The organism is Magnetospirillum sp. (assembly GCA_027532905.1).
In the GTDB taxonomy this organism is placed as follows: Bacteria; Pseudomonadota; Alphaproteobacteria; order CACIAM-22H2; family CACIAM-22H2; genus Tagaea.
Window position 1 is genome coordinate 399652 of the sequence record JAPZUA010000001.1, and the last position, 55986, is coordinate 455637.

Annotated in this window: 56 protein-coding genes, 1 tRNA gene and 1 pseudogene (2 of these 58 cut by a window edge); 22 read left to right on the top strand and 36 right to left on the bottom strand. The window is 65.0% G+C overall.

Features of this window, described 5'->3' with window-relative positions:
• The 5 genes from O9320_01910 to O9320_01930 all read right to left on the bottom strand — a co-directional run.
• Positions 1-1169, bottom strand: partial view of an ABC transporter substrate-binding protein gene (locus O9320_01910; GenBank protein MCZ8309579.1) — the 5' portion only. Its footprint begins 403 nt before the window's first position; 1169 of the gene's 1572 nt are visible here — the first part of the coding sequence; it begins with the start codon at positions 1167-1169; the stop codon falls past the left edge of the window.
• A 586-nt stretch (positions 1170-1755) separates the two neighbouring features.
• On the bottom strand, positions 1756-2529 hold the full coding sequence (locus tag O9320_01915; GenBank protein ID MCZ8309580.1) for a DUF5677 domain-containing protein: 774 nt from the start codon (positions 2527-2529) through the stop codon (positions 1756-1758).
• 215 nt (positions 2530-2744) lie between these two features.
• Positions 2745-3092 carry a hypothetical protein gene (locus tag O9320_01920; GenBank protein MCZ8309581.1) on the bottom strand — a complete coding sequence of 116 codons (348 nt, stop codon included), beginning with the start codon at positions 3090-3092 and terminating at the stop codon, positions 2745-2747.
• 120 nt (positions 3093-3212) lie between these two features.
• The gene (locus O9320_01925) at positions 3213-3821 is read right to left on the bottom strand and encodes a HupE/UreJ family protein (protein MCZ8309582.1); all 609 of its coding nucleotides are present in this window, start codon (positions 3819-3821) and stop codon (positions 3213-3215) included.
• Positions 3822-3920: 99 nt separating this feature from the next.
• Complete coding sequence (locus O9320_01930) at positions 3921-4784, bottom strand: FkbM family methyltransferase (GenBank protein ID MCZ8309583.1); 864 nt, start codon at positions 4782-4784, stop codon at positions 3921-3923.
• 198 nt (positions 4785-4982) lie between these two features.
• Between O9320_01930 and O9320_01935 the strand changes: the two genes are divergently transcribed.
• From O9320_01935 to O9320_01980, 10 genes are read left to right on the top strand one after another with little or no spacing between them, the layout of a single operon-like run.
• Positions 4983-6188 (top strand): efflux RND transporter periplasmic adaptor subunit, encoded by a 1206-nt coding sequence (locus O9320_01935; protein ID MCZ8309584.1) that lies wholly within the window; start codon positions 4983-4985, stop codon positions 6186-6188.
• A gap of 30 nt (positions 6189-6218) precedes the next feature.
• Positions 6219-9314: an efflux RND transporter permease subunit gene (locus tag O9320_01940; GenBank protein MCZ8309585.1), complete on the top strand. Its 3096-nt coding sequence runs from the start codon at positions 6219-6221 to the stop codon at positions 9312-9314.
• Positions 9314-12403 carry an efflux RND transporter permease subunit gene (locus O9320_01945; GenBank protein ID MCZ8309586.1) on the top strand — a complete coding sequence of 1030 codons (3090 nt, stop codon included), beginning with the start codon at positions 9314-9316 and terminating at the stop codon, positions 12401-12403. Before O9320_01940 ends, O9320_01945 begins: the two co-directional genes overlap by 1 nt.
• A complete protein-coding gene (locus O9320_01950) occupies positions 12400-13848 on the top strand; it encodes an efflux transporter outer membrane subunit (protein ID MCZ8309587.1) in 1449 nt (482 codons plus the stop codon). Before O9320_01945 ends, O9320_01950 begins: the two co-directional genes overlap by 4 nt.
• A gap of 32 nt (positions 13849-13880) precedes the next feature.
• On the top strand, positions 13881-14234 hold the full coding sequence (locus O9320_01955; GenBank protein ID MCZ8309588.1) for a winged helix-turn-helix domain-containing protein: 354 nt from the start codon (positions 13881-13883) through the stop codon (positions 14232-14234).
• Positions 14231-14695 carry an ArsI/CadI family heavy metal resistance metalloenzyme gene (locus tag O9320_01960; protein ID MCZ8309589.1) on the top strand — a complete coding sequence of 155 codons (465 nt, stop codon included), beginning with the start codon at positions 14231-14233 and terminating at the stop codon, positions 14693-14695. Before O9320_01955 ends, O9320_01960 begins: the two co-directional genes overlap by 4 nt.
• Positions 14696-14707: 12 nt before the next feature.
• Positions 14708-15214, top strand: coding sequence for an arsenate reductase ArsC (locus O9320_01965; protein MCZ8309590.1), 507 nt, complete (start codon positions 14708-14710; stop codon positions 15212-15214).
• A gap of 4 nt (positions 15215-15218) precedes the next feature.
• Positions 15219-15890 (top strand): aquaporin family protein, encoded by a 672-nt coding sequence (locus O9320_01970; GenBank protein ID MCZ8309591.1) that lies wholly within the window; start codon positions 15219-15221, stop codon positions 15888-15890.
• 1 nt (position 15891) lies between these two features.
• Complete coding sequence (gene arsC, locus O9320_01975; protein ID MCZ8309592.1) at positions 15892-16326, top strand: arsenate reductase (glutaredoxin); 435 nt, start codon at positions 15892-15894, stop codon at positions 16324-16326.
• Entirely contained in the window at positions 16323-17522 is a 1200-nt protein-coding gene (locus O9320_01980) for an MFS transporter (GenBank protein MCZ8309593.1), read from the top strand. The genes arsC and O9320_01980 overlap by 4 nt, the downstream gene beginning before the upstream one ends.
• 133 nt (positions 17523-17655) lie before the next feature.
• On the opposite strand, the gene O9320_01985 is transcribed toward O9320_01980, so the two are convergent.
• Positions 17656-17961 carry a hypothetical protein gene (locus O9320_01985; protein MCZ8309594.1) on the bottom strand — a complete coding sequence of 102 codons (306 nt, stop codon included), beginning with the start codon at positions 17959-17961 and terminating at the stop codon, positions 17656-17658.
• A gap of 274 nt (positions 17962-18235) precedes the next feature.
• Between O9320_01985 and O9320_01990 the strand changes: the two genes are divergently transcribed.
• Positions 18236-18832, top strand: a complete 597-nt coding sequence (locus tag O9320_01990; protein MCZ8309595.1) for a cysteine hydrolase — start codon at positions 18236-18238, stop codon at positions 18830-18832.
• Positions 18829-20802, top strand: coding sequence for an ATP-binding protein (locus tag O9320_01995; protein ID MCZ8309596.1), 1974 nt, complete (start codon positions 18829-18831; stop codon positions 20800-20802). Before O9320_01990 ends, O9320_01995 begins: the two co-directional genes overlap by 4 nt.
• A gap of 2 nt (positions 20803-20804) precedes the next feature.
• On the opposite strand, the gene O9320_02000 is transcribed toward O9320_01995, so the two are convergent.
• Positions 20805-21347 (bottom strand): hypothetical protein, encoded by a 543-nt coding sequence (locus tag O9320_02000; GenBank protein ID MCZ8309597.1) that lies wholly within the window; start codon positions 21345-21347, stop codon positions 20805-20807.
• A 71-nt stretch (positions 21348-21418) separates the two neighbouring features.
• Here O9320_02000 and O9320_02005 point away from each other — a divergent pair, with 71 nt between their 5' ends.
• Entirely contained in the window at positions 21419-22222 is an 804-nt protein-coding gene (locus tag O9320_02005; GenBank protein ID MCZ8309598.1) for a transglutaminase family protein, read from the top strand.
• A 125-nt stretch (positions 22223-22347) separates the two neighbouring features.
• Here O9320_02005 and bluB read toward each other — a convergent pair whose 3' ends face one another.
• Positions 22348-22995: a 5,6-dimethylbenzimidazole synthase gene (gene bluB, locus O9320_02010; GenBank protein ID MCZ8309599.1), complete on the bottom strand. Its 648-nt coding sequence runs from the start codon at positions 22993-22995 to the stop codon at positions 22348-22350.
• Positions 22996-23266: 271 nt separating this feature from the next.
• Between bluB and O9320_02015 the strand changes: the two genes are divergently transcribed.
• Positions 23267-24157: a DMT family transporter gene (locus O9320_02015; protein MCZ8309600.1), complete on the top strand. Its 891-nt coding sequence runs from the start codon at positions 23267-23269 to the stop codon at positions 24155-24157.
• A gap of 32 nt (positions 24158-24189) precedes the next feature.
• Here O9320_02015 and O9320_02020 read toward each other — a convergent pair whose 3' ends face one another.
• Genes O9320_02020 through dgoD form a run of 4 tightly spaced genes read right to left on the bottom strand, consistent with a single transcriptional unit; the run spans position 24190 to position 28361 of the window.
• Positions 24190-25023: a carbohydrate ABC transporter permease gene (locus O9320_02020; protein ID MCZ8309601.1), complete on the bottom strand. Its 834-nt coding sequence runs from the start codon at positions 25021-25023 to the stop codon at positions 24190-24192.
• Complete coding sequence (locus O9320_02025; protein MCZ8309602.1) at positions 25020-25943, bottom strand: sugar ABC transporter permease; 924 nt, start codon at positions 25941-25943, stop codon at positions 25020-25022. Before O9320_02025 ends, O9320_02020 begins: the two co-directional genes overlap by 4 nt.
• The gene (locus O9320_02030) at positions 25940-27205 is read right to left on the bottom strand and encodes a sugar ABC transporter substrate-binding protein (protein MCZ8309603.1); all 1266 of its coding nucleotides are present in this window, start codon (positions 27203-27205) and stop codon (positions 25940-25942) included. The genes O9320_02025 and O9320_02030 overlap by 4 nt, the downstream gene beginning before the upstream one ends.
• 22 nt (positions 27206-27227) lie before the next feature.
• The gene (gene dgoD, locus O9320_02035) at positions 27228-28361 is read right to left on the bottom strand and encodes a galactonate dehydratase (GenBank protein ID MCZ8309604.1); all 1134 of its coding nucleotides are present in this window, start codon (positions 28359-28361) and stop codon (positions 27228-27230) included.
• Between the two features lie 96 nt (positions 28362-28457).
• Here dgoD and O9320_02040 point away from each other — a divergent pair, with 96 nt between their 5' ends.
• Positions 28458-29453 carry a LacI family DNA-binding transcriptional regulator gene (locus tag O9320_02040; GenBank protein MCZ8309605.1) on the top strand — a complete coding sequence of 332 codons (996 nt, stop codon included), beginning with the start codon at positions 28458-28460 and terminating at the stop codon, positions 29451-29453.
• Between the two features lie 57 nt (positions 29454-29510).
• Here the strand turns inward: O9320_02040 and O9320_02045 are convergent.
• From O9320_02045 to O9320_02055, 3 genes are all read right to left on the bottom strand, one after another.
• Positions 29511-29586, bottom strand: a tRNA-Glu gene (locus O9320_02045).
• Positions 29587-29605: 19 nt separating this feature from the next.
• The gene (locus O9320_02050) at positions 29606-30649 is read right to left on the bottom strand and encodes a low specificity L-threonine aldolase (protein MCZ8309606.1); all 1044 of its coding nucleotides are present in this window, start codon (positions 30647-30649) and stop codon (positions 29606-29608) included.
• Positions 30646-30975: a hypothetical protein gene (locus tag O9320_02055; protein ID MCZ8309607.1), complete on the bottom strand. Its 330-nt coding sequence runs from the start codon at positions 30973-30975 to the stop codon at positions 30646-30648. Before O9320_02055 ends, O9320_02050 begins: the two co-directional genes overlap by 4 nt.
• A gap of 39 nt (positions 30976-31014) precedes the next feature.
• On the opposite strand from O9320_02055, the gene O9320_02060 reads away from it, so the two are divergent.
• Together O9320_02060 and rpoH are read left to right on the top strand one after the other, a co-directional pair.
• Positions 31015-32013: an RluA family pseudouridine synthase gene (locus O9320_02060; protein ID MCZ8309608.1), complete on the top strand. Its 999-nt coding sequence runs from the start codon at positions 31015-31017 to the stop codon at positions 32011-32013.
• Between the two features lie 56 nt (positions 32014-32069).
• Complete coding sequence (gene rpoH / locus O9320_02065; GenBank protein ID MCZ8309609.1) at positions 32070-32939, top strand: RNA polymerase sigma factor RpoH; 870 nt, start codon at positions 32070-32072, stop codon at positions 32937-32939.
• 15 nt (positions 32940-32954) lie between these two features.
• On the opposite strand, the gene O9320_02070 is transcribed toward rpoH, so the two are convergent.
• The 4 genes from O9320_02070 to O9320_02085 form a co-directional block, all read right to left on the bottom strand.
• Positions 32955-33449, bottom strand: a complete 495-nt coding sequence (locus tag O9320_02070) for a hypothetical protein (GenBank protein MCZ8309610.1) — start codon at positions 33447-33449, stop codon at positions 32955-32957.
• Positions 33449-35500, bottom strand: a complete 2052-nt coding sequence (locus O9320_02075) for a hypothetical protein (GenBank protein MCZ8309611.1) — start codon at positions 35498-35500, stop codon at positions 33449-33451. Before O9320_02075 ends, O9320_02070 begins: the two co-directional genes overlap by 1 nt.
• Positions 35501-35592: 92 nt before the next feature.
• Positions 35593-36888 carry an adenylosuccinate synthase gene (locus O9320_02080; protein ID MCZ8309612.1) on the bottom strand — a complete coding sequence of 432 codons (1296 nt, stop codon included), beginning with the start codon at positions 36886-36888 and terminating at the stop codon, positions 35593-35595.
• Entirely contained in the window at positions 36885-38054 is a 1170-nt protein-coding gene (locus O9320_02085) for an ATP phosphoribosyltransferase regulatory subunit (GenBank protein MCZ8309613.1), read from the bottom strand. Before O9320_02085 ends, O9320_02080 begins: the two co-directional genes overlap by 4 nt.
• Positions 38055-38410: 356 nt before the next feature.
• On the opposite strand from O9320_02085, the gene O9320_02090 reads away from it, so the two are divergent.
• A complete protein-coding gene (locus O9320_02090; protein MCZ8309614.1) occupies positions 38411-38674 on the top strand; it encodes a hypothetical protein in 264 nt (87 codons plus the stop codon).
• Here O9320_02090 and serA read toward each other — a convergent pair.
• Together serA and O9320_02100 are read right to left on the bottom strand one after the other, a co-directional pair.
• A complete protein-coding gene (gene serA / locus O9320_02095; GenBank protein ID MCZ8309615.1) occupies positions 38671-40248 on the bottom strand; it encodes a phosphoglycerate dehydrogenase in 1578 nt (525 codons plus the stop codon). The genes O9320_02090 and serA overlap by 4 nt on opposite strands.
• A 55-nt stretch (positions 40249-40303) precedes the next feature.
• Positions 40304-41461 (bottom strand): phosphoserine transaminase, encoded by a 1158-nt coding sequence (locus tag O9320_02100; GenBank protein ID MCZ8309616.1) that lies wholly within the window; start codon positions 41459-41461, stop codon positions 40304-40306.
• Between the two features lie 139 nt (positions 41462-41600).
• Between O9320_02100 and fabI the strand changes: the two genes are divergently transcribed.
• On the top strand, positions 41601-42374 hold the full coding sequence (gene fabI, locus O9320_02105) for an enoyl-ACP reductase FabI (GenBank protein MCZ8309617.1): 774 nt from the start codon (positions 41601-41603) through the stop codon (positions 42372-42374).
• Between the two features lie 10 nt (positions 42375-42384).
• Positions 42385-42900: a L,D-transpeptidase family protein gene (locus O9320_02110; GenBank protein MCZ8309618.1), complete on the top strand. Its 516-nt coding sequence runs from the start codon at positions 42385-42387 to the stop codon at positions 42898-42900.
• Here the strand turns inward: O9320_02110 and O9320_02115 are convergent.
• Genes O9320_02115 through O9320_02160 form a run of 10 tightly spaced genes read right to left on the bottom strand, consistent with a single transcriptional unit; the run spans position 42897 to position 49383 of the window.
• Positions 42897-43394: a GNAT family N-acetyltransferase gene (locus tag O9320_02115; GenBank protein ID MCZ8309619.1), complete on the bottom strand. Its 498-nt coding sequence runs from the start codon at positions 43392-43394 to the stop codon at positions 42897-42899. The two genes, O9320_02110 and O9320_02115, sit on opposite strands and share 4 nt — an antisense overlap.
• On the bottom strand, positions 43391-43846 hold the full coding sequence (locus O9320_02120) for a MaoC family dehydratase (protein MCZ8309620.1): 456 nt from the start codon (positions 43844-43846) through the stop codon (positions 43391-43393). The genes O9320_02115 and O9320_02120 overlap by 4 nt, the downstream gene beginning before the upstream one ends.
• Positions 43847-43856: 10 nt before the next feature.
• Positions 43857-44708 carry a methylated-DNA--[protein]-cysteine S-methyltransferase gene (locus O9320_02125; protein MCZ8309621.1) on the bottom strand — a complete coding sequence of 284 codons (852 nt, stop codon included), beginning with the start codon at positions 44706-44708 and terminating at the stop codon, positions 43857-43859.
• A gap of 55 nt (positions 44709-44763) precedes the next feature.
• Positions 44764-45363, bottom strand: coding sequence for a LysE family translocator (locus tag O9320_02130; protein ID MCZ8309622.1), 600 nt, complete (start codon positions 45361-45363; stop codon positions 44764-44766).
• Positions 45364-45366: 3 nt separating this feature from the next.
• A complete protein-coding gene (locus O9320_02135; protein MCZ8309623.1) occupies positions 45367-45819 on the bottom strand; it encodes a GNAT family N-acetyltransferase in 453 nt (150 codons plus the stop codon).
• Entirely contained in the window at positions 45816-46289 is a 474-nt protein-coding gene (locus tag O9320_02140) for a GNAT family N-acetyltransferase (GenBank protein MCZ8309624.1), read from the bottom strand. The genes O9320_02135 and O9320_02140 overlap by 4 nt, the downstream gene beginning before the upstream one ends.
• On the bottom strand, positions 46282-47067 hold the full coding sequence (locus O9320_02145; protein ID MCZ8309625.1) for a PhzF family phenazine biosynthesis protein: 786 nt from the start codon (positions 47065-47067) through the stop codon (positions 46282-46284). Before O9320_02145 ends, O9320_02140 begins: the two co-directional genes overlap by 8 nt.
• Before the next feature lie 2 nt (positions 47068-47069).
• Positions 47070-47699 (bottom strand): FMN-binding negative transcriptional regulator, encoded by a 630-nt coding sequence (locus tag O9320_02150; GenBank protein MCZ8309626.1) that lies wholly within the window; start codon positions 47697-47699, stop codon positions 47070-47072.
• 6 nt (positions 47700-47705) lie between these two features.
• On the bottom strand, positions 47706-49115 hold the full coding sequence (locus O9320_02155) for a hypothetical protein (GenBank protein MCZ8309627.1): 1410 nt from the start codon (positions 49113-49115) through the stop codon (positions 47706-47708).
• Between the two features lie 7 nt (positions 49116-49122).
• The gene (locus O9320_02160) at positions 49123-49383 is read right to left on the bottom strand and encodes a hypothetical protein (GenBank protein ID MCZ8309628.1); all 261 of its coding nucleotides are present in this window, start codon (positions 49381-49383) and stop codon (positions 49123-49125) included.
• A gap of 123 nt (positions 49384-49506) precedes the next feature.
• Between O9320_02160 and O9320_02165 the strand changes: the two genes are divergently transcribed.
• Positions 49507-50895: a PLP-dependent aminotransferase family protein gene (locus O9320_02165; protein ID MCZ8309629.1), complete on the top strand. Its 1389-nt coding sequence runs from the start codon at positions 49507-49509 to the stop codon at positions 50893-50895.
• Here O9320_02165 and thiD read toward each other — a convergent pair.
• From thiD to folP, 3 genes and pseudogenes are all read right to left on the bottom strand, one after another.
• Positions 50892-51695, bottom strand: coding sequence for a bifunctional hydroxymethylpyrimidine kinase/phosphomethylpyrimidine kinase (gene thiD / locus O9320_02170; protein MCZ8309630.1), 804 nt, complete (start codon positions 51693-51695; stop codon positions 50892-50894). The two genes, O9320_02165 and thiD, sit on opposite strands and share 4 nt — an antisense overlap.
• Positions 51696-51838: 143 nt before the next feature.
• A pseudogene (gene glmM, locus O9320_02175) lies at positions 51839-53158 on the bottom strand (phosphoglucosamine mutase).
• A 36-nt stretch (positions 53159-53194) separates the two neighbouring features.
• Entirely contained in the window at positions 53195-54028 is an 834-nt protein-coding gene (gene folP / locus O9320_02180; protein ID MCZ8309631.1) for a dihydropteroate synthase, read from the bottom strand.
• Positions 54029-54100: 72 nt separating this feature from the next.
• Here folP and O9320_02185 point away from each other — a divergent pair, with 72 nt between their 5' ends.
• Positions 54101-54370: a hypothetical protein gene (locus tag O9320_02185; protein ID MCZ8309632.1), complete on the top strand. Its 270-nt coding sequence runs from the start codon at positions 54101-54103 to the stop codon at positions 54368-54370.
• A gap of 4 nt (positions 54371-54374) precedes the next feature.
• On the opposite strand, the gene O9320_02190 is transcribed toward O9320_02185, so the two are convergent.
• Both O9320_02190 and O9320_02195 read right to left on the bottom strand, forming a co-directional pair.
• Entirely contained in the window at positions 54375-55484 is a 1110-nt protein-coding gene (locus tag O9320_02190; protein ID MCZ8309633.1) for a DNA alkylation repair protein, read from the bottom strand.
• A 33-nt stretch (positions 55485-55517) separates the two neighbouring features.
• A protein-coding gene (locus O9320_02195) for an amidohydrolase family protein (GenBank protein MCZ8309634.1) crosses the window boundary here: on the bottom strand, positions 55518-55986 show its 3' portion. The gene runs 776 nt beyond the window's last position; only the last 469 of its 1245 coding nucleotides appear in the window; its start codon lies off the right edge, out of view; the stop codon is at positions 55518-55520.

Genomic DNA, 55986 nt, shown 5'->3' on the forward strand with positions numbered 1-55986 from the left:
ATGCGCGTCCACATGGCCGCGATCGCCACGCATGTCTGCTCGTCGGCAATGTAGCGGTCGTTGGGGCAAGCCAAGCCCACTTTGAAGCCGTTCGGATAGCCTGCCGCCGTCAGCAACGCTTTGGCGCGGTCGGGATCGAAGGCGAGCGGCTTGTCGACATCCGCCGAGTAGCCGGGCACGGGCGGCGCCACGAGGGCGCCCACAGTGCGCGACTTGCCGCGCATGATGCGGCGCTGGATCGTGTCGAGATCGACCGCGTGCCACAAAGCCTGGCGCACGCGCAGATCGAGCAGCGGGTTCTTCTTGCCGGGTTCGGCGAAGAGTTCGGGGCGCCAGTTCATGCCGAGGAAGATGAGGCGCAAGGACGGTTCTTCGACCACCTTGAAGCCCGCCGCCTGGCCGATGCGCGCAAGATCCTGCAAGGGAGCCGGTGCGATCATGTCGAGTTCGCCCGACAGGAGGGCCGCCACGCGCGTGGCGTCCGAGCGGATCGGGCGGAACTCGATGCGCTTCAGATTATGCTGCGGCTTGTCCCACCAGGCGTCGTTGACGACCATGACCGTGCGCGAATCGGGCTGGTAGCTTTCGAGCTTGAAAGGGCCGGTGCCGTTGGCGTTGGTCGAGGCGTAGGTGGTGGTGCCCGTGGTGATGTTGCCGGGCTTAAGCGCGTCGTTGCGCGCCATCCAGCTGCGGCTCATGATGAAGATGCCGGAGAGGTCGTTCAGCAGCAGCGGATAGGGCCCGCGCAGCACGAAGTCGACCGTGAAATCGTCGACCTTCTCGGCCGCCGTCACATTGGCGAGGTTGCCGCGCGCGCGCGCCGTGGGATCGAGCAGGCGCGTGACTGAGGCGACGACGTCGTCGGCCGTAAACGGCGAGCCGTCGTGGAATTTGACGTCGCGGCGCAGGCTGAAGCGCCAGCGATTGGGCGCCACCACCTGCCACGACGTCGCGAGTGCGGGCTCGATCTGCATGTTGCGGTCGCGCCGCACAAGCGGATCGTAGATGTGATGGTGCATGTTGGAGGTGAAGCTCTCCGTATGCGCATAGGGGTCCATCGTGGCGATGTCGCCCTGCGAGGACCAGCGCAGCGTTTGCGCTTGCGCGGACGAAGCCGCCGACACGCCTGCCGCAACGCCGATCGCGAGCAGCGTCTTGAAGATCGTCATTTCCCGAACCCCCCTGGTTTTTACGTTTGCCCAGCTTTTACGTTTGTATGCCGACAGGGTTCGCTTGGAAGCGGCCCGCTGTCAAGAACCCCATCCCATTTACGTGCAAACGATGCACCATGCCCCGAAGGCGCGCGCCCGAAATAGGTTACCTTGCGCGACAACCTGCGACCGTCGCCGATTTATCCCCTTGATGTTGCAGGGACGTAACCACGGCGACGATTTCGGTTACATGTTTCCGAACCCGCCAAAAGGCGCGTTTGGCCATTCTCTTTATTCACTTTTCAAACAGCACACGGCGCCGGGGGAGGGTCCGGCGCAAGATGCGCAATTCAAGCACAGGAGAAGGTTCATTTCAAGAACAGAGAAATTTAGCTTAGAAAAGAAATGTTACTTGAAATTGAAATGACGCTCCAGCGCCAACGCTCAAACAGGGGGATTTGCAAAGCTACCTGTACAAGGACGCCAAAGTCGGGCGACGCGACGGAAAGACAAGTATTGAGTCCCATAATCCGCCAATTCGAATCAGGCGCTCAAGCGAGTGAGCAGAATGAGATCCGCCGCGAACCGACCGAATTTGGGAGGCTTATTTGTTGGTATGCCCTCCCGTCGATTCCGGTGTGCCGTCGAGTTTCTTGTACTGCGCCAGCAGCGACCTCATCTTCTCGTCTCCGCCGGGCCGTGGGAAGGCCTCGCACATACCCTCGAGGGCGAACATCATCGCAGTACATGAGGCACGCAGCGCGTCGTCTATTCCTTCGTCATCTGGGCCGTACCGCAGTTCTTTCACTCGGCCATGCTCATCTTTGACAACGTGCCGCTGAAGGCTGTCCAATGTGCAATGTACGCCATCGTTGCTTAATGGCCTGTAGACCATCTGATAAAGGTGATCGAGTTGGTTTTCCCGAGCGATCGCTTCCCATTTCAGGCCGTCGGCTGTCTCGTTAGCGAGAGACTGCAAAAACTCAACCACCTTTTTGGTGTTCTCCGCGTTCAGCCAGTCGGCCCGCTCGCCCTCCCGGAGCGTCGCCGCCATGTTCTTCCGCTTTGAGCGGAAGTCAGAAGCCATTTTTTCGAGGAACTGCCCATCCTTGTTGATCGCGCGGATGGCGATTGCTCGCTCCGCAGCGGTCCTAGCGAGGGAGCGGACGTCGTTTACCTTTCCGCGCTCAGCGAGCCACAAGGTAGACTCGAACGTCTCGCGACATTGGGCGAATGCGCACCACGATAGCAGCTTTGAATCGTCGGACAGCTTGACCGTAGATGTCAACATCACTTCGGTGGAGAACTTAAGCAACTCGTCCGCCAATGCGAACCAGCCTGAAAATCTAGGGTCTGCTCTGAAATCAATCGTCGCCATCCTTGTCCTCGACAGCTTCGGTTCGCCATTTCGGCGAAGTTATACTTAATCGAGAATCTTCGCGACACTATACCCCATCGAGAAACCGCTCCGACGGCACGCCGCTTAGCAAGGCCGACTGATAAAACTGCATCGCCGACCAGCTGCCGGGGCGGTGGGGAGTCTCGGACACCAACTGCGCGCTCGGGGCAGCGCTCACGTCGAACCGGCGTCGCTCAGAAAATCAACTGACAGCGGGTGCCGCGACCGGCGCCAAGGCGTTGAATGAGGCCGGCCTTGAGAAGGGCAACCAGCACGTTCTGGACGGTGCGCCGCACTAAGCCGGTTTCTGCCATGAGACCCGCCGGCGTCAGGCGTTGTTCCGATGCTGAACGGAAGCAGGCGAGCACCCGAACCGCACTCTCGGATAGCTTTTGCAGGGAAGCATAGCGCTCCCGCAGTGCTTCGATGCCGCACAGCGCTTTGTCCAAAATTTTGGGGAAAACCACGCCAGTGCCGCGAAGCCAATGGGCCTGCGGATCGACCCATAATGCACCTGACGACGACGGTGCAATATGGTGCATTTCAGCGGCAAGCTAGAACCCAGCGAAACCGCGTCCGAAGCCTGAAAGATTTCTTATGACTGGTTTCGGCGGCACGCGCCCCGATCAATGGGCCATGCCGCCGCTCAACGTCGCTTGCGTTTACACGCCGATCAGCAGGGCCACGCCGGCAACCGCCATCGCGGCCCCACCGAAACGCACCGCCGTCGGACGAACCGAGGCGGCGAAAGCCGCAAGCGCGATACCGGCCACATGCAGCATGGCACTCGCCGCGAGGAAGCCTGCGGCATAACCGGCCGCACCGGCAGCGGCCGGCAATTCGGCGCCGTGCGCGAACCCGTGGAACATTGCGAAGAAGCCGACCAAAGCGGCGGCGGCGGCCGTCGGCAGCTTTTGGCGCAGGGCGATTGCCGCGCCGAAGGCCACCAGCGACAAGGCAATACCTGTCTCAAAGAACGGCAGTTCGAACCCGGCGAAGCCTGCGAGGCCGCCCACGGCCATCAGCGCCACGAACGCCGTCGGCACGGCCCAGATCGCGCGGCCGCCGAGGCGCCAGGCGAGCAAGCCCACGCCCAGCATCGCCAGCAGATGGTCGAGCCCGCCCAGCGGATGCGCAAAACCGTCGGCCATATCGACATGGAAATGCGCCCCCGGATGCGCCCCAACGTGCGCCAGGGCGAGGCTCGGGATCAGGGCGATTGCGATGGCGATGGGGGCGGCGACGGTTGCGGCAACTCGGGCAAAACGCATGGGCTACTCCTGACAAAATTCGGTCGCACACGCGACTCACATGCGGTGATCCTAGCGCATCCGCACGCAATTGCGAGATGGGTCTTGCGACGCGGTATCCTAAGGTGCTGCCATCTTGCCGTTCTGGGCGGCGATGGCGGCGAGGAATTGCGGGCCGTATGCAGTGCCTTCGCGTTTGTCGTGCGCCAGCAGCATGTGAAGGGCCAGATCGTAGCTGCGATAGCAATCGTGCACGATCGCGGCCAAGCGCAGCAATTGGCCCGGCGTCAGGCGGTCGGGATAGGCGAAATCCTTCACGAAGATCGCGTCGCTCCACATGGTTTGGCTGAGGCCCGCATAGGCGTCGTTGTTGGCGACCATCGGCTTGATCGTGCGGCTCATCAACGGCGTGAAGCGGTGCAGCACGAAACCTTGCGCGCGCAGAAACTGGTCGATGTCGGAAAACAGCGGCTGGCCGCGATACATTTGCACGAACTCGACTTCCGTCTGCACCACCACGGCATCGCGCAGCCGCTCCACCGCATTGCGCATCGCCATAAGCTCGCCGCCTTGGATGTCGATCTTGAGCAGATCGAACCCGGCGGTTTCGGGAATGTCGTCGAGGCGTTTCGTCTGCACGGGTTCCGTGCGCACGATGCGCCGCCATTGCTCGAACCCGTGGAACAGGTCGAGCACGTCGGGATTGGGTTCCAGCAGCGAGGTCATGCCCTGGGCAAAGCAGATATGGAGCGTATGCGCCACACCGTCGCCGATCACGAAGGGCAGATACGTCTCGCCCGCGCCCTTGCGCTGCTCGAGCACGGCGAGTGCTTCGAGATTGGGCTCGAAGCCCACGACATGCGTGTTCCCACCCTGCATCAACGGGGCATAAGGCGGTTTGCCGTCGATCGGATTGGCGCCCACATCGACGATTTTGATCGGGCAGTCGATCTTGAGCAGGGCGCGCAACGATTGAGGATACATCAGGACAGCTTTCAAGGCGGGCGGGATTAGCGCTAGGGCTCTGAAAACTATATGATTTGAGTGCGTCTGTCAGCCCGACAGAGCAGCTGCACGCCGTAACCGACTGTGACAATCGGAAACGCAATGCCCGCTTTTAACGCAGGGCGTTTGCGCTACTCTCTGTGCCATGCAGCAGCAAGCGACGAAAGAACGGAACGCATGAAAACGCGGTGGTGGATCGCATCTGTCGGTCTGGCGGCGTCTGTCGGCCTTGGCTGGTGGGCTTCGACGACGGATATGCCGATTCCGTTCGTGCGCGCGCCCGCAGCCGAAGCGGCACCCGGCCCTGCGGCCGCCGCCCGCCGCGGCCCGCAGGCACCGGTCGTGCGCGTGGCAACCGCGCGCGTCGGCGATCTGGCGATTTCGCTCGACGGGCTGGGCACCGTTCAGGCTTACAACTCGGTCGTAGTGGCAAGCCGCGTCGACGGCCAGCTCATGCGCCTCAATTTCCGCGAGGGGCAGGATGTGAAAGAGGGCGATCTGTTGGCGCAGATCGATCCGCGCAGCTACCAGGCCCAACTCGACCAGGCCATCGCCAAGCGCGCGCAAGACCAAGCCCAGCTCGACAACGCCAAGCGCGATCTCGAGCGTTTCAGCTCGCTCGTGCAGCAGAATTTCGCGAGCCGCCAGCAATACGACACGGCGCGCGCCCAAGTGGCGCAGTTCGAAGCGCTGCTCAAATCCGACGATGCCGCGATCGCGTCGGCACGCGTGCTGCTGTCTTACACGAACATCGTCGCCCCCATCTCCGGGCGCCTCGGCTTGCGCGTGGTCGACGCGGGCAACATCGTGCGCGCCAACGATGCGGCCGGTATCGTCGTCATCACGCAGCTGCAGCCGATCAGCGTCGTCTTCACGCTGCCGCAGCAGCGCCTGCCCGAGATCAACACGAAGCTGCGCGCAGGCGAGCGGCTCGAAGTGCGCGCCCTTCGCGCCGACGGCACGGCACTCGATACCGGCCGCGTGGAATTCGTCGACAACCAAATCGATCCCGCGACCGGCACCATCAAGCTCAAAGCCGTGTTCCCGAACGAAGCGCAGGAGCTGTGGCCCGGCGGCTTCGTGAATGTGCGGCTGCGCCTGGGTACGGTCAGCAATGCCGTGCTGGTGCCTTCATCGGCCGTGCAGTACGGGCCCGACGGACCGTTTGCGTTTGTCGTTGGTCCCGCCATGACGGCCGAGATGCGGCCGATCCGCCCGTTGCAGAGCGAGGGCGACACGACCGCGATCGCTGCCGGGCTTGCGGCGGGCGAGCGCGTGGTGCTGGGCGGCCAGGACCGCTTGCGCAATGGCGGACCGGTCGCGATCGCTGGCGAAAGCGAGCCGGGCGCGCGGCGTCCCGGCGGCGCCCGCCCGCCTTCATGAACCCGCCCTCGTGACGCGCAAACCCGCCCAATGAAAATCAGCGCGCCCTTCATCGCAAGGCCGATCGCGACCACGCTGCTGACCTTGGCCGTGGTACTGGCGGGCATACTCGGCTATCGCGCTCTGCCGGTCTCGGCCCTGCCCGAGGTCGATTTCCCGACGATCCAAGTGACCACGCGGCTGCCGGGGGCGGATCCCGAAACGGTTGCGGCCCTCGTGACGGCCCCGCTCGAACGCCAGCTCGGCCAGATCGCGGGCCTCACGACGATGACGTCGAGTTCGAGCTACGGCACGAGCGCGATCACGCTGCAGTTTCTGCTCGGCCGCAAGATCGACGATGCCGCACAAGACGTGCAGGCCGCGATCAACGTCGCCAACGGCTTCCTGCCGCGCAGCCTGCCCTACCCGCCCGTCTACGCGAAAGTGAATCCGGCCGATCCGCCGATTTTGAGCCTCGCTCTCACCTCCGACACGCTGCCCATCGTGCGCATCAGCGATGCGGCCGACAGCGTGCTCGCGCAGAAACTGAGCCAAATCTCCGGCGTGGGCCGCGTGAGCGTGCAAGGCGACCAGAAACCCGCCGTGCGCATCCAGATCGACCCGCGCCGCTTGAACGCCTACGGCCTCGGCCTTGAAGATGTGCGCGCCGTGTTGGGTCGCGCCAACACCAAACAATCCAAAGGCAGTTTCGACGGGCCCGCTCAGGCCTTCACGATTACCGCCAACGACCAGATCACGGAGCCAAGCCAATATCGCGACGTGATCGTCGCCTACCGCAATGGTGCTCCCTTGCGTTTGCGCGACGTGGCCGACGTGGTCGAGGGCCTCGAGAATTCGAAAGTACTGGCGACGGTCGACGGCAAACCGGCCGTGTTGATCGAAGTGCAGCGCCAGCCGGGGGCCAACGTCGTCGACACGGCCGAGCGCATCAAGCGCGCGATCCCCGAGCTCGAGCGCGCGATCCCGCCCGGCATTCGCATCCTCGTCGTCGCCGACCGCACCGTGACGATCCGTGCCAGCGTCGCCGATGTGCAGTTCACGCTCGCACTCGCCACAGGCCTCGTGGTGCTGGTCATGTTCGTGTTCTTGCGCAACTGGCGTGCGACCGCCATCCCGGCGGTGGCGTTGCCGGTTTCGCTCGTCGCGACGTTCGGTGCGATGTCGCTGTGCGGCTTCAGTCTCGACAATCTGTCGCTGATGGCGCTCACGCTCGCAACCGGCTTCGTCGTCGACGACGCGATCGTGATGATCGAAAACGTCGTGCGCCACATCGAAGAGGGCGAAACGCCGCTTGCCGCCGCCTACAAGGGTGCCGAGCAGATCGGCTTCACGATCGTGGGCCTCACCGTGTCGCTTGTCGCCGTGTTCATCCCAATGCTGTTCATGACCGGCATCGTGGGACGCCTGTTCCGCGAATTTGCGGTGACGCTTTCGATCGCGGTAATCGTGTCGGCGTTCGTGTCGCTGACCTTGACGCCAATGATGTGCGCGCGCCTGCTCAAAGCCAAACGCGAAACCAAAGACGGCCCCGTGGCGCGCTTCCTCGAAGCAGGCTTCGAAGCCACGCGCAGCGCCTATATGTCGTCGCTCGATTGGGTCTTGGCGCGCCAAGGGCTCACGCTTGCCGTGGCGCTGGGCACGCTGGTCGCGACAGTGGCGCTCTATGTTTGGATCCCGAAAGGCTTTCTGCCGCAGCAGGACACCGGCGTGATCGTGGCAACACTCGATGCCGAGCAGGATGCGAGCTTCGGGCGTACGGCCGAGCTGCAGATGGCGGCCGTCGCGATCGCCAGGACCGACCCGGACGTCGAGACCGTGACGGGCTTTTCAGGGGCGGGCACGCTCGCGGGCAGCAGCAACAGCGTGCGCCTCACGATCGTGCTGAAGCCGCGCGCAAGCCGCAAAGCATCGGCCGCCCAAATCGCCGAGCGCCTGCGCGACAGCCTCGGCGTTCTGCCGGCCGAAGCGCATCTGCAGGCCGTGCAGGACATCCAGATCGGCGCGCGCTCGAGCCGCACGCTCTACCAATACACGCTCTCGGGCCCCGACGGCGCCGAGCTTGCCCTGTGGGCGCCCGAGCTTGTGCGTGCCTTGCGCGCCGAGCCCGTGTTGCGCGACATCGCGTCGGACCAACAAACGAACGCGCGCCAGCTGCGCGTGACGATCGACCGCGACGCCGCCTCGCGCCTGGGCGTGAGCCTGCAAGCGATCGACGACACGCTCTACAACGCGTTCGGCCAGCGCCAAGTCTCCACGATCTACGCGCAGACCAACCAGTATCGCGTGGTGATGGAACTCACGCCCGCTTTGCAGAGCGATCCCGCCACGGTCGGCACGCTGCGAGTCTCAGGCGCCAATGGTGCCCAAGTGCCGATCGCCGCCTTGGCGCGCATCGAACAGGCGCCGACCGCGCTCACGATCAACCGCCAGGCGCAGTTCCCCGCTGTGACGGTGAGTTTCGATCTTGCGCAGGGTGCGAGCCTCGATCAGGCCTTGGCCGCGATCGTCGGGGCCGAGCGCAGCCTCGGCATGCCGCCTTCGATCACCGGCGCTTTTTTCGGCGACGCGGCCGAGTTCGAGAATGCTCTGGGCTCGCAGCCCTGGCTCATTCTGGCGGCCATCCTCGTGATCTACATAAGCCTCGGCGTGCTCTACGAGAGCCTGATCCATCCGGTGACGATCCTATCGACTCTGCCGTCCGCCGGCATCGGCGCATTGCTGGCTTTGTGGGCGGCCAGCATGGATCTGTCGATCGTGGGCCTCATCGGCATCGTGCTGCTGATGGGCATCGTCAAAAAGAACGCGATCATGATGATCGATTTCGCCCTCGATGCCGAACGCAACGAAGGCAAATCGCCGGACGTGGCGATCCGCGAAGCCTGCCACATGCGCTACCGCCCGATCATGATGACGACGATGGCGGCCTTGCTCGGCGCCTTGCCGCTGGCGATCGAAAGCGGGACCGGCTCTGAGCTGCGCAATCCGCTCGGCGTGTCGATCGTCGGCGGCTTGATCTTGTCGCAGTTGCTGACCCTCTACACCACGCCGGTCGTGTATCTGGCGTTCGAACGCCTGAAACAGCGCCTTCGAAAGTCCGCAGCACCAGCGCCGGAAGCGGCCGAGTGATGGCGTTCTCGGCCCCCTTCATCCGCCGCCCGATCGGCACGTGCCTGCTCTCGCTCGGGCTGTTCTTGGCAGGCCTCGTCGCCTATTTCGATCTGCCGGTGTCGCCCTTGCCGAACACCGACCTGCCGGTCGTGTTCGTGCGCGCGAACCAGCCCGGCACCGATCCCGAGACGATGGCCGCAACCATCACGGCGACACTCGAGCGCCATCTTGGTGCTATTTCGGGCGTCAACGAGATGACGAGTACGAGTGCGCTCGGCAGTTCGACCGTGGTGCTGCAGTTCGATCCCTCGCGCAAGCCCGCCGATGCCGCCAAAGACGTGCAAGCCGCGATAAATGCCGCGATCCCGGATCTGCCCGCAGGCTTGCCGCAGCCGCCAACCTACCGCAAAGCCAATCCCAACCAGCGCCCGGTGCTGATCCTGGCGCTGACGTCCGAAACCATGACGACGCAAGCCGTGTTCGACGCGGCCGACACGATCCTCGCCCAGCGCCTGGCACAAGTCGAAGGGGTGGCGCAGGCCAACGTGATGGGAGCCGAGAAGCCGGCCGTGCGCGTGCAGGCCGATCTGCGACGCCTCGCCGCAATGGGCCTGTCGCTCGAGGATCTGCGCAGCGCCATCGTGGCCGCCAATGTCGATCAGCCCACGGGCCGCATCGACACGGATGAGACCAACATGACGCTCGCCGTCAGCGACACGTTGCAGAATGCCGACGCCTACCGTGCCATCCTGCTGCGCGCGGACAATGGGCGCACGGTGCGCTTGGGCGACGTCGCCAACGTGTTCGCCGGCGTCGAAAACGAACGCCAAGCCGCGTGGTTCGGCGACCGGCGCGCCGTACTCGTCCAGATTCTGCGCCAACCTGGGGCCAACGTGATCGAGACGGTCGATCGCGTCAAAGCGATCCTGCCCGAACTTGCGCGCTGGATGCCGGCCGGCATCGACACGGTGCCGATCTTCGACCAGACCGCGACGATCCGCGCCTCGGTGCGCGACGTGCAATTCACGCTCGTGGTGTCGATCGCGCTGGTGATCGCGGTCGTGGGCCTCTTCCTGCGGCGCTTGGCGCTCACGCTTGCCGCGTGCGTCGCCGTCCCGCTCGCACTCGCCGCGACGTTTGCCGGCATGTGGTGGCTCGGCTTCAGCCTCAACAATCTGTCGCTGATGGCGCTCACGATTTCGGTCGGGTTCGTCGTCGACGACGCGATTGTGGTGATCGAGAATATCGCACGCCATCGCGAGCGCGGACTGAGTGCGCTCGACGCCGCATTCGAAGGCTCGCGCGAGATCGGCTTTACCGTCGTGTCGATGACGCTCGCCCTCGTGGCCGTTTTCATCCCGCTTTATTTCATGGGCGGCTTGCAGGGACGTTTCATCCGCGAGTTTGCCCTCGCCCTCACGCTTGCGATCGTCGTGTCGGGCATCGTGTCGCTGACCTTGACGCCGTCGATCTGCGCGCGGCTGTCGGCGCAAACAAAACCCGCCTCGCGCTTCGACCGCGGCTTCGAGCGCGCGTTCGGCGCATTGACCGCTTTTTATATGCGCCTGCTGCGCGTCGTCGTCGCCTGGCGGCGCACGGCGGTGCTGGCGACGTTGCTCGCCATCGCCGCGACCGTGCAGCTCTACATCGCTGCCCCCAAGGGCGGCTTCGTGCCGCAGCAGGATACGGGCCTCATGCGCGCTTTTGCGCGCGCCACTCCCGATACCTCGTTCCGCGCCATGACCGAGCGCATGGATGCAGCCGTGCGCATCGTGCGCGCAGACCCTGCCGTGGCAAGCGTGGGCGGCGTCACGGGCGGCGGTTTTTTCAGTGCTGCCAATTCAGGGCAGATGTTCATCGCCCTCAAACCGCGCGCCGAGCGCGGCGTGTCGGTCGATCAGGTGATTGCGCGCCTGCGCCCGCAACTGGCGCGGCTCGAAAACGTGCAGGTGTTCCTTTCGGCCGAACAGGATCTGCAATTCGGCGGGCGCGGCGGGCGCGCACAGTTCCAAGTCGCCTTGCTGGCACCGCGCGCGGCCGATCTTGCCGAATGGGCGCCGCAGCTCGTGCGCCGCCTGCAGCAGGAACCGGACATCCAGGACGTGTCGAACGATCTCGAGCGCGGCGGCCTCGATGCGCGCATCGCGATCGACCGGGATGCGGCCGCGCGCATGGGCATCCAGCCCGCCGAGATCGCGACAGCCCTCAACAACGCCTATTCCCAGCGACTCGTCTCCACCATCTACCGCGAGCGCAACCAATATCGCGTGGTGCTCGAAGCGTTGCCCGAACAGCAGCGAGGGCCCCGCGATTTGACGAGCCTGTTCGTCAAAGGCCCAGGCGGCACGCAGATTCCGCTTTCTGCCGTCGCGAGCGTGCAGATCGGCCAGACGCCGATCAGCATCGCGCATGACGGCCAGTTTCCGTCCTCGACGATAAGCTTCAATCTGCCCGAAGGGGCGGCCCTCAACGAAACCCTGGCGCGCGTGCGCGACATTGCGGCATCGATGGGCATGCCCGGCGGCATGCGGCTCGAGCCCGCCGGCTTTGCACGCATCAGCCGCCAGCAGGATTCGGGCGTGCCATTGCTGATCGTCGCAGCGCTGATCGCGATCTATCTCGTACTCGGCATCCTCTACGAAAGCTGGACGCAGGCGGTGACGATCCTGTCGACGATTCCGTCGGCCGGCATGGGGGCACTCCTCGCCAACATGGCGACGGGCACCAATTTGAGCCTCGTCAGCGTGATCGGCATCATCCTGCTGATGGGCATCGTGATGAAAAACGCCATCATGATGGTGGATTTCGCCCTCGTGGCCGAACGGCGCGACGGTCTGCCCCCCGACCAAGCGATCCTTGCGGCCTGCCAAGCGCGGCTGCGGCCCATTCTGATGACGACGCTGACCGCCATGCTGGGTGCGGTCCCACTGGCCATCGGCGGCGGTGTGGGCGCTGAACTGCGCGAGCCGCTCGGTATCGCCATCATCGGCGGCCTTGCCGCGAGCCAGATCCTGACCCTCTTCACCACGCCCGCCATCTATCTCGCATTGCGCGGACGTGCGAAGTCCACGGCCCAACCGCTTGCCGAACCGAGTGCCGCCGAATGACGCGTTTCCGCCTTCTTGTTGCTGCCGTTTGCGCCTTGTCTTTGTCCGGCTGCGATCTTGCCAGTTCCGAATATCTGCGCCCCATCGTCGAGCTGCCGGCGTTTTTCCGCGGCAGCGCGCCTTCGGCACCTGCCGCGGCGACGGTGACCGAAGAAGCCGCACCCGAGCCGCGCAACGATGCCGCCTGGTGGTCGCAATTCGGCTCGGCCGATCTCGACCGGCTGATCGCCCAAGCGCAAGACAGCAATTTCGATCTGGCGGCAGCCGAAGCCCGCATCCGTCAGGCGATGGCCCAGCAGCAGGTCTCGGCGGCCCCCTTGTTCCCGAGCCTCGACTTCACGAGTAATGCCACGCGCCAGCAATCGGCTCCCACGGCTTCGACCTCGCGTACCGGATCCGTGGCTAGGCCCGTCTGGTCGAACCGCTTCAACATGCAGCTCGAAGCAAGCTACGAGATCGATTTCTGGGGCAAGAACCGTGCGGCAGCGGATGCGGCCAACGCTACTTTGGCGGCCCGCCGCTTCGATCTTGCGACCGTGGCGCTGACGACCGAGGCCAACGTCGCCAACGCCTTTTTCCAATTGCTCGGCTTCGGCGAGCGGCTCGATTATGCGCGCCAGTCGCTGGCCGACGCCGAAGACATCTTGGCCGCCATCCGCGCGCGTGAGGCCGCCGGTACGGCAAGCCTCATCGACATCGCCCCGCAAGTCGGCATCGTCGAGGGCCAGCGCGCCACGATCGCAAGCCTCGAGCGCCAGTTCGCCCAGCAATACGATGCGCTCGCCGTGTTGCTGGGCACGCCGCAGCGCCCGAGCTACACGACTATGCCGCTCACCGATTTGCGCGTTCCCGTGGTCGCGGCGGGTGTGCCGTCCGAGTTGCTGCGCCGTCGCCCGGACATCGCGTCTGCCGAAGCGCAGCTGATCGCCGCCAATGCCGATCTCAGAAACGCGATAGCACAGCGCTTCCCGAGCCTCAGCCTCACGGGGGCGGCGGGCTATCAATCCTCGGAACTCGGGCGACTGCTCGATCCGACCTCGCAGATCTTCTCGATCGCCGCCGGTCTCACGGCACCGATCTTTGCGGGCGGCAGGCTGCAGGGGCAAGAACGCCTGCAGCGCGCACGCCTCGAAGAGCTCGCCGCGACCTACCAGAAGACGGTCGTGCAAGCGTTCGCCGACGTCGAGACGGCTTTGTCTGGCTTGCGCCGCACGCGCGAACAGCTCGACGCACAAATCGCCGCAACCGCTGCCTCGCGGCTTGGCTTCGATGCCGCACAAGCGCAATACCGCGCAGGCTCGATCGACTCGGTCGCGCTGCGCGATACGCAGCGCAGCTATTTCACCGCCCTCGACGCGCTCGCCCAAGCGCGGCTCGGCTACTACCAAGCGCTCGTGTCGATGTTCCAGGCTTTGGGCGGCGGCTGGCAGCTTGCTGCGCCTTGACAGGGCGAAATCAATTCGATATTTCTAGAAATATGAAACTAAGTGCAGCCGTCGTGGCGCTGGGAGCGCTGGCGCAGGAAACGCGCCTTGGCATCTTCCGCGCCCTTGTCCAAGCGGGGCCTGCCGGCCTTTCGGCAGGCGAGCTTGCGCGCTTGCTCGACGTGCCGCCGCCCACGCTCTCGTTCCATCTGCGCGATCTGGTGGCGGCCGGCCTTGCCTCGGCCACGCGCAACGGCCGCTCGATCGGCTACCGCGCCGACTTCGCTTCCATGGACGCGCTGATGGCGTTCCTCTCCGACAATTGCTGCGGCGGCAATCCCGCTTTGTGCGTGCCCGCCGCCCCCAAACCCGCGAAATCGAAACCCGCCAAAGGAGCCCGCGCATGAAACGCCTCCATATCCATGTGAGCGTCGACAGCATCGCCGTCGCCACGCGCTTCTACGCCGACCTGTTCGGCGCTGCCCCCAGCGTCGTCAAAGACGACTACGCCAAATGGATGCTCGAAGATCCGCGCGTTAATTTCGCGGTCTCGACGCGCGGTAAAACGCCAGGCCTCGACCATCTCGGCATCCAGGTCGACGACACGGCCGAACTCGACGTTTTGGCCGAACGGCTCGAAGCGGCAGGCCACGCGACCTTCGACAAGGGTGAAACGACCTGCTGCTATGCAGAATCGGAAAAAGCCTGGACGCGCGATCCTGCCGGCATTGCCTGGGAAGCTTTCCGCACCTTCGGCGAATCGACCGTCTACAGCGCGCCCAAAGCGGCTGCGACAAAAGCGGCCAGTTCTTGCTGCGCTCCGGCCGTCGCCGCACCGAACGCCCCCGCAAAGGCCGCCTGCTGCTAGGGAGAAGGCCCCATGTCCGACACGCCCAAGAACGTCCTGTTTCTCTGCACGCACAATTCGGCGCGCAGCGTGATGGCCGAAGCGCTGCTGAACCGCTTCAGCGGCGGCCGTTTCAAGGCCTACAGTGCGGGCAGCAGCCCCACAGGCAAGATCAACCCGTATGTCGCGGCTTTGCTCGAAAAGCTCGGCTTCGACATTTCGGGCTTCCGCTCGAAGCCGTGGGACGAGTTCGCCGCCCCCGGTGCGCCGCAGATGAATTTTGTGTTCACGGTCTGCGACCAGGCGGCAGGCGAAGTGTGCCCGGTCTGGCCGGGCCAACCGATGACCGCGCATTGGGGCTTTCCCGATCCCTCGACCGCTGCGGGCAGCGAGGCCGAAAAAGCCGCTTTCACCGCCGACGTGTTCCGCATGATCGAGCGGCGCATCCGCATTTTTTCGGCATTGCCGCTCGCAACCTTGTCCAATCTCGAGATCAAGACGAAGATCGACGAGTTGGGCCAAGATCGCAGCGGCGCCTAGCGCCATGATGTATTCGAAGTCGCGTCGCTATGCGGCCGAGTTTCTCGGCACGGCCTTGCTGCTGGCGATCGTCGTGGGCTCGGGCATCATGGGCGAGCGTTTGGCGGCCGGCAACAACGCGGTCGCCTTGATCGGCAACACGCTGTCGACGGCCGCCGGTCTCGTGATCCTGATCACTGCGTTCGGGCCCGTGTCGGGTGCGCATTTCAACCCGGTCGTGACCCTCGTGTTCGCAGCGCGCGGCGAATTTCCGCGCGGCGATGTGCTGGCCTACATCGCCCTGCAGGTTGCAGGTGCGATCGCCGGCGTATGGTTGGCACACGCAATGTTCGCCGAGCCGATCCTGCAAGTCTCGCTCAAGCTCCGCGAAGGCCCCGCCCAAGGGTTGGCCGAGGCGGTCGCAACGTTCGGCCTCATCGCGACGATCCTAGGCGGCTTGCGCTTCAAGCCCGACGCGGTGCCGACCTTGGTCGGGCTCTACATCGCCTCGGCCTATTGGTTCACGGCCTCGACGTCCTTCGCCAACCCGGCCGTGACGGTGGCGCGTTCGCTCAGCGACAGTTTCGCCGGCATTGCGCCAGCCTCCGCACCTGTGTTCATTGTCGGACAGCTCGTCGGGGCCGGCGCGGCCGTGGCGTTTTTCGGCTGGCTCTATGGGAAATCCGAAAGAGACTGAGATGTCCGACGCCTTCCCCGTCACGATCTACCACAACCCCGCCTGCGGCACGTCGCGCAACGCCCTCGCAATGATCCGCGAGGTCGGCTATACGCCGACGGTGATCGAATATCTCAAAACCGGCTGGACGCGCGCGCAACTGGGCGAGCTTTTGGCCGCCCTCGCCCTTGCACCGCGCGACATTCTGCGCGCCAAGGGCACGCCGGCGGAAGAACTCGGCTTGCTCGAAGCTTCGGCAAGCGACGCGCAGATAATCGACGCGATGCTCGTCCATCCGATCCTGGTCAACCGACCGATCGTCGTGACCAAGATGGGTGCACGCCTTGCGCGGCCCTCGGAGGTCGTGTTCGAAATTCTCGACAAGCGCCCGGCGGAATTCCGCAAGGAAGACGGCGAGGTCGTGCGCGCGCGCGCACCAGCGGGCGGCAAAAATTGAGTTCCGAGAAGCGTCTCTGGCTAGCCGTTCTGGCGTTGGGCGTAACCCAAGTCGTCGGCTACGGCACGCTCTACTATGCGTATTCGATCCTTGCCGCGTCGGTCGCCGCCGATTTCGGCGTCGCCCAATCGGCAATGTTCGGCGCGTTTTCGGCCGGCATGCTGGCGGGCGGGCTCGCGGCACCGCGCCTGGGTGCTCTCATGGACCGGCTGGGTGCGCCGCGCGTGATGGCGTTCGGCAGCCTTGCCGCTGCGGCCGCCTTGGCGGGCTTGGCATTCGCGCCGAATTTCCCGGTCTTCGCGGTTCTCGTGGTCGCAACCGAAATCGTTGCGGTCGCAGTCTGCTACGATGCAGCGTTCGCCACGCTCGTGCTGTTTGGCGGTGCCAAAGCGCGCGGGGCGATCACGCGGCTCACGCTGATTGCGGGCTTCGCCTCGACGCTGTTCTGGCCGCTCACCGGGGCGCTTGACGCAAGCTTCGGCTGGCGTACCACCTTTCTGGTTTTCGCTGGATTGCATGTCGCCGTGGCCTTGCCGCTGCATCTGTGGCTCGCGGCCCAAGCGAAAAACGAAGCGGCTGCAAGCAGCGCGAAAGCTCCGGCGGCACCCGCCGCCGCACAGTTGCGCCCGCAGGACGAACGCTTTGCGTTCTGGGCCGTGGGTGCGAGCTTCGCGCTGAGCGGCATGGTCATTGCGGCAATGGGCGTGCACATGGTGCCCGTGCTGAGCGCCATGGGCCTCGGTGCATCGGCCTATGTCGTGTCGATGCTGATGGGGCCAACGCAAGTCGCGATCCGGCTCACCGACGCGCTGTTTTGGCGCAGCCTGCATCCGCTGCAGGTCGCGACGATTTCGGGCCTCGCCTTGCCGCTGTCGGTCGTGGCCTTGATGCTGCCGATCGAAGGGCTGATCGCAGGGGCGTTGTTCGCAGCCGCCACGGGCGTGGGCCAGGGCCTGTCGAGCATCGTGCGCGGCACGGTTCCGTTGGCGCTGTTCGGCAGTGCTGGCTATGCCGCACGCCTCGGGCGGCTTGCCGCTGTGCGCACGGTGCTGAGCGCAAGCGCCCCGTTCCTGTTTGCGCTGGGAATGCAGGAGGCGGGTCTTACGACGACACTGTGGATTGCGTTTGCGATTGGCGTTGTAGCGCTGCTTCCGCTTTTGATGCTGATGACGCGCCTCAAACGCAGCGCGGCCTAATCGTTTCCTGCGTCGGCGCCACACCGTCTTTGCCGCCCTGGACGCGCAGCACGGCGCGGAAATTGGCGAGGTCAGCCAACATGCGCTGGATCGTCGCCATCTTCTATTCCGTCCGGATTGGGTTTCCGAAAGCCTAGCGCGGCTGGTCCTCCGCCAGCAATGCAGCTGCGATTTCCGCCCATTCGGCATCGAGCGCGCTGGTCGCGACGGGCTTGCCTGCGCGCCGGTACCAGTAGCGCGCATTGCCAAGATCGCCTTCTACACGATGCAGGTGTGCATGCACCCAATCGTGGCGCGTCTCGCCTTCGTCCTGCTGCACGAGCGCATGGGCGGCGTCCCAGTCGCCTTTCTTCAGGTGCCACAGCGCCAGCACCGGCCGCGCCAAGCCCGGCGGCGGTTGTGCCCGCTTGACGGATGCCAAAAACGCCGAGAATTCCACTGTCCACCTCTGCCGCGATGCGCCTAATGCCGCCACCAACCTTAAAGCCTTTTGTCGCATCTCGGGATCGCAATACGCGCGCCTCGACTCGGTTTTTGCTGGATCTGCTCAAGCAGATGGGCTTCGACGCATTGGCGCGAATGCGCGAAATTCTGCGCATCGGCCGAGAGCGACCGACGCCTAAACGGGGGAAAACGGCCCAATCAGCGCCTTGTCAAAGACCCGGACGGGCCTATAATTCGCGCCAATCCGTCAGTTGCAGGAGCCCCCCGGAATGTCGCTAAAAGACACAGCCTTGATCATGGTCGGATACCAGAACGACTATTTCGCCAAGGACGGCATCCTGCGCGGCGTGGTCGAAGAGCCGGGCCGCGTCGACAGCGTGCTGGCCGCGACCGTCGATCTGCTGACGCGCCTGCGCGACACCGAAATCACCATCGTCTCGACGCCGATCGTTCTGAAGCCGGACTATCGCGCCCTTGCAAGCCCGGTCGGCATCCTGAATGCGATCAAGGAGTCGGGCGCATTCGCGATCGGCAGCACGGGTGCGCAGGTGGTACCCGCGATCAAGCCCTTCGAAGACCGCATCATCACGCTGTCGGGCAAAATCGGCTTCAACGGCTTCGTGAACACCGAACTCGACGAGATCCTGAAGCAGCGCGGCATCAAGAACGTGTGGCTCGCGGGGATGGTCACGTCGCTGTGCATCGATTCGACCGGGCGTGCCGCCTACGAGCGCGGCTACAACGTCTCGGTCCTCAAGGACTGCACCTCGGCCCGCACCGCGGTCGAACAGGATTTCTTCTGCACGACGGTCTTCCCGCTCTACGGCAGCGTGATCGTCGGGTCGGAACTGAAGATAGCGGCTTGAGCGAAAGCCCGCACGACGGGGATACCGAACGCCTGGATCTTCAGGTCCAGGCGACCAACCGTCTCATCGAAGCGCTGGCGGCAAGCGAACAGACGATGCGCCGCCGCATCGAGCTGATCAGCGACGTCGTATTCGAGCTCGACCAGGACGAACGCATCGTGTTCGTGAACCGCGCCTGGACGAGCGTCGTCGGCGGAGCGCCGGAAGCGGCCCTCGGCAAGCGGCTTGGCGAATTTCTGGTCGAGCCCGACGCGTGGCACATCGACGCGATCGTGGCCGCCGATCCGAGCGCGGCGCGAAGCACAAACGCACGGGCCTTGAAACGCGCGGACGGCGCCCTTGCCTGGGTCGAGATCTCGCTCACGCGCTTGGCGCCGACCGGCTATCTCGGCACGCTGCACGACGTCACGCGCCAGCGCGCCTACCAGAAGGAACTCGAGCAGCTTTCCCTCGTCGCGAACAACACCGACAATTTCGTTATCATCGCCGACGCACAAGGCCACTGCGAATGGGTCAATCCGGCCTTCACCGCGCGCACCGGCTTCACCCTCGAGGAGATGCTCGGCAAACGGCCGGGCCACGTGCTGCAGGGGCCCGGCACTGATCCGGGCGTGGTCGCCGAGATCGCGATCGCCTTGCGCGAGAACCGCTCGGTTTCGACCGAGATCCTGAACTACACCAAACGCGGCGAACCTTACTGGACGATGGTCCATATCAACCCGATCGTCGGGGCCGACGGCACGCTGCAGCGCTTCGTTTCGGTGCAGACCGAAACCACGCGCCTGCGCGCGATCCAGCACGAGCTCGAAGCCGCGAAAGCCGCGGCCGAAGCGGCGAGCCGCGACAAATCGCTGCTGCTGGCCAATGTGAGCCACGAGCTGCGCACCCCGATGACCGGCGTGCTCGGCATCGCCGAGCTGCTGCTGGCGACCGACCTCGTGCCGCAGCAGCGCCGCTACGTCGAGGTCATGCAATCGTCCGGCAATCTTCTGCTGCGCGTCATCAACGACGTGCTCGAGTTTTCGCGCATCGAGGAAGGGCGCATCGAAATCGAAGTGAAACCTTTCGATCTCGCCGCCGCGATCGCGGGCGTTGTCGACATTCTCGCCCCCATGTTCCGGGAAAGGGGCCTCGCTTTCGACGTGCGCCTGCCGCCCGAGGGCCTGCCGAAACTGGTGGGCGACGCAGCGCGTTTCCAGCAGATCCTCTACAATATTCTCGGCAACGCGCTCAAATTCACGCAAGAGGGTTCGGTCACGCTGGCGGTCGAATGTGCGCCGACCGCGACGGGGGCCACAAACGTGCTCGTGTGGGTGCGCGACACTGGCGGCGGCATCGCACCGACCAAGCTCGAGAGCATCTTCCGCCCCTTCGAGCAGGCGGACAAAAGTGTGGCCCAGCGCTTCGGCGGCTTCGGGCTCGGCCTGTGGATCTGCAAGCGCCTGGTCGAGCGCATGGGCGGCGAGATTTCGGCGACAAGCGTGCTCAAGCGCGGATCGGAATTCTTTTTTTCGCTGCCGCTGCAATTGGCCGAAGCCGGATCTGCGGGCGAACGTATCCCCTCAGGGACGCACACGGCCGCCGCTGCGCTCGACATTCTTCTGGCCGACGACAGCGACGTCAACCGCCTCGTCATCAAGAGCGTGCTCGAAAAGGAGGGCCATCGCGTCGTCGAGGTGACCGACGGCGCGCAAGCCGTCGAACGCGTCCAAACGGCGGCGTTTGACGTGGTGCTGATGGACATCCAGATGCCGGTCATGGACGGGCTGACGGCTGCTGAAAAAATCCGGGCACTCGGCGGTGGCCTGGCGCGCATGCCGATTTTTGCGCTGACGGCGGACATCGTCAGCGAACGGCGCGAAGCCTATCTCAATGGCGGCTTCGACATGGTGCTGGCCAAGCCTATCGACTGGACTTTGCTCAAACAGGCCCTGCGCTCAGTGCCGCCCGGCATCGGCCGCGCGCCTTAGTACTAGCGAACGAAACAGGCGAGCCGCACGCGCAGTTCGATCGCGCGCGCCCGCAGATTGCGCAGGAAAGTCTTGGAACGGCGCAAGGCGTTGCGCAGACCGCCATGCGCCATGACCGACAGATAGATCCAACGCCGCCAGCCGAGCACGCGATCATGGAGGCGCTTGTACCAGGCGATCGACAGAAGTTTGGGTTCGGCGATCGCGTGCAGCCGCAATATCACGGCCATGCCGAATATCTTGGCGGCGACAAGTACGGTCGCACCCGCCAGCAACCGTCCCGAAGCGATCCAATAGAGCGCTGCGAGCTTGACCGGCTCCAGCAGCAGCATCGGCACGGCGAGCACGCAGAGTGCGCCGTGCGGCGGCAGTGCTGCAATCAAGCGCTCCGCGCGCTGCCACAAGCGCAGCTTCGCAAGCCCCGCCAGCACGGGAGCCACGAGAAAACGCGCGAGGTCTTCGGTGGCGAAATAGAGCAGCCCCAGCAGAAAGCCCAACCCGCGCAGGATGCGCCCGATCGCCGCCCCCATTTGCGCCGCCGCCATTTTCTCCACCTTGTCCGATTGATCGCCGCGCAGCCGAAATAAAGCGTAGGATGGCATGGATTGGAGGTCCCGTGCAGATCCGCCTCGGCTACGACATCGCCTACGAATGCGCGCAGGCGACACCGCTCCTGCTGATGCTGCGTGTGCATCCGTCGTTGGCGGGCGATCTCGTGGTGCCGGATTTCATCGCAACCATTCCGGCCGTCCCTCTCCAGACCTATCTCGACGGCTTCGGCAATCTGTGCACGCGGTTGACGGCACCCCAAGGAACGTTCCGCATGACGGCCGATGCGACGATCGCGTGCGCCGGCGAAGCGGACGCAGTAGCCCCCTTTGCGGCCGAGATACCGGTCCCGGATCTGCCGGCCGAGTTGCTCGTGTTCCTGCTCGGCAGCCGCTATTGCGAAACCGACAAGCTCTCCGAGATCGCCTGGGGGCTGTTCGGCCCGGTTGCGCCCGGCTGGTCGCGCGTGCAGGCGATCTGCGATTTCGTGCACGACCATATTCGCTTCGACTACATGCAGGCGCGCGCCACGAAATCGGCGTTCGACGTGTACGGCGAGCGCACGGGCGTGTGCCGCGACTTCGCGCATCTGGCGGTCGCACTGTGCCGCTGCATGAACATCCCCGCGCGCTACTGCACGGGCTATCTCGGCGACATCGGCGTGCCGCGCGATCCCGCCCCGATGGATTTCAGCGCGTGGTTCGAAGTCTATCTCGGGCACCGCTGGTACGTTTTCGACGCGCGCTACAACCGTCCGCGCATCGGCCGCGTGCTGATCGGCCGCGGCCGCGACGCCGCCGACGTGCCCTTGTCGAACAGTTTCGGCACGACCGTACTGAAGGCGTTTTTCGTGCGCTCGGACGAGATCTGAATTGAAAATATCGGCGCCGCTGTCGAGTACCCGACAAGATTGTAGGGTGCGGCCGGTGCCGTCGCGCCCGTCTTTTGTGGGCAAACAGCCGATCGATGCCGGGTCGTGCCCGGCTGCGTCGGTGCCTAAACCTCGCTGACGAAGCGGGCAAAATCGGCACGCGCTTGCCAGCCATGGCGCTCCAGTTCCGGGTCCAGATGCGCCTCTTCCGGCCAGCCGACGCACAGATAGGCGACCAGCCGCCAAGCGGGCGGCACGCCGAGCGCTTGCGCCACGTCCTCGGGCTCGAGAATGGAGACCCAACCGACGCCGATGCCGCGCGCACGTGCCGCGAGCCAAAACGTATGGATCGCGAGCACGACGGAATGGACGACCGTCTCGGGCATCGTGCCGCGCCCCAACCCGTGGCCCGCCGCCGGATCGGGATCGGCGAACACGGCAAGCTGCACCGGTGCGCGATCAAGGCCCGACAATTTGAGACGCGCATAAAGCTCGGCCTGCGGCCCTTCATACGCGTCGAGCGCGCGGCGATTGCAGGCAGCAAAATTCGTCTGCACGGCCGCCCGTGCGGCCAGGCTTTTGACTTTCACGAAGCGCCAAGGCTGGCAGTTCCCGACCGACGGTGCCCGGCAGGCGATCGCAAGCAATTCGTCCACGCGCGCGTCTTCGAGGGGCACCTCGCGGAACCGCCGCACATCGCGCCGCCACGCGAACAAATCGTCGAGGCGCGCGCAAAAAGCCGCGTCGAAAGTGGGGAGCGATTGGAAATCCATGCCGCATCTTGCGTCGCTTCGCGTGCAAACGCCAGGGATCGGGATCGGTTCCGCCGACAGCCGCGCTCTGAATCTGATCCGTGCGAAATGGCGTCCCGCAATCGACATCGGCGCAGGCCGTTGGCGAGAGGTCGACTCGAATGTCCGCAATCCCGCGCCAGAGGATTCTTTCAAATGACTTTGATGACATGTATCACATTGCATTCATCGAGCCGAGGCAGGTCCGAGCGCTTCTTCTTTTCGCAACGAATTTCCAGATCAGGCCCGACCTATGCCGATTCGAAACAATCACCTTCTCGTTCTGTTTTGGATGCTCGGCTCGCTCGTGTCGTTCGCGGGCGTTGCGCTTTCGGTTCGCGGCATGCAGGGGGCGATGACCGTGTTCGAGATGCTCGCGATCCGCAATCTCGGCGGCATCGGCATCTTGGTTGCGATGGCGGTTGCCGCCCCCGGTCCGGAGCGGGTCGTTCGGATGACGCGACCGGTGCTCCATCTGCTGCGCAACGTCGCCCATTTCGCCGGGCAGGCGCTGTGGGCGTGGGGCGTGACAGTGCTGCCGCTCGCCATGGTGTTCGCGATCGAGTTCACCACGCCCGCCTGGGTCGCGGTGTTCGCGGTTCTGTTCCTCAAGGAGCGCATGACGTTCGCCCGTCTGCTCGCCATCGCTCTCGGCTTCGCGGGCGTTGTGATCATTCTGCGTCCCGGCCTCGATGCCTTCCGCCCCGAGGCGTTGGCCGTCGTGCTCGCAGCGGTTTGTTTCGGGATCCAGATCGTCGCGACGAAAAAGCTCACGGGGTCCAACTCGACCTGGACTATCCTGCTCTGGATGAACTTGCTGCAATTGCCGATGAACATGGTTGCCGCTTGGCTCGCGGGGCAATCGCCTTGGATCGTCGGTCGGCTGAGCTGGGATATCTGGCTGCCGGCGCTCGGGATCGCGGTCACGGGCTTCCTCGCCCACTATTGTCTGACGAACGCCTTCAAACGCGGCGATGCGACGATCGTCGTGCCGATCGACTTTCTGCGCGTGCCGTTGATCGCGCTGATCGGCTGGATGTTCTACGACGAAACGCCCGAGCTCGCGGTTTTGCTCGGCGCCGTTGTCGTGATCGGCGGCGTGGTCGTCAGCATCGTCGCCGACGCGCGGGAGAAGAAGGTCTGAGCGATGCGGTCAAGTGAGCGCAGACGCAGGGACTAGCCCTTGACGGCGCCCGCCGTGATGGCGCTTACCAAGTGCCGTTCGAGGAATGCGAAGAGCACGATCACCGGCAGTGCTGCGATCACGGCCGCCGCCATCAACTCGTTCCATTGGACCCGATACTCGCCGACCATGTTGGCGATCCCGACCGACAGCACGAACATCGACGGGTCCGTCGTCAGGACCAGCGCCCACACATACGCGTTCCAGGAAATCAGGAAGGTGAAAAGCGCGACCGCAACAAGGCCCGGGCGCGCGAGCGGCAGGATCACGCGCCAGAAAACCACGAGCCGCGTCGCACCATCCATGATCGCGGCTTCGTCGATTTCGCGCGGGATCGATCGAAAGAACCCGATCAGCATCCAGACGCTGAAAGGCAGGGCAAACGACGAGTAGGCCAGGATCAGCGCCAGGTAGGAATTGATGAGCCCGAGTTCGGACATCAAGCGGAAATAGGGAATGATCAGCAACGTCTCGGGAAGCATCTTCGTGAAAAGCAGAAAGACGATAAGTGCGGAAGCGCCGCGAATGTGGAATCGCGTGAACCCGTAGGCCGCGAGGGCTGCAAGCGTCACCGAAAGGAGCGTCGACCCTGCCGAGACCACCAGGCTGTTCAGGAAATAGCGCGCGAATGGCCGCTCGACCAGCAGCGTCGAAAACGCCGCAAGCGACCAGTTCGCCGAAGCGAAGGTCGGCGGCGACAGGAAAACTTCGCTGTGCGGCTTCAGCGCCGTGTTCAGCATCCAATAGAAGGGGAAGACGGTCACGACGGCGGCGACGAGAATCGTCGCATAGAGAGCCGCGGAGGCCGGGAACGAACGGCTGTTCATGCGTCGCCGTCCGAACGCCCGATTCGCGTGGCGCGCAGATAGAGGATCGAGAACACGAGGACCATGGCCAGCAGCAGGACGCCGATCGCCGCCGCCTCGCCGAAGCGATTGGCGCGAAATGCGGTGTTGTAGAGCAGCGCTGGCAGGACCTCGGTCGCACCGGCCGGGCCGCCGGCCGTCATGATGCCGATGATGTCGTAGTGGCGAACGACATTGATGATGTCGAGGGTCGACGCGACGACGATGAGATATTTGAGATTGGGCAACGTGATCCATCTGAAACGCTGCCAGGTGGAAGCGCCGTCGATGTCTGCCGCCTCGTATTGTTCGACCGGAATGGTCTGCAGACCAGCCAACATCAGGAGCATCACGAACGGCACGCCGCGCCACACTTCCACGGCCGTCACCGCCGCGAAGGCCGGGCCGGGCTCCCCGAGCCACGCGACGGGCCGGTCGATGATGTCCGCCGCGCGAAGTAGATAGTTCACGACGCCGAATTGCGGCTCGAGCAGCCAGAGCCAGATCGTCGCGCCGACGGCTGCCGAAACCATCCACGGCGTCAGGAAGACGACGCGCAACGCCGTCCGGGCAACCCGAATTTCGTTCAAGGCCAGCGCAAGCGCCAGCCCCAGAAGCATGTGCAGCGTCACCGATACCGAGACGAATCCCAACGAGACCTTCAAGGCGTGCCAGAACGCATCGTCTTCGAGGACGCGAAAATAGTTCGCGAGCCCGACGAACGTCGAACGCAGACCGCGTATCCGATGGAGGCTCGTCCAGAACGCATGCGCCAAAGGAAGGACGATGACCGCCGCCAGAAACAGCAGGACCGGCAAAAGGAACAGGTAGCCATGCCAGCGCTCGCGCGCGAGACCGGTGCCGGTCCACGCGCGAGCCCGCGGCCGCGTCGTCGCCGTCATTGGTCTTTCAGCTTGCGGCTAAGCCGGACATCCAGGTCCTGGAAGATCTGTTCCGTGCGCGCCGGCTCGAGCAGTGCGCGTTGGACCGCATCGACGATGTCGTTGGCGGCAATGTCGGCCCATGCGGGATGCGGCAGCGGATAGCTCCTGGCGTTGGTCCCAATCCGCACGAACTCGGAAAGCATGGGATCGGCCTTGATTTCGGGTTCGTCGGCAAGATCGCGGCGCAGCGGCATCCAGTTCGCCTTCACCGCGCGCGCGACGGCCCACTTCTTGTCCATGTCGAACTTGATGAAGCGCCACGCTTCTTCCGGATGGCGGCAGCTCTCCGAAATCGAATGCGCCGTCACGGTCGCCAGGGTCGGCGCGTTCGGAATCTGCGCCGGCAAAGGGGCTGCGAACATCTTGCCTTCGATCTGCGGATTGTCGCCGATCACCTTTGCGACCGACCAATAGGCGTTTCGCATCGTGGCGATCTTGCCTTGCGAGAACAGGACGGTCTGCTCGAGATAGTTGGTGGTCGTCGGTGCGGGCGATGCGACTTTATGGTCCGAAAAAAGTCCGAGGTAGAACTTGATCGCTTCGAGGGATTTGGGGTCCTTGGCGAACCGCGACTCGGTCATGTCGGCATTGAACGGTTCGCCGCCGTTCCCGTAGATCCAGGTCAGCAGCACGCGCGTCGTCGTGTCGGTCTTTCCGCCGAGGACGGAGGTCGCCCAATGGTCGGTGCCGGTCAGCGCCTTCGCCCACTGCAGATACTCGGCCCAGTTCTTGGGCGGATTCTTCGGGTCGAGCCCTGCCTTCACGACGAGTTCGCGATTGTAGATCTCGGCGTAGACGCCGCCCCAGTTCGGCAGGCCGTAGAGCTTGCCCTTCCAGCGCGCCGCTTTGAGCATGTCGTCGCTCCACGCGTTGCGGAACGCGGCCGGCTCCTTGTCCCAAAGATCATCAATCGGCCGCAGATAGCCTTCGGCGGCGGCCGTCGTGAGATCGACGGCCACAATGCACGGCGCCTGGCGGGCCTGGGCGGCGGCCACAAACTTTGTCCAATGGTCGCGGCGCGCCACGAGAATCGGCTCGATTTTGATGTTCGGGTTCGCTGCCTCGAACGCGGCGATCGTCTGTTTCCAGATCGGCTCGTATTGCGCTTCGGTGAGGTTGGGCGTCTGCCATTGCAGGACGACGCGCTGCTGTGCTGCTGCCGGTCCGATCGCACCGATCAGCAGAGCGGCAACGGCAGTCGATGTCGCGAACTTCGTCATGGTTTCTCTCCCTTTGTTTTTTTTACGTCCACAAGGCACCGCCCCGTTCGCTGCGGGGCTGGGGCCGGAAGGGCATCGTTGCGAGAAGTTCGAGATCAGGTTCGATTCCGAACCCAGGTGCTTCGGGCAGAACGAAATGCCCGGCGTCGAACTGCACCGCCGGCCGCGATGCGCGGTCGCGGAACGCGCGCTGCGGCTCCATCTGCTCCAGCACGTAGAAATTCGGAATGGCGGCCGCAAGATGCATCGACGCCATCGTGCAGATCGGCCCGCCCGGATTGTGAGGTGCGACGGGCACGTAGTAGGTGTCCGCAAAACTCGCGATCCGCCGAACTTCGGTGAGCCCACCGGCATGCATCAGGTCGGGCTGGACGATCTTGCAGCCGCCGCCCTCAAGCAGTTCGCGGAACTCGTAGCGCGACAAGAGCCGTTCGCCCGTCGCGATCGGAGTCGAAATTTCCTTTTGCAGCCGCACCATCACGGCCGCATTTTCGAACGGGAGCGGTTCTTCGAACCATCCCGGCCGATAAGGTGCAAAGGCGCGATCGAGCATCACGGCCGTTCGCGGCGTCAGCAACTCGCTGCACTCGATGAAGATGTCGACGTCGGGTCCAGCGCCCTCGCGCGCCGCCGCCATCATCTCGGTCGCACGCCGAATGGCGCCGCTCTCGTCCGCTTTGAGGGCCTCGCGGGTCAGCGGCGAGTATTTGAACGCCGTGAAGCCCAAATCCACCGCCTCTTTTGCCCGCGCATAGCCCTCTTCGGGCCGCGTGGCACCGCGCAGCCAGTGGCTCGCATAGACCCGCAGCCGCGTGCGATGCGCACCGCCGAGCAGACGATGGACGGGCACGCCGAGGCGCTTGCCCTCGAGGTCCCACAGCGCGAGATCGATGCCCGCGAGGGCCGACATGAAGACGGCCCCGCCGCGCCAGCGCCAGGCGTTGTAGAGACGATGCCAGTGACGCTCAGGGCCGGCCGGATCTTCGCCAATAAGGTGCGGCGCAAACTCCGCGATCGCCGTCGCGACCGATTCGAGCGCGCCGTGCAAAGACGCCTCGCCCCAGCCGACGAGCCCCTCATCCGTCTCGATGCGGACGAACATCCAATTGCACCAATCGACCCAGTATTTGAACGTTTCAATTTTCGTGATTTTCATTGGATGCCTGCGTTCTCCCCATCATCGGAGCGGTTTTTACTCTCGATTGAAACGTTCAAATAAGCATAAAATGGATCCATGCCAAAGGCAAGCCGCTTGAAGGACAGACCCAAAGCGACGATCAGCGACGTCGCACGCCTTGCCGGCGTTTCGATCGGCACAGTCTCGAACGTTCTCAATCCAAGAATTCCGGTGAGCGACGCGAGGCGTGCGGCCGTCGTCGCGGCAATCGACACGCTTGGCTTTCTGCCGAACCGGGTCGCGCAAAGTTTGCGTCGGCGCCATTCGCGGGTCGTCGGGCTGATTGCCCACGACACGGCCAGCGCCTATTTCGCAGCACTGCTGGACAATTTCGAGAGTATTGGCGCGCAGCAAGGCTACGAGGTCATGCAGGTTCTGAGTCGCGGCGAGCCTGAGACGGAGGTGCGCCGCGCGCGTGCATTGCTGGAACGCCAAGTCGATGGGATCCTTTTGGTGCCGACCGCCGCACCGAGCGCTGCCTTCGACCAGATCGCGGCGGCCGGCGTGCCGGCGGTCGTCATCGACCGCGTCAGCGACGATCCGCGCTTCGACTATGTCTCGATGGACAATAGCGGCGCCATGGCGGATGCGGTTGCGGCCCTCGCCGCGGCCGGGCGAAAGCGCGTGACGTTCATTGTGCGATTCCCCGAACTGATCACAACGCAGCATCGCATGGCAGCGCTCGCTGCCGCGGGCAAGAAAATTGGAATCCACACGGAAACATTCGTGCGCGCCGCCGACGATGGCGAATTTGCCGCCCAAATCGAAACGATCCTGCGCCGCCGCGAGCGCCCGGACGCGATCATCGCGTCGAACAGCATCCTGGCGTTGCCGCTGATCGCGACGATCAAACGGTCCAACGTCCGGATTCCGGACGACATATCGCTGCTCGTTTTCGACGAACCGAATTGGGCATTGGTTGTCGAGCCGCCGCTTTCCATCATCCGCCACCCGATCAAAGACATGGCGCGCAGCGCTTGGAACGCTTTGATCGAAAGGATCGACGGCTATTCGGGTCCCAGCCGCCGCATTGTTCACGCGGCCGAACTCGTGATTCGCGCCTCGATATGAACGCAGATTTCAGTGCCGCCCGCCGCACTGCATAAAGGTGTTCAATTTCATCCGCGCTGGCGTCCCCACGGGGATTCGAACCCCGGTCTGCACCGTGAGAGGGTGCCGTCCTAGGCCTCTAGACGATGGGGACCTTGCACGTCCGCTAGGGCTTAGCCGATACGGCTCGCTGCGGCAAGGGCGGTGGCGGCGAGGCGGTCGGCGTCTTCCTGGCGCGACGACCACGACACGACCAAGCGCAAAAGTTGCGTGCCCGGCCCGTTCCAGCGATAGACGGCAAAACCCGCCTGTTCAAGCGCCACGATCGACGCTTCGGGGAGTTCGACGAAGATCTCGTTGGCTTCGACCGTGTGCGCGAGTTTCGCACCCGGGATCGCCGCGAGCGCGTTTGCCAAGCGCTGTGCCAGCGCGTTGGCATGGCGCGCCATCACGAGCCAGAGATCGTCGGCGAGATAGGCTTCGAGCTGGGCTGCAAGATAGCGCATCTTCGAAAACAGATGCCCCGCACGCTTGCGGCGCAATGCGATCGTCGCGGCGAGCGCTTCGTCGAACACCACGATCGCTTCGGCCGCCATGCAGCCGTTCTTCGTGGCGCCGAAGGACAGGATATCGACGCCCGCACGCCATGTCGCGTCGGCCGGCGTTGCACCCTGGTGCACAAGCGCATTGGCAAAGCGCGCCCCGTCGAGATGGAATTTGAGGTCGGCGCGGTGCGCGATCTCGGCCAAGGCCGCGATCTCGGACACCGCATAGACCGTGCCTGCTTCGGTCGCGTTGGTGATCGACACGGCAGCCGGCTGCACTTGATGCACGCCGATATGGCGTGCCGCCGCAAGCGTTGCAGCGAGCGTGTGCGCGTCGATCTTACCACTCGCACCCTGGACGCCGACGAGTTTGGCCCCGCCCGTATAGAACTCCGGCGCACCGCACTCGTCGGTGTTGATGTGCGCGTCCGGATGGCAATAGACAGCCCCCCATGGCGGGGTCATCGCCGCCAGCGAGAGCGAATTGGCGGCCGTCCCCGTGGCCACGGGAAACACGGCGCAAGGCCGCTCGAACAGATCGGCGAAATGTTTGTCGAGCCGCTTGGCGATCGCGTCGTTGCCGTAAGCCATCGCATGGCCCGAATTGGCGGCTTCGAGAGCCGCCATGATCTTGGGATGGACGGGGGCCGTATTGTCGGACGCAAAATTCATGGTGTTGTTCCCGGCATGATGCGGCCGCGCAATTGGCCGCTCGCAGGATCGACGAGCAGGATGATGCCCGCCCCGCCCGGCGCTTCGACATGGATCGCAAGTAAGCCGCCCGTCGACACCACGCCGACAATGCGCGTGCCCGCAGGCTGCCCCAGCGACAGGTCGTTCCAGCGCAGGCCGGCCAAGGGTGGGGCGGTCGTTGCGGTTTGCGCAGGAACAGACGCTTCCTTGCCGCCGATCCCCGCCACGACCAGATAGACCAGAACGCCGAAGGCGGCCACGCACAATGCCCCCAGCGACAGAACAACGGCTTTCAACGCGCGCATGGGTGGATTCAAGACCTCGCTTCAGGTACCAAACAGCCTATGAACGCAGCGCCGACCCTCTTTTCAGCGCCCGTGCCCGACGATCTTGTCGGCACGCGGCTCGACCGCGCTCTTGTCGTGCTACACGGCGCTGCACTGTCGCGCAGCCGCCTCAAAGCGCTGATCGAAGAAGGCCATGCGCGCATCGACGGCGCGACGATAACGGAGCCGTCGCACAAGGTCAAAGCGGGCGAAACGCTGGAACTCGCCGTGCCGGACGCCACCCCAGCGCGCCAGGAAGCGCAAGCGATCGCACTCGACGTGGTCTACGAAGATGCGCACTTGATCGTGATCGACAAACCCGCGGGCCTCGTCGTGCACCCTGCCCCCGGCAATGCCGACGGCACGCTCGTGAATGCGCTGCTCGCCCATTGTGCGGGTTCGCTGTCGGGGATCGGCGGCGTCGAACGGCCGGGCATCGTGCATCGGCTCGACAAAGACACGAGCGGCCTCATGGTCGCCGCCAAGACCGATGCAGCACACCGCCATTTGGCCGCACAATTCGCAAGCCACACGGTCGAGCGGCTCTATGCCGCGATCGTGCGCGGCGTGCCCCGCCCTTCCGAGGGCGATATCGAAGGGGCCATCGGCCGCGATCCGGGCAATCGCAAACGCATGGCGATCGTGCGCAGCGGCGGCAAACCTGCCCGAACCCACTACCGCACGCTCGAACGTTTTTCCGATCGTGCGGCCTTGGTCGAATGCCGTCTCGCGACGGGCCGCACGCACCAGATTCGCGTGCATCTCACCGCCATCGGCTGTCCGCTTGCGGGCGACGGTATCTACGGACGCAAAGCGTCGCCGCGTGCAAGCGCGCTCGATGCCGAAATCGCATCGTTCGGCCGCCAAGCGCTGGATGCATTCGTGCTTGGATTTGCACACCCGCACGACGGTCGGCCGTTGCGATTCGAACGCGGCTTCGCCCCCGATCTTGCTGCCTTCGCCGAACGTTTGCGACGGGCCGCAGCGTCGCTAGGCATGCGCGGCGGCAAAGGGTAAGATCGCTCACGGCAGAGCGGGGCCCTGCCGAAGGGGATATCGAAGGGGGCGGGCGGTTGCGTGCGCAGATACCAGCGCTAGGCTCGGACGGAAACTTGCAGCGCTATCTCCAGGAGATACGCAAGTTCCCGATGCTCGAGCAGGACGAAGAATACATGCTGGCGAAAGCCTGGCGTGAACGCGAAGACGCGGCCGCCGCCCACCGCCTCGTGACCTCGCATCTGCGCCTCGTGGCCAAAATCGCGATGGGTTATCGCGGCTACGGCTTGCCGGTGGCCGAGCTCATCTCGGAAGGCAATGTCGGCATGATGCAGGCCGTCAAACGCTTCGAGCCCGAGCGCGGATTTCGCCTCGCCACCTACGCGATGTGGTGGATCCGCGCCGCCATCCAAGAATACATCCTGCATTCCTGGTCGCTGGTCAAAATGGGCACGACGGCGGCGCAGAAAAAGCTGTTTTTCAATCTGCGCAAGCTCAAAGGCCAGATGCGCCAGCTCGAAGAGGGCGATCTGCGGCCCGAGATCGTGACCAAGATCGCGACTGACCTCAAGGTACCCGAGCAGGACGTGATCAATATGAACCGGCGCTTGGCAGCGCCCGACCATTCGCTGAACGCGCCCGTGCGCGGCGATTTCGAAGGCGAGTGGCAGGACTGGCTCGTGGACGAGGTCGAGAGCCAGGAAACGCGGCTCGCCGAGAGCCAGGAATCGGCACGCCGCCACAAGCTGCTCGAAAAGGCGCTGGCCCAGCTCAATGCGCGCGAACGCACGATCCTGGTGGAGCGGCGCCTGTCCGAAGAGCCCGCCACGCTCGAGGATCTCAGCCAAAAATACGGCATCAGCCGCGAGCGCGTGCGCCAGATCGAAGTGCGCGCCTTCGAAAAACTGCAGCGCGCGGTCAAAGCGGGCATTGCAAGCGGCGGCTAAACGCGCGCCGTACCGTCAGCGCGGCAGCTTGTCTTCCTCGCCGCGCACGGACTCGCCCCATTCGGCTTCCAGCATCGTCTTGCGCCGCTCGAGCATGCGGATGCGCGCCTGGGCGCGGTTTTCGTAGGCGATGTTCACGACGATGGGGAACAGCCAGCACAGCGCATAGGCGAAGCTCGCCGCGATATAGACCGAGACCCAGGCATAGGCGTTGCCCAGGATCTCGCGCCCGCCGGTGCGCCCGGCACTCGCAAGCCCGTCGAGCAGGAAGGGCAGCATGGCACCAGCGCTCAGCGTGCCGACGGCGATCGTGTCGAATTTCTGGCGCGACGGATCGCTCAGATACGCCGCGATCGTCGGCAGGAAGCCGCCGATCATGTACACGCACAGCCACGGCACGTTGAAGCCGAGCCAGCCGAGGATCGCGAGCACGCCCACGCCGGCCGTGGCGAGCACCATCGGGCTGCGTTGGCCGGATTTCTTTTCTTTGGGCTTCGCCATCTTGGCCATTACATGAGCCTCAGCAGCAGCGAGCCGATCCCGACCACGCCCGACAGGCTTGCGGCCGTAAGTGCTGCCGCCTCTTTGCCGGCATGGATGGCGAGCGTGGTGCGGATCTTGCCGCCGTTCTTGAGCTCGCCGATTTCGAACAAAGCACTTTGGTAGGATTCCTTGGCGTTCTCGAACGCGCGCGCGTCGGCGTCGCGCATCTTCTCGTTGTCCACGAGCTCGAGAAGTTTCTTGAGATCGCCCTCTTCCGAGACCTTGTTGAGCTGCTCGAGCTGCAGCGTGCGCAGCGGCAGATTGCGGATCGTGTCGATGAACTGGCGCACGAGGCCTGCGCACCACGCGGTGAGGCGCGGCACCGAGGGCGGCCCGAATTTTTCCTGCAGATCGGCCAGCAGCTTCACGATCGACAGGCCGCCGTGTGCGTCGACTTGTTCGGGATTCATGAGCGCTTTGATCTGGCCCGAATTGGCACCGGCATGCGACGCCAAAAACGCCGCGATATGCCGATCGACCGGCTTGCGGTCAGCCCCTGCGGAAACCTCGAGCGCTTCGAGCACGTGCTCAGGCTCCGAGACCCACATACCCGCCGCCAGTTCGGAGAAACACGGCAGATTGGGATTGAGCTCGTAGAGGCAGCGCTCGATGCCGTTGCCGGGGGCCGGATCTTCGACCCAGCGCCCGACGCGGTCGAGGATGCTGTTGGCCGGCAGGTTCTTGCCGCCGGCGAGTTTGTAGAAATGCGCCCAGCTGCCCAGAATGCGCGAGCGGATGAGATCGGTGAAAATCGGGCCGTTGCCGGGCTTGCGCATCGCGGCCGCAAGGGCTGGCCCGAGCCCGTCGGCCGTAACGCTGTGGCCGCGGAAGCGCACGGGCGCCATCGGATCGAGAATCACGCAAGCGCGCCCGACGATCGTGGCGTCGTTGTAGGTGGCGTTGGTATCGCCGGTCGATTCGTTGACAGCCGCCATCAGGCGGTCGTGCAGCTTCTGCTCGCCCAGCGACGTGCGCACCCACATGGGGATCGCACCGTTGCGCAGCTCGCGCGCGGCCGCTTCGAAATTGCGGCCCATCGCGTGGGCAAGCGTGCGCGCGTTTTTGTGCTCGCGCTTGCCGAATTTGTAGCCTTGCGCCGCGCGCGACATCTGCGGGGCGGTGTTGGGAATCTGCTGGCGCTTGCCTTCGAGCCAGCCGCGCAGATGCTCGATCGTCCAGCGATCGGGCTCCCAATCGTTGAGGAGACCGCGCAGCACATCCATCAGCACGGGCGGCAGCTTGTTGAGATCGGCGAACGTGTCAAACGAGTTCGTATCGATGCGCCGGTAGATCGCTTCGTCGGGATCAAGGCCCGCACCCGGCATCGAGCCTTGCGCGAAGGCCATCAGCGTCATGCCGAGCGCGAACATGTCGTCGGCGCGCGTGCCGTTGCCGCGGCCCTCGGGATCGGTCATCGCACCGGCCAGCGGCTCGAAGGCCGGCGGCTGGTCGAAGCCGGGCGGCGCCTGCAGGCATGGCCCCATCACCACGCGCGTGCGCGCCTCGTCGAGCCAGAACAGATTCTGCGGGCGGAGGGAGCGATGCGTGACGTTGCGCACGAAGAGTTCGCTCAAACCCGTGGCAAGCGGGCCCAGAATATGGCTCACGATCTTGGCCCCGGTCCACGCCTCGCGCGGCGCTTTGCCCGACCACAGCGGCCCGCCCTCGGGGAAGTCATAGATAAGGGCAAGCCGCTTGCCCTTGGTGCCGGGCCAGTTCACGAGGTCGAAATCGTAGAGCCGCAAGAGGCCGGGCCGCTCGACGGTCTTGAGGGCCTTGGCCATCTCGAGGCGCGGCAGCAGATCGTTGCTGCAGATGAGGGCGACGCGCGGCACGCCGTCGTCGCGCGTGTCGGCGGCCGAAAACGCGCGCACGGTCGGCGTCGACATGTCCGGGATCGGAATGGCGGGGAATATCTGGAAGCGATTGCCGAGCGGCACGCCGCCGCCCGCAAGGGCAGCCGCCTGCGGGGCCGCTTCGCCCGGTTGCTTGGCTTCGATGTTGGCAGGTTCCGCCATGGCCCCGTCTTCCCGGCCGCAGAATGGCCGACGATCCGACTCGTGATTCTACGCCAAACCGCGGCGCGAATCACGAGATAGGACGGCCGCCCCTACCCGCCCGCGAAAGGATCGGCCGTGAGGATCGTGTCGTTGCGCTCGGGACTCGTGGAGAGCATGGCCACGCGGCAGCCGATCAGCTCTTCGATGCGCACGATGTATTTGATTGCGGCGGCCGGGAGCTCGGCCCACGAGCGAGCCCCGCGCGTCGATTCCTTCCAGCCGCGCATCGTTTCGTAGACGGGGACCGCGCGCGCCTGCAGATGCTGGGCGGCCGGCAGACGGTCGTAGCGCCGCCCGTCGATGTCGTAGGCCACGCATACTTTGAGTTCGTCCATGCCGTCGAGCACGTCGAGCTTGGTGAGGGCGATGCCGCGAATGCCGCCCACGCGCACGCTCTGGCGCACGAGCACGGCGTCGAACCAGCCGCAGCGCCGCGGCCGCCCGGTGACGGTGCCGAATTCGTGCCCGCGTTCGCCCAAACCTTGGCCGACCGCATCGGTGAGCTCCGTCGGGAACGGGCCCGAGCCCACGCGCGTCGTGTAGGCCTTGGTGATGCCGAGCACGAAGCCCGTTGCGTTGGGTCCGACACCCGCGCCGGTTGCAGCTTGTGCGGCCACTGTGTTCGACGACGTCACGAACGGATAGGTGCCGTGGTCGATGTCGAGCAAAGCGCCTTGCGCACCCTCGAACAGGATGCGGCGGCCTTTGCGCACCGCCTCGTCGAGGAACGGCCACACCGGATCGGCATAGGGCAGAATCTGCGGCGCCATCTCTGCCAAGGATTTTTCGAGTGCGGCGCGGTCGACGGGTGCGAAGCCCAAGCCTTTGCGCAGCGCGTCGTGGTGGCGCAGCAGCTCGTCGAGCTTGGTCTTGAGCGTGGCAGGGTCCGAGAGATCGCACAGGCGGATGGCGCGGCGCGCGACCTTGTCTTCGTAGGCGGGGCCGATGCCGCGCCCGGTCGTGCCGATCTTGGCGGCCCCGCGCGCTTCCTCGCGCAGGCGGTCTATTTCGGCGTGCAATGGCAGGATGAGCGCCGCATTTTCGGCAACTCTGAGATTGTCGGGACCGACATCCACACCCTTCTCGCGGATCGCGGCGATCTCCTTGAGGAGATGCCACGGATCGACGACCACGCCGTTGCCGATGATGCCGAGCTTGCCCGGCCGTACCACGCCCGAGGGCAGCAGCGACAGCTTGTAGGTGACGCCGTCGACCACGAGCGTGTGGCCGGCATTGTGCCCGCCCTGGAAGCGCACGACGATTTCGGCGCGCTCGCTGAGCCAGTCGACGATTTTGCCTTTGCCTTCATCGCCCCATTGCGAACCGACGACAGTGACGTTGGTCATTTCTTCGTTTCCTCAAGAATGACGGCCTTGCCGCCTTCGACGATATGGCTGCAGCCCAGGCGCCGCGCTTCGGCATTTGCGTCCGCGACGGCGCCGAAACCTTCGCGCACCACGCGGCCGCCGTCGCGCAAGGCGCGCACGAGTTCGGGCGGCGTGCCGAAGGGTGCGAACGCGCACGCCTCGGCCGCCGGAAACGGCAAGGCGCGCAGCACCGTGTCGGTGAAGAGCGTGACGCCCGTCGCGGTTTCGCCCGCCCCTTCCATCAGATCTTCGCCCGCAAGATAGCGCCCGCCGCGGCCGAGTTCGCCGCGCACGCCCCGCGCGAAGATCGTGAAGGACAGGCCCTTCTGGTATTCGAAGCCGCGCCGCTCGACCGTATCGATCGTCAGAACAAGATCGGGGCGTGCCGCTTGCACGAGGCGCACGGCCTCCTTGAGGCGCACGACCTCGCCGCGCGCGGTCGGCGGAAGATCGAGCCCCTCAAGCTTGGCAAGGGCTGCGGCGGCAGGGCCGCTTGCGGCCACAAGATCGGCCAGCAAAGCGCCGACCTTGCCGCCGAGGCGCGCCACTTCCGCCGCATCCTTGCGGTCGAGGGCGGCGCGCAAGTTCGCGGCGATGTCGGGCGGCACCTGGCTCCAGCCGATGATTGCAGGAACGAGATAGGGGATCGTGAGATCGATCGAGACGTTGGCGGCTCCCACGTCGGCGAGTGCCGCCGCCGACATGGCGATGATTTCGGCGTCGGCTGCGGGCTCGTCGGCGCCGATGAGCTCGGCCCCTACCTGGCCGAATTGGCGTTCGGGCCGCAACCCGTCGCCCTTCACGCGCAGCACCTGGCCCGCATAGGACAGGCGCAACGGCCGCGCTTCGCCCTTGAGGCGCGTGGCGGCGATGCGCGCCACTTGCGGCGTCATGTCGGCGCGGAGCGCCATCATGCGCTGGCTGTCGGGATCCATGAGGCGGAAGCAATGGCGCGACATGCCGGCTTGGCTTCCCGCCAGCAGCGATTCTTCGAACTCGACCATCGGCGGCTTCACGCGCGCATAGCCGTAGCGCTTGAAAACTTGCGTGACGCGCCAGACGATTTCCGCCTCTTGGTCGGCTTCCGCCGGCAGCGCATCGCGCAGGCCCGCCGGCAGCAAGGCGCGTGTGACAAGTTCGTTCATGGCTCCCCCAGCTGGCGAGGGTCCACCTCGCATGGGCGCGCTTGAGTAGCCGGTTTTGTCGGGCCACGCCATGGGAAATAGGCGACTTTCGGCAACCGTCGCCAATTCGCGCAACCTATTTTAACGCCCTGATCCGACGAGAAAAAACCTTCTTCAGGCGACATGTTACGCCGATTTTTTCCGTCGCCTATTTCGGCGCAAAGGCGACCGCCGATGCGGCCGACAAGCGGTGCGCCAAACGAATCCTTTAGTGCCAATATGATGCTCATAGTCCTAAAATACTACTTTTTATTCCTTAAATCAAGGCCTCCTCCCATCTCAAACTGGTATTTGCGACGGAAGCGAAGGGGCACGTCATGGGGGCATTTCACGATTCGGCGACGATTTTGGTGCGCGAAGGGCTCGAGGCGTTGCTCGTCTTGGCCGCGATCGGCGCTTCTCTCGCTAGGCGCGGGGCGGCCGACCGATCGCGGGCGCACGACGATCTCGCCGAAGCGGGCGTGATGCTTGGCAGTGACGAACGCGGCGCCGAAGACGGGGTAGCTGCGGCGCGAAACAGCGAAGAACGGGACGCGCGCCACCAGATCCGGCGCGCGCGTCCCCGCCCTATCGCCTTCTAGAACCGCAGTGCCCGCGCGCGCAGCACTTGCGGCAAGGCGCGGATTTTTTCGAGCAAGGCTTCGCCGATCGGCTGGTCGACGGCAATCAAGCAGATCGCTTCGCCGCCGCGCGTCTGGCGGCCCAGATTGAACGAGGCGATGTTGAGGCTCGAGTCGCCGAACAAGCGGCCGATCGAGCCGATGAAGCCCGGCTTGTCCTGGTTGCGCACATAGAGCATCGAAGCGCTGAACTCGGCTTCGATCGGCACATCGGCGATCGCGACGATGCGCGGCTTGGCGTTGCCGAACAGCGAGCCCGCAATCTTGCGCGTCTGGCCCTGGCTTACGACCGTCACGCTGATGAGCGTGGGATAGTCCGATGCGCGGTCATGGCGCGCCTCGGTCACGGCAATGCCGCGCTCGCGCGCGACGGCCGGGGCCGAGACCGAGTTCACCGTCTCGAGCTGCGCGCCCAGGAAGCCCGCGAGCACGCACGCCGTAAGCGGCTTCGTGTTGAGGGCGGCCACGGCCCCCTCGTATTCGATCGCGACCGAGACGACATTTTCGTCCTGTAGCTGGCCCAGATACGAGCCGAGATTGGTCGCAAGCTGCATGTAGGGCTTGAGCTTGGGCGCGTCTTCGGCCGAAACCGACGGCATGTTGACGGCGTTGGTGACGGCACCGGTGAGCAGGAAGTCCGACATCTGCTCGGCCACCTGAAGCGCCACATTCTCCTGCGCCTCGTTGGTCGAAGCGCCCAGATGCGGCGTGCAGATCACGTCGTCGCGGCCGAAGAGCGGGTTTTCCTTGGCGGGTTCGGTCAAAAACACGTCGAGGGCCGCACCGGCGACCTGGCCGCTGTCGAGTGCGGCTTTGAGATCTTCTTCGACGATGAGGCCGCCGCGCGCGCAATTGACGATGCGCACGCCCTTCTTGGTCTTGGCGAGCGCTTTGGCATCGAGCAGATTCTTGGTCTGCTCGGTCATCGGCGTGTGCAGCGTGATGAAATCAGCGCGCGCCAGCAGCGTATCAAGATCGACTTTTTCCACACCCATCGCCTGCGCGCGTTCGGGTGCCAAGAACGGGTCGTAGGCCACGACCTTCATCTTGAGGCCCAAGGCGCGGTCGGCGACGATCGAGCCGATATTGCCGGCCCCGATGAGGCCGAGTGTCTTGCCCGAGATTTCCACGCCCATGAAGCGGTTCTTCTCCCACTTGCCGGCCTGGGTCGAACGGTCGGCACTGGGGAGCTGGCGGGCGAGCGCCATCATCATTGCGATCGCGTGTTCGGCCGTCGTGATCGAATTGCCGAACGGCGTGTTCATCACCACCACGCCGCGCGCGGTGGCGGCGGGCACGTCGACATTATCGACGCCGATACCGGCACGGCCGATCACTTTGAGATGCGGGGCGGCGGCCAGGATTTCCTTGGTCACTTTCGTGGCCGAGCGGATGGCGAGACCGTCGTAATTGCCGATGATGGCTTTGAGCTCGTCGGGTTTGAGGCCGACTTTCATGTCGGTTTCGATGCCGCGCTCCTTGAAGATATCGACGGCGCGCGGGCTCAGGGCATCGGAGATCAGAACTTTGGCCATGACGGATTCCTTGCGTTTAAGGACGCACAAAATTTGAAAGGGAAAGCGAGCTGCTTCAGCCGGCTTTGACGGTCGCGAAGGCCCAGTCGAGCCAGCCGAACAAAGCTTCGAGATCGGCGGTTTCGACGGTGGCACCGGCCCAAATGCGCAAGCCCGGCGGGGCGTCGCGATAGGCGTCGATGTCGAAAGCGACCTTCTCGGCTTCGAGCAAGGCCACCATCTTTTTCGAGAAGGCGGCTTTGGCTTCAGCGTCGAGCTTGGCCACGTCCGGGTCTTGGATCACCAAGCACACCGACGTGCAGGAGCGGATCGCCTTGTCCGCGGCAAGAAAGCCGACCCACGGCGTCTTGGCGGCCCAGGCTTCGATCGCGGCGAGGTTTTTTTCCGAGCGCGCGATTAGCGCGTCGAGCCCGCCGATTTTTTCGGACCAGATCAGACCGTCGAGCGCGTCTTCAACCGCAAGCATCGAGGGCGTGTTGATCGTCTCGCCCTTGAACACGCCTTCGATCAGCTTGCCGCCTTGCGTGAGACGGAAGATCTTGGGCATCGGCCACGGCGGCGTATAGGTCGTGAGCCGCTCGACCGCGCGGGGGCTCAGCACCAGCATGCCGTGCTGGCCTTCGCCGCCCAGCACTTTCTGCCACGACCAGGTCACGACATCGAGCTTGTCCCACGGCAGGCGCATCGCGAAGGCAGCCGAGGTCGCGTCGCAGATCGTGAGCCCCTTGCGGTCGGCCGGGATCCAGTCGCCGTTGGGCACGCGCACGCCCGAGGTGGTGCCGTTCCAGGTGAAGACGACGTCGTTGTCGAAATCGACGGCTTTGAGATCGGGAAGCTGCCCGTAAGGCGCTTCGAAGGTGCGCGTGTTCTTGAGCTTGAGCTGCTTCACGGCGTCCGTGACCCAGCCCGCCCCGAACGATTCCCAGGTCATCAGATCGGCACCGCGCGCACCCAACAGCGACCACATCGCCATTTCGAATGCACCCGTGTCCGATGCCGGCACAATGCCGATGCGGTAGTCGGCCGGGATGCCGAGCACTTTGCGCGTGCGCTCGATCGTGTCGGCGAGCTTGGCTTTGCCGAGCTTGGAGCGATGCGAACGGCCGAGGGCCGCGTCTTTGAGAGTGTCGAGGGACCAGCCGGGGCGCTTGGCGCAAGGGCCGGAAGAAAAATTCGCGCACGCGGGGCGTACGCTTGGTTTGCTTTGTGTCATTTTAAGCTCTTCCTTTCAGAAGAGCCGGGACCCGTTGGGAGGTCCTGGCCCGAGGTCTTGTTAATGCGTTGGCCTCCGCGTTGCAACCAATAAATCGGCACGTTTAAAATCGGCAACATTCCGGTGTTAGGGTGACTGCATGCAAACGACAGCGCCGCTCGGCGGCAAAAAAGCACTGATTTTCGGCGTGGCCAATGCCGATTCCATCGCCGCCGGCAGTGCCGCCGCCTTCAAAGCGGCGGGGGCGGACGTGGCCCTCACCTATCTCAGCGACAAGGCGCGACCGCATGTCGCAGCTGTTGCCGAACCGCTCCAAGCGGCCTTAGTCGGCCCTTGCGACGTGCGCGTACCGGGTGCGCTCGAAGCGGCGTTTGCCGATGCGCGCACGCGCTGGGGCAAACTCGATATCGTGCTGCACTCGATCGCGTTCGCACCGCGCGAAGATCTGCATGCGCGCGTAGTCGATTGCAGCGAGGCAGGATTCCTGCAGGCTATGGCAGTCTCGTGCCACAGCTTCATCCGGATGGCGCGCTTAGCCGAACCCTTGATGGCCGACGGCGGCACGCTGTTGACCGTGAGCTTCTACGGGGCCGAAAAGGCAGTTGCGAACTACAACATGATGGGCCCCGTGAAGGCCGCGCTCGAAGCCAGCATGCGCAGCATCGCGGCAGAACTCGGCCCCAAGCACATACGCGCACACGCGCTCTCGCCGGGACCGCTGCTCACGCGTGCGGCCTCGGGCATCGACCGGTTCGACGAACTCGTCGAGCGCGCCAAGGCGCAGAGCCCGGGCAAGCGCCTCGTGACCATCGACGAGATCGGCGCGTTGGCGGCCTTCCTTGCGAGCGACGCGGCCGCCGGCATGACCGGCGGCGTGCATTATGTCGATGCGGGCTACAACATCGTCGGCTAGTCTCGTTTGCATGATCGTGACGGGACAAGGTGCGCGCGGCACGCTCGCCATCGGCGGCCGGCACTACGACTGCGCCTTGGGCCGCAGCGGAATCATTGCGGCCGACGCAAAGCGCGAGGGTGACGGTGCCACGCCCGCAGGCATGTGGCCGCTGCGTCGCGGTTTCTATCGCGCCGACCGTCTCACGCTGCCGGCGTCGCTCAAAGACTGGTTCCATCCCATCGAAGCCGACATGGCGTGGGACGACGATGCGGCCTCGCCGAACTACAATCGCCTGATCCGCACCCGCGTCGAAAACCATCCCGAACGTTTGGCGCGCAACGACGGCGTCTACGACATCGTGGTGCCGCTCGGCTACAACGACGAACCGCCGCAGGCCGGGCGCGGCAGTGCGATCTTTCTGCATGTGGCACGCGCGGATTTTTCGCCGACGGCGGGCTGCGTTGCATTGGCGCTGCCCGATCTATTGGCGGTGCTCGCCCAATGCGACGAAGGCAGCATGCTCGCGATTCGCCTGCCCGGCTAAGACGCAGTGTCCCGTGCAGCGAGCGCTTCGAGGGCGGAGCCGTCAATGCGCACATTGAGCCACGCAGCGGATTCGCGCGCCCCCATCGCGACGTAGAAATCGCGCGCGGGCTGGTTCCAGTCGAGCACCTGCCAATGGTATTTGCCGAAGCCGCGCTGAACGGCGCGCTTTGCCCCTGCGACGATCAGCGCCTTGCCGATGCCGAGACCGCGCGCGGCTTCGTCCACGAAAAGATCTTCGAGATAGAGACCGGGCCTGCCCATGAAGGTCGAAAAGCTGCGATAGAACAGCGCGAAGCCGACGGGCCCTTGCGGCGTCTCGGCAAGGATCGCCTCGGCGACCGCGTCGGGCCCGAACATCCAACGCTGCAGGTTCGCCTCGGTCGCTTCGACCTCGTGGGCGAGTTTTTCGTAGATCGCGAGCTGCTTGATGAAATGCAGTACGAGGCCGACGTCTTTGGGTTCGGCGTCGCGCAAGGCGAATTCGCGGCTCATGCTTCGGGCTTTCGTTTGAGCAGGATGATGAAGGTCACCGTCATCACGGTTTCGTCGGCTTGATTGCGCGCGGCCAGAGCAAGCTTCAGGATGCCGCGATCGGGTTTCGAGCGCGATGGCGACACTTCCAGCACTTCGGCCGAGCAGCGCAGCGTGTCGCCGGGCCGTACGGGCTTGAGCCAGCGCAGCTCGTCCATGCCGGGGCCGCCCATCGAGGCGTCGCGCACGAAGCCCGTTTGGTAGAAGAGCCGGAACGCGACCGACAGCGTGTGGAAGCCCGACGCGATGAGCCCGCCGAAATGCGAGGCGGCGGCGGCGGTTGCATCGATATGGAAAGGCTGCGGATCGTACAGAAACGCAAAATCGACGATGCTCGATTCCGTGAAGGTGTAGCCGCCGCTGTCGAAGCGGTCGCCTTTTTTGAGATCGTCGAGATAGTTGTTGGTTTTCATAGGCCGCAGTCTAGCCGGGCGCAGACGCGCTCGCCAGTTCGGCCTGTGCGGCCTCCCAACCGATCATCGCCAGCTTGCGCGGCCGGCCCCAATGGTAGTGGCTGATCGCACCCGATTTGCGGATCACGCGATGGCACGGCACAAGCCAGGAAATCGGATTGGCGCCGACGGCCGTCCCCACGGCACGGCTCGCGCGCTTCGCACCGATCAGCGAAGCGATGTCGTCGTACGAAACAAGCTGGCCCGGCGGGATCGCGAGCAGCGCTTCCCACACTTTGATTTGCCAGGGCGAGCCGTAGAGGACGAGTTTGAGAGCGTCGTCGCGTTTCTCGGCAAACAAATGGCCCGCGATCTTGGCGACCGCCGCACGGTCTTCGCGATACGTTGCGGCCGGCCAGCGCGCTTGCATGTCGGCGAAGGTGGCGGCCTTTGCGGCCGGTTCGTCGCTCGAGAAGGCGAGCCCGCACAGGCCGCGCGCTGTTGCGAGCACCAAGGCTTCACCGAACGGCGACTGCGCCCAGCCCCAGAAAATCTCGAGCCCGGCGCCGCGCGCTTTGTATTCGCCCGGTGTTACGGCCTCGTGCGCCACGAACAGATCGTGGAGCCGCCCCGGCCCCGACAAGCCGGCGGCAAACGACGCATCGAGCACCGAGCCCGCCTGTGCGAGACATTCCTTGGCGCGGCCCAAGCTCAGATACTGCAGAAACTTCTTCGGGCTCACACCGACCCAGCGCGTGAAAAGGCGCTGGAAATGGAACGGCGACAGCCCGATTTCCGCCGCAACGCGGTCGAGGTCCGGCTGTTCGTCCACATTGGCCGCGAGATAGCCCAAGGCCTTTTCGATGCGCGCATAGTCGCTCATGGACCTGAAGATAAGCACGCGCACGGGCGCGCACCACCCGGAACTTGCGGCATATCTAACCCCGCAACATCGGCACGAGCGAGACCACGAGCAGGGCCGCACAGCTCCAATTGAAGATGCGCACGATCTTGGGATCGCCCAGGAACCGCCGCAGCCACACGCCGAACAAGGCCCAGCTCGACACGGTCGGCAGATTGACGAGGCCGAACACGAGCGCCACCAACGCAACGCTCAACACGAAATCCTCGGGCAGCGTGTAGGCACCAAGTGCGGTCACCGCCATTGCCCAGGCCTTCGGGTTGACCCATTGGAACGCGGCGGCGGCCAGGAACGTCATCGGCCGGCCGACCTCCTTGCCCTCGCCGATGCGGCCCGAATTAGCGATCTTCCAGGCGAGATAGAGCATGTAGGCAAAGCCCGCATATTTGATCGCATCATGCAGCCACGGCAGGGCTTCGAACACAGCGCCGAGTCCTAGCCCCACCAGCACGATCATCAGCATGAAGCCAAGCCCGATGCCAAGCATGTGCGGGATCGTGCGCGCGAAGCCGAAATTCACGCCCGAAGCGAGCAGCATCAGATTGTTGGGTCCCGGCGTCACCGACGTCACGAACGAAAACACCACGAGCGAGGCGAGCGCTTCAAGGCTCAGCATGGTTCAGCGCCCGCTCGCATAGACATTGGGACTGTGGCGCTCCATGTGCTTGCCGGGCTCGGCCAACGGCGCAAAACCAAAACGCGCATAGAGGCTGTGCGCGTCGCTCGTGACGAGGCTCCAGCGCCGAAAGCCCTGCAAGGCGGGATGGCCGAGGATCGTTTCGACCAGAAATTTCGACAGGCCGCGCTTGCGGTGTGCGGCATCGACGAACACGTCGCCCAAATAGCCGAACGTGGCACGATCGGAAATGCAGCGCGCGAACCCGACTTGGCCGCCGTCGGGCGCATAGATGCCGAAACACATCGCGCCGTCAACCGAGCGCTCGAACACCGCACGCGGCAGATCGCGCGCCCAGTAGGATTGGGTCGAAAGCCACATGTGCACATAGTCGCGGTCGAGGCGTGCTGCCTCGTCCGACACGCTGTAGCCGTCCTCGCGCTGCCACACGCTCATAGCGACAGCTCGTAATGCTGCACGCCCGCGATCGGATTGTCGTTGTAGGCGGCGATCGGGCGGAAACCCATGTCGAGATAGAGTGCGATGGCGGCGTTGAGATGCGGCAACGTATCGAGACGCATGGCCGCATAGCCGCTTGCCCGCGCCTCGGCGACGAGGGCCTGCGCCAGCTTGCGCCCAAGCCCGAGACCGCGGGCTGCGTCGCGTACGTAGAGGCGCTTCATTTCGGCAATGCCGGGCCCGAGGGCGCGCAACGCGCCGACACCCATCGGCTGCCCGCCGCGCTCGGCCAAGAAGATGATGCCGCCGGGCCGCGCATAGGCACCCGGCAGTTCGGCCAGTTCGCGCTCGAAATCCTGGAAACACAGCGACACGCCGAGCCCCTGCTGGTATTCGCGGAACAGGGACGCGACAATCGCCATGTCGGCAGCACCTTCGGCAGCGCGCATCCGGACGGCGTCAGACATAGATGCTGCCCTCGAGATAGAGCTTGGCACGGCCCGACATGATCGTGCGCTTCCCCGCATCTTGGCAGAACAGCGTGCCGCCGCGCTTGCTCACCTGGCGGGCGACGAGCTTGGTTTTGCCGAGGCGCTTGGCCCAGTAGGGGACAAGCGTGCAATGCGAGGAGCCGGTGACCGGATCTTCGTCGATGCCGGCAAAGGGGGCAAAAAAGCGCGACACGAAATCGCAGCCTTCTTCGCCGGGTGCGGTCGCGATCGCACGGCCGTATTTCGTGGCGAGCAGCTTTTTCATGTCGGGCTTGAGGGCGCGCACTTCGTCGGCGGTCTCGTAGAGCGCCATGTAGCGGTCGGTCGAAAACGACACGGCGACGGGTGCCCCGCCAAGCGCCTGCGCCACCGCATCGGGGTCGGCGGCCGCTTCGAGCCCGCGCGACGGGAAATCGAGCGCATAGAGCTCGCCGTCGCGCGCGACTTCGAGTGCCCCCGATTTGGTGTGGAAGCGCACATGCGTGCGTGCGGGCTCGAGCTTCGTCATCAGCACGAAGGCGCTTGCGAGCGTGGCGTGGCCGCACAAAGGCACTTCGATTTCCGGCGTGAACCAGCGCAAGCCGAAACCGTCGTCCTGCGGCACGAAAAACGCCGTCTCGGCCAGATTGTTCTCGGCCGCGATGGCGGTCATCGTCGCCTCGGGTAGCCAAGTTTCGAGCGGCACGACGGCCGCAGGGTTGCCCGCAAACAGCCGGTCGGCAAACGCATCGACCTGATAGATCGGCAAACGCATCGTCATTTTCCTTTTTCGAGGTGGCTCTGCATCAATTCGGCAAGGGCCGCGTCGTCGGCATTGCCGCTCGCCGCCAACGCCGCGATCACGTTGGCGCGGTCCGTCGCATTGCGATTCTGCGACAATTTGAACTTGCCTTCGATGCGCGATATCGCGAGCTCGAAGCCGACGATGCCGCCCAGCATCGTGTCGATATAGGCTTTGTCCTGCGCTTCGATGTGCCAGCCCAAACGCTCGTATTGTTTGGCAAGATTGTCGACGAGGCCGTGCAGTGCTGCTTTGTCGGTGATCAGGCGCGGCACGCCGTAGACGTGTGCGGCGGCGTAGTTCCAAGTCGGTACGGATTTGTTCGTGGGCGCATACCAGCTCGGCGATACGTAGCCGTGCGGCCCCTCGAACATCGCGAGCACCTGCCCGCCCGATTTAGCGCACGCCGCCAGATGGTCGGTCTGCGGATTGGGACCGGCCAAATGGCCGATCAGCACGTTGCGCGCGCGATCGAGCTGCATCGGCAGATGCGAGGCGATGAGGCCATCGACCCCGTTGGTGACGAGTTGGCCGAAGCCGTAGCGCTCGACCAGCGCAAGCGTGGCTTCTTCGTGCGGGCTGGCAAAGGGGCCGGGAATATACATCGGGGGTCAGATCCTTTCGGCGGCAAAAGCGACGAACGACGCAAGCACGAGCCCGGCTGCCAACGGCACCAAGGCGCGATAGGCCAAACCGAGCCCGCCCGCAAGCCCGACCAGCGACACCGCAAGCGCCACGCGCGACGGCGACAAGGCCGTGAAGGCTGCCGCGATCGCGGTCTGCAGGCCGGTCCCGCCCAGCGCATCGGCACCCCACAAAGGCAAGGTCAGCGGCAAGGCCATCGCATTGGCCGCAAGGGCCGAGCCCGTCATCGCCCCGCCAAAAGCCGCCAGCATTGGTGCCAGAAGCAATGCGCTCGGACCCGCCGCGTGTTCGGCGACAGTCACCAAAGTTTGCGCAAAGCCGGGCCGCGCCAACATTTCGCCGAAGAGGATGAAGGCGCCGCCCGCGACCAAGGCGCCGCGCGCCGTGACGATCGCGCTGCCGATCGAAGCCGCCACGTTGCGCCCTTGTGCAAGGCATGCCGCGACGGCAACCAGCCCGAGCCAGAAAGCGGCATGGTGGAACGGTGCGAACGGTGCAAGATCGACCGCCGTCGGGATCGCGGCGCGCGTCAACAGGTCGGCGATCGGTGCGACCAGCCGCACGCACACCAAGAGCGGTACGAGCGCGAGATAGGGCCAGAAGCGGCGCCACAAACTCGCATCGATGCGCCCGCCATCGACAAAACCGCGCACCGCAAGCACAGCCCCGATGGCGGCAAGGCCAGCGATGTCGGGCGCGAGAAATTCGCTGGCGGCGCGCAACGTGCCCCAGGTTGCCGCAAGCCACAGCGCATCTTCGAGATATTGCGCGGGCGGGATCTTTTGGTCGCGCGTGAGCCACCAGAACACCGCCAGAAAGGCCGGCAGCAGAAACGCGGTCGATTCCGCCGCCGCAATGCCGAGGTCCAGAGGCGACAGATCGGCGATCGCGGCACTCGCCATCGTGCCGATGGCAAGCGCACCCCACGGCACGAAGCTTTGCGCGAGCATGCCGAGTGCCACCGCGCGCGGACCGCTCCATCCGGCAGCGGCGATAAACGGGAGTGCGAGCATCGTGCCGATGCCGAAACCGACCGCGCATTCGAAAAAGGGACCGAGCAGAAAACACGCGACATAGAGCTTGCGGTGGCGCGTGCGCGCGTCTTGCGTGCCGCTTATCGCCGCTGCTGCAACCGCCGGCGGGCTTGCATCGCGCAAGACCACGCCCGCCACGATTACCAGCGACATCGGCCCGGCGATCCACAAGCTGCGCCACAGGGCATCGGCGGCCGCACCGGTTTTGTCGAACAGGAGAGCTACAGCAAATGCCGTCGCTGCTCCGGCGAGGGCGGCGCGGTGCGGCACACGCGGCCACATCCACGCCGCCGCCGCAAAAGCAGCGATCGGCAAACTTGCCGCCACGCCGGGCGACAACATTGCAGCCTTAGCCCTGCCAGAAGGGCTTGCGCGTTTCGACCCACACGTCGGCGTCGGTAAGACCCATGTCGGCACGCATATGCGGACAAAGCTCGGCCATTTGGGTGCGTTGGCGCGCACGGTCCTGCCACGCGAAGAGATGTTTGACGCACATGAGCAAAACGCGATCGACAGCGCGCACGGCGCCGACAACGACATGGCGCAGCGACAGCGCCGTTTGTTCGATCGGACCAGCCCCGGCGGGGCCGATTTGCATCATTGTACCCATACAAACCTCCTCTTTCGCGCGGATATGTGAGTGAATGTCACCCTCATTGTTCGCCAAGCCACCCTCTCATTGACACAATCTGGGGTCAACGAATACATTGTCACCATAACAAAGCGAGACATCATGACCGATTGGCTCCCCGAAATTGCCACCCGTCGCGGCCCGCGCTATCTCGCGGTGGCCGACCAACTTGCCGCCGACATCTCCAGCGGGCGGCTCAAAGCCGGCGACCGCTTGCCCACGCATCGCGACCTTGCGTGGCGTCTGCATGTGACCGTCGGCACGGTCACGCGCGCCTATGCCGAGGCCGAGCGGCGCGGCCTCATCGCGGGCGAAGTCGGGCGCGGCACCTTCATTCGCGAGCGCATCGGCGACGCGGCCCCGTCGATGCCGATGGCGGCCCCCACAACCGACGATTACGTGGACCTGTCGCGCAATCTGCCGGCCGTATCGGGCCCGGCAAGCCATATGATCGCGCGCCACATGGCCGAGATGGCGCAGGGCGACCTTGCGGGGCTGCTGGGCTACGTCGAAACGCAAGGCCTGCCCGCCCATCGCGAGGCGGGTGCCCAATGGATTTCGCGCCGCGGCCTTGCGGCCAACCCGGCGCGCGTGGCGGTCGTGGCCGGCGCGCAGAACGCGATGATGCTGACGATCGCGGCGATCGCACGGCCCGGCGACGCCGTGCTCGTCGAAGCGCTCACCTTCTACGGCATGAAGTCGATCGCCAATCTGCTCGGGGTCCGGCTGATCGGCATCGAACTCGACGACGAAGGCCTGTTGCCCGACGCCCTCGAAGCCGCCTGCCGCCAGCACGCGCCAAAAGCCATCTACACGGTGCCGACCTTCCAGAATCCGACCACGAGCCTGATGCCGCTCGCGCGGCGCAAGGCGATCGTCGAGATCTGCCGCCGCTACAACGTGGCGATGATCGAGGACGACATCTACGGCTTCCTCGACGAAGGCAACGTGCCGCTTGCGGCCCTCGCCCCCGAGATCGGCATTTTCATCACGTCGTTTTCGAAGAGCGTGGCGCCCGGCTTGCGCCTGGGCTACGTGCTGTCGCCCGAACCGATCGCGATGCGCATTTCCGCCGCGATCCGGGCTTCAACCTACATGACCACTCCGTTGACGGCCGAATTGGGTGCGCGCCTGGTGCGCAGCGGCGATGCGGCCAAGGCCGCTGCCTGGCAGAAGGGGCTCACCGAGCGGCGCCAGAAAATTGCTAGCCGCCTGCTCGCGCGCCAGGAATTCGCGAGCCATCCGGCGGCTTCGCAAATCTGGCTCAAACTGCCCGAGCCGTGGCGACGCGAGGAATTCACCGACGTTGCGCGCAAGCGCGGCGTGGGCGTGGCCCCCGCCAACGCGTTTGCGATCGGCCGCGCACCCGTGCCGCATGCCGTGCGCCTCGCCCTCGCCGCCCCCAGGGCCGACGCCGATCTCGAACGCGCGATCGGCACGATCGTAGAAATTCTGGAAGAACCGCCGATCGGCAGCCTGCGGATGGTTTAAACGGGCGAGTCCGGCACTGTGTGCGCGTGGTTGAGCGGCCCGTGCCCGGCGCCGAAATTGGGGGCGGTTTCGATCGCACGCCGCACATAGGCACGCGCACGCACGACGGCCGCGACAAGATCGAGGCCTTGCGCCAGGCCCACGGCAATGGCCGAGGCGAGCGTGCAGCCGGTCCCGTGCGTCGAGCGCGTTTCGATGCGGGCACTTTCAAAGACCTGCACGCCGTCGTCGGTCGCGAGCACGTCGACCAGGCGATTGCCGTCGAGATGCCCGCCTTTGAGCAGGACGGCGTTGCAGCCGAGCGTGAGCATCGTTTGCGCTGCGTGGCGCATTTCTTCGGCCGTGTGGATCGTGCGGCCCGAGAGCGCTTCGGCCTCCGGCAGGTTCGGCGTGAGGATCGCGGCATGCACGATCAAGCGGCGCTTCAGCGTTTCGACCGCGTCGCGTTTCAGGAGCGCGTGCCCGCCTTTGGCGTACATGACCGGATCGACGACGAGCGGGATGCCGAGCGCGTGCGCATCGAGCACGTCGCACACCGCGTCGATCGTCGCACTGTCGTGCAGCATGCCGGTTTTGATCGCGTCCGCGCCGATATCGGCCAGCACCACGCGCATCTGCTGGGCGATGAAATCGGGCGGGACCGCATGCACGCCGTGCACGCCTTTGGTGTCTTGCGCCGTGAGGGCGGTAATCGCGGTCGCGGCATAGCCCCCCAAAGCCGTCACGGTCTTGATGTCGGCCTGGATGCCGGCACCGCCGCCCGAATCCGAGCCTGCGACGATCAGAACGCGGCCACGCATGCGCGCTATTGCCCCACGCTGGGCGACGCCACGCGGCGGCGGCGCATATAGCCCGGCAAATCGCCGGCAGCTGCCGAATCCGGTGACGGGGCGACGGCGGCACTCGCCTTGGTGCCGCCCGCAAGGGTACCGCCCGCCGCGATCAAGGCTTCGACCACGCGGTCCACGCTCGCTGCCACAAGCGCGTCGCTGCCGGCCTCGGCCATCACGCGCACCAAAGGTTCGGTGCCGGATTTGCGGATCAGCAGGCGTCCGTCTTTGGCAAGAGCCGCTTCGGAGGCCACGATCGCGGCCTTGACCTTCGCGTCGTCGAGCGGAGGGGCCCCCGCAAAACGCACGTTCTTCAGCAATTGCGGATAGGGATCGAACACGTGCGCCACTTCGGATGCGGGCTTGTCCGCCTGCACCAAAGCGGCCAGCACCTGCAATCCTGCGATAAGGCCGTCGCCGGTGGTCGCGTAGTCGGCCAAGATCACATGGCCCGATTGTTCGCCGCCGAGATTGGCATCGAGCTCGCGCATCATCTCGAGCACGTTGCGGTCGCCGACCTTGGCGCGCGCAAGCGCCAGGCCCTCGCCCGCCAGCCAGCGCTCGAGCCCAATGTTCGACATCACGGTCGCAACGACATTGCGCCCGCGCAAGCGGCCCTCGGCCTTCCAACCGCGCGCGATCGCGGCGAGCGTCTGGTCGCCGTCGATCGAGCGGCCTTTTTCGTCGACGAGCTGCACGCGGTCGGCATCGCCGTCGAGTGCGAGGCCGATATGCGCCCCGTGGGCCACGACCGCTTGCTGCAGCAATTCGATGTGCGTGGCGCCGCAGCCGCGATTGATGTTGAGCCCGTCAGGATCGACCGCGATCGGCACGATCTCGGCGCCCAATTCCCACAGCACCGTGGGCGCCACGCGATAGGCGGCCCCGTTGGCGCAATCGACGACGATCTTGAGCCCGTCGAGGCGCAGGCCTTTGGGGAACGTGGCTTTGGCGAATTCGATGTAGCGGCCCGGCCCGTCGTCGAGGCGGCGCACGCGGCCGAGCAGCTCGGGGGCGACATGGCCGTCCAACGTGTCGAGCGAGGCTTCGATTTCGGCTTCCATCTCGTCCGAAATTTTGTAGCCGTCGGCGCCGAACAATTTGATGCCGTTGTCCTGGTGCGGATTGTGCGAGGCCGAAATCATCACGCCCAAATCGGCGCGCAGGCTGCGCGTGAGCATTGCCACGGCCGGCGTGGGCAACGGCTCGAGGATCACCACATCCATGCCGATCGAAACGAACCCGGCCGTGAGTGCGGGCTGGAACAGGTAGCCGGAGAGGCGCGTATCCTTGCCGATCACCACGCGATGGCGGTGATTGCCCTGGCGCAGCAATTTGCCCGCCGCCATCGCGACTTTGGTCGCGATTTCCGCCGTCATCGGCCAGCGATTGGCCTGGCCGCGAATCCCATCTGTGCCGAAAAGCTTTGCCATGCCCCGCTTATAGGCGTTGGCGGATAGGCGGTAAAGTCATGTTGATTTGCGCGCATTTGCGACTGCCCGCCAAACACTTAGCGCCTGGCGGGTGGCGGCCACGTCGTGCACACGCAAAATGTCCGCCCCGCCGGCCACAGCGGCCAAGGCGGCGGCAAGCGAACCCGGCAGACGCTCCTTTGGCCGTTCGGCCTTCGACAAAGCGCCGATGAAGGCCTTGCGACTCGCCCCGATCAGCACCGCCACGCCCAACGCGCGCAATGTCGGAACATTGGCGAGTATCTCGGCATTGTGCGCGACACTCTTGCCGAAGCCGATGCCGGGATCGACGCACAGCATCACAGGCGCGATGCCGGCCGCACGGCACACGGCAAGGCGCTGGGCCAGATACGCCGCGATTTCGGCAGGCGCATCGTCGTAGCTCGGGTTGGCCTGCATCGTCTGTGGCTCGCCCTGCATGTGCATGAGCACCACGCCCACACGGCGCTGTGCAACAAGTTCGAGCGACGCCGGATCGCCCGAGAGTGCCGTCACGTCGTTGACGATCGCAGCGCCCGCATCGAGTGCGGCTGCCATGGTGGCGGCGTTGCGCGTATCGATCGAAACGACAGCGCCCGCTTTGGCGAGCGCTGCGATCACGGGTACGACGCGCCGCTGCTCCTCGTCTGGCGGCACCATCGCAGCCCCGGGCCGCGTCGACTCGCCGCCGATATCGAGGATGTCCGCCCCCTCGGCGTGGAGAGCAAGCCCGTGCGCGATGGCGGCCTCTGTATCGAAAAAATCGCCGCCGTCGGAAAACGAGTCCGGTGTCGCGTTGACGATGCCCATGACCAAGGGCGCGTCGAAGGTAAATCTTTCGAACCTGCGCATGGCTCTGGAATAGCGCAAATCGGTCCGGCGTTGTCGGGAAAATCGCAGCGCTTTTTCGCGAAAGGTGCCGATATGCGGATCCGCTTGGCGCTCGTGTGCATGATGGCGCTGCTGCTGCAAGCTTGCCTCCCGGCGGGCGGCAGCGTGTGGGCGGTCGATGCGGGCTACGGTACGCGCGGGCCTGTCTACGGCCCCTATCCCTACCCCAGCTACGCCGTGCCTTACGGCTACTACCCCTATAGCCGCTTCGAGCCGTCGCCGTTCTGGGGCACGCGACCGGTCTTTCCCTACGGCCACCCGCGTCGCTGTGTCCGCGACCGCTGGGGCCGCATCTGGTGCTAGGCCCTTAAGGCAGGCGCAGCGTGAATTCGCCGCGCGCAAGCTCGCGGCCGTTCACGAGCAGGGCCAACGCATGCAGGCCCGCATGGTAGCGGCGCGTGGTGATGGCGCGGATCGCGTGGCGCTTCTCGAGGCGGCAGCTTTCGCCCGGCCCCAATTCGCGCACCGCGAGCTTGAACACTTTGGCCGTGGTGCCGCCATTGGCCTTGCGATGATGCACGGCGTAGTCGATCGACAATCGCACGCGGCGGCTTCCGGCGTTGCGCAAGGTGGCCGCAAAAATCACCGCCTCGCCGAGCGCGATCTTTTTGGGCGACAGCGCAAAATCCGTCGCGGCAAGCTGCGCACCGCCTTCGAAGCCGAGCAGCTTGAGGGCATCGCCGTTGCCGGCCTTCACGAGCGTGCGCAAACCGTGGCGTACCACCTCGTGCGCTTCGTGTGCTTTGAGCCACGCGGCTGCGGCGGCGACGGCTTTGGCCGGATGGTCCTTGGCAATGTCGTTGAGATTGTTGGCAACCGACCGGCGCACAATCGGATGCGGATCGACGACGAGGTGCGCGATCACGCCAAGTACCGGTGCCGGATCGGCCGCAAAATGCGGCAGCCGCATCGCCCACGGCAGGCGCGGGCGAATGCCTTCACTTGCAAGCCTGCGCACGCGCCAATCGCGGTCGCGGGCCCAGGATTTGACATGCGTGAGCGCATGCTTCGGATCCGCCAATAGATAGGGACGCACGTCGAATTCGGCCGAGAAAAAGCAGGTGAGCTGTGCCAGCGCTTGCAGCGACAATTCCGGCGCTTCGAGCCCATGGCGGCCGACAAAATTGAGAAACGGCATATAGCGAAACCCGCCCATCCCGCCATCGGCATCAGCCGACGGCGGCGTGCCGGCGGCTTTGCGCACGAGGGCAAGCTGCTGCGGATAACGGCCCGGCAACGCGTCGCGAATGCCGTCGGCAATGCGGGCCGCGCGCGCTTTGAGTTCGAGGGCTGGCAGGTCGGCCGCGACGACCTGCGAAAAATTCTTGGCGTCGAAAGACGGACAAACGGCCGCCAATTTCCCTGCCAGGAAATCGACGGCCGCTCGGTCGAACATGTCTTTGAGCGAAGCGGACATCGGCGGATCGTAAGCCGCCGCGCGAAGAAAAATCTAGGGGGCAAGCCCCAGATCGGCGCCGAGCGTGTTCTTGGCGGGTTTACCGTCTTTAAGGATGAGCGGCATATGCGCCCCCTCGTTCTGCAGCACTTTGAGGTCCGAAAGCGGATCGCCTTCGACGACGAGAAGATCGGCGTAAGCGCCGGGTGCGACGACGCCAAGCTTGCCGACCATGCGCAGCACTTCGGCGCCGATCAGGGTCGCACTGCGCAGAATCTCGGCGGGCTTTTGCACTTCCGCGCGCACCAGGAATTCCTCGGGCTGGTGGATCTTCGGCGAATAGGCGAGGTCGGTTCCGTAGGCGATCTTGACGCCCGCCTTCATCGCGATCTCGAGCGAGCGCGTGCCGGCGGACAGCACTTCCGTATTCTTGACGAGCGTTTCTTCCGTGAATCCGATCGCTTTGCCGTTCGCACCGTCGACGCGGTAGGTGACGAGCGTGGGCACGAGAAACGCGTCGCGT

Bases quoted from the DNA above. Each gene is read 5' to 3' on its own strand.
- O9320_02185 (MCZ8309632.1), top strand. From the start codon at position 54,101: ATGCGGATCCGCTTGGCGCTCGTGTGCATGATGGCGCTGCTGCTGCAA.
- O9320_02125 (MCZ8309621.1), bottom strand. From the start codon at position 44,708: ATGAGCGACTATGCGCGCATCGAAAAGGCCTTGGGCTATCTCGCGGCC.
- fabI (MCZ8309617.1), top strand. From the start codon at position 41,601: ATGCAAACGACAGCGCCGCTCGGCGGCAAAAAAGCACTGATTTTCGGC.
- O9320_02090 (MCZ8309614.1), top strand. From the start codon at position 38,411: ATGGGGGCATTTCACGATTCGGCGACGATTTTGGTGCGCGAAGGGCTC.
- O9320_02150 (MCZ8309626.1), bottom strand. From the start codon at position 47,699: ATGTATATTCCCGGCCCCTTTGCCAGCCCGCACGAAGAAGCCACGCTT.
- bluB (MCZ8309599.1), bottom strand. From the start codon at position 22,995: ATGGATTTCCAATCGCTCCCCACTTTCGACGCGGCTTTTTGCGCGCGC.
- O9320_02020 (MCZ8309601.1), bottom strand. From the start codon at position 25,023: ATGAACAGCCGTTCGTTCCCGGCCTCCGCGGCTCTCTATGCGACGATT.
- O9320_01960 (MCZ8309589.1), top strand. From the start codon at position 14,231: ATGAAACGCCTCCATATCCATGTGAGCGTCGACAGCATCGCCGTCGCC.
- O9320_02060 (MCZ8309608.1), top strand. From the start codon at position 31,015: ATGAACGCAGCGCCGACCCTCTTTTCAGCGCCCGTGCCCGACGATCTT.
- O9320_02135 (MCZ8309623.1), bottom strand. From the start codon at position 45,819: ATGAGCGTGTGGCAGCGCGAGGACGGCTACAGCGTGTCGGACGAGGCA.
- O9320_02115 (MCZ8309619.1), bottom strand. From the start codon at position 43,394: ATGAGCCGCGAATTCGCCTTGCGCGACGCCGAACCCAAAGACGTCGGC.
- O9320_01990 (MCZ8309595.1), top strand. From the start codon at position 18,236: ATGTCGCTAAAAGACACAGCCTTGATCATGGTCGGATACCAGAACGAC.
- folP (MCZ8309631.1), bottom strand. From the start codon at position 54,028: ATGCGCAGGTTCGAAAGATTTACCTTCGACGCGCCCTTGGTCATGGGC.
- thiD (MCZ8309630.1), bottom strand. From the start codon at position 51,695: ATGCGTGGCCGCGTTCTGATCGTCGCAGGCTCGGATTCGGGCGGCGGT.
- O9320_01945 (MCZ8309586.1), top strand. From the start codon at position 9,314: ATGGCGTTCTCGGCCCCCTTCATCCGCCGCCCGATCGGCACGTGCCTG.
- O9320_02000 (MCZ8309597.1), bottom strand. From the start codon at position 21,347: ATGGCGGCGGCGCAAATGGGGGCGGCGATCGGGCGCATCCTGCGCGGG.
- O9320_02075 (MCZ8309611.1), bottom strand. From the start codon at position 35,500: ATGGCGGAACCTGCCAACATCGAAGCCAAGCAACCGGGCGAAGCGGCC.
- O9320_02160 (MCZ8309628.1), bottom strand. From the start codon at position 49,383: ATGGGTACAATGATGCAAATCGGCCCCGCCGGGGCTGGTCCGATCGAA.
- O9320_01930 (MCZ8309583.1), bottom strand. From the start codon at position 4,784: ATGTATCCTCAATCGTTGCGCGCCCTGCTCAAGATCGACTGCCCGATC.
- O9320_02030 (MCZ8309603.1), bottom strand. From the start codon at position 27,205: ATGACGAAGTTCGCGACATCGACTGCCGTTGCCGCTCTGCTGATCGGT.
- O9320_02015 (MCZ8309600.1), top strand. From the start codon at position 23,267: ATGCCGATTCGAAACAATCACCTTCTCGTTCTGTTTTGGATGCTCGGC.
- O9320_01965 (MCZ8309590.1), top strand. From the start codon at position 14,708: ATGTCCGACACGCCCAAGAACGTCCTGTTTCTCTGCACGCACAATTCG.
- O9320_02085 (MCZ8309613.1), bottom strand. From the start codon at position 38,054: ATGAACGAACTTGTCACACGCGCCTTGCTGCCGGCGGGCCTGCGCGAT.
- O9320_02100 (MCZ8309616.1), bottom strand. From the start codon at position 41,461: ATGACACAAAGCAAACCAAGCGTACGCCCCGCGTGCGCGAATTTTTCT.
- O9320_02140 (MCZ8309624.1), bottom strand. From the start codon at position 46,289: ATGTCTGACGCCGTCCGGATGCGCGCTGCCGAAGGTGCTGCCGACATG.
- O9320_01940 (MCZ8309585.1), top strand. From the start codon at position 6,219: ATGAAAATCAGCGCGCCCTTCATCGCAAGGCCGATCGCGACCACGCTG.
- O9320_02070 (MCZ8309610.1), bottom strand. From the start codon at position 33,449: ATGGCCAAGATGGCGAAGCCCAAAGAAAAGAAATCCGGCCAACGCAGC.
- dgoD (MCZ8309604.1), bottom strand. From the start codon at position 28,361: ATGAAAATCACGAAAATTGAAACGTTCAAATACTGGGTCGATTGGTGC.
- O9320_02130 (MCZ8309622.1), bottom strand. From the start codon at position 45,363: ATGCTGAGCCTTGAAGCGCTCGCCTCGCTCGTGGTGTTTTCGTTCGTG.
- O9320_01955 (MCZ8309588.1), top strand. From the start codon at position 13,881: ATGAAACTAAGTGCAGCCGTCGTGGCGCTGGGAGCGCTGGCGCAGGAA.
- O9320_02165 (MCZ8309629.1), top strand. From the start codon at position 49,507: ATGACCGATTGGCTCCCCGAAATTGCCACCCGTCGCGGCCCGCGCTAT.
- O9320_02190 (MCZ8309633.1), bottom strand. From the start codon at position 55,484: ATGTCCGCTTCGCTCAAAGACATGTTCGACCGAGCGGCCGTCGATTTC.
- O9320_02080 (MCZ8309612.1), bottom strand. From the start codon at position 36,888: ATGACCAACGTCACTGTCGTCGGTTCGCAATGGGGCGATGAAGGCAAA.
- O9320_01935 (MCZ8309584.1), top strand. From the start codon at position 4,983: ATGAAAACGCGGTGGTGGATCGCATCTGTCGGTCTGGCGGCGTCTGTC.
- O9320_01925 (MCZ8309582.1), bottom strand. From the start codon at position 3,821: ATGCGTTTTGCCCGAGTTGCCGCAACCGTCGCCGCCCCCATCGCCATC.
- O9320_01915 (MCZ8309580.1), bottom strand. From the start codon at position 2,529: ATGGCGACGATTGATTTCAGAGCAGACCCTAGATTTTCAGGCTGGTTC.
- O9320_02055 (MCZ8309607.1), bottom strand. From the start codon at position 30,975: ATGCGCGCGTTGAAAGCCGTTGTTCTGTCGCTGGGGGCATTGTGCGTG.
- arsC (MCZ8309592.1), top strand. From the start codon at position 15,892: ATGTCCGACGCCTTCCCCGTCACGATCTACCACAACCCCGCCTGCGGC.
- O9320_01950 (MCZ8309587.1), top strand. From the start codon at position 12,400: ATGACGCGTTTCCGCCTTCTTGTTGCTGCCGTTTGCGCCTTGTCTTTG.
- O9320_02155 (MCZ8309627.1), bottom strand. From the start codon at position 49,115: ATGTTGTCGCCCGGCGTGGCGGCAAGTTTGCCGATCGCTGCTTTTGCG.
- O9320_02050 (MCZ8309606.1), bottom strand. From the start codon at position 30,649: ATGAATTTTGCGTCCGACAATACGGCCCCCGTCCATCCCAAGATCATG.
- O9320_02110 (MCZ8309618.1), top strand. From the start codon at position 42,385: ATGATCGTGACGGGACAAGGTGCGCGCGGCACGCTCGCCATCGGCGGC.
- O9320_02120 (MCZ8309620.1), bottom strand. From the start codon at position 43,846: ATGAAAACCAACAACTATCTCGACGATCTCAAAAAAGGCGACCGCTTC.
- O9320_01920 (MCZ8309581.1), bottom strand. From the start codon at position 3,092: ATGCACCATATTGCACCGTCGTCGTCAGGTGCATTATGGGTCGATCCG.
- O9320_02025 (MCZ8309602.1), bottom strand. From the start codon at position 25,943: ATGACGGCGACGACGCGGCCGCGGGCTCGCGCGTGGACCGGCACCGGT.
- O9320_02145 (MCZ8309625.1), bottom strand. From the start codon at position 47,067: ATGCGTTTGCCGATCTATCAGGTCGATGCGTTTGCCGACCGGCTGTTT.
- O9320_01970 (MCZ8309591.1), top strand. From the start codon at position 15,219: ATGATGTATTCGAAGTCGCGTCGCTATGCGGCCGAGTTTCTCGGCACG.
- serA (MCZ8309615.1), bottom strand. From the start codon at position 40,248: ATGGCCAAAGTTCTGATCTCCGATGCCCTGAGCCCGCGCGCCGTCGAT.